At 71.7% G+C, this 55388-nt stretch carries 57 protein-coding genes and 1 rRNA gene (1 of these 58 running past the window's edge); 27 read left to right on the top strand and 31 right to left on the bottom strand.

Annotation, left to right across the window (positions count from 1 at the left end):
• Both E6R62_RS13975 and E6R62_RS13970 read left to right on the top strand, forming a co-directional pair.
• Window positions 1-1056, top strand: partial view of a C40 family peptidase gene (locus E6R62_RS13975; RefSeq protein WP_136213723.1) — the 3' portion only. 54 nt of this gene lie to the left of the window's left edge; only the last 1056 of its 1110 coding nucleotides appear in the window; the start codon falls outside the window, past its left edge; its stop codon occupies window positions 1054-1056.
• Window positions 1057-1344: 288 nt separating this feature from the next.
• The gene (locus E6R62_RS13970; RefSeq protein ID WP_136213722.1) at window positions 1345-2646 is read left to right on the top strand and encodes a PP2C family protein-serine/threonine phosphatase; all 1302 of its coding nucleotides are present in this window, start codon (window positions 1345-1347) and stop codon (window positions 2644-2646) included.
• 117 nt (window positions 2647-2763) lie between these two features.
• On the opposite strand, the gene E6R62_RS13965 is transcribed toward E6R62_RS13970, so the two are convergent.
• The 3 genes from E6R62_RS13965 to E6R62_RS13955 all read right to left on the bottom strand — a co-directional run bounded on the left by E6R62_RS13965 (window position 2764) and on the right by E6R62_RS13955 (window position 4296).
• Window positions 2764-3102 (bottom strand): DUF2516 family protein, encoded by a 339-nt coding sequence (locus E6R62_RS13965; protein WP_136213721.1) that lies wholly within the window; start codon window positions 3100-3102, stop codon window positions 2764-2766.
• Between the two features lie 155 nt (window positions 3103-3257).
• A complete protein-coding gene (locus E6R62_RS13960; protein WP_136213720.1) occupies window positions 3258-3827 on the bottom strand; it encodes a hypothetical protein in 570 nt (189 codons plus the stop codon).
• 76 nt (window positions 3828-3903) lie between these two features.
• Window positions 3904-4296: a helix-turn-helix domain-containing protein gene (locus E6R62_RS13955; protein WP_136213719.1), complete on the bottom strand. Its 393-nt coding sequence runs from the start codon at window positions 4294-4296 to the stop codon at window positions 3904-3906.
• Between the two features lie 99 nt (window positions 4297-4395).
• Between E6R62_RS13955 and E6R62_RS13950 the strand changes: the two genes are divergently transcribed.
• Both E6R62_RS13950 and E6R62_RS13945 read left to right on the top strand, forming a co-directional pair.
• Window positions 4396-4848 carry a helix-turn-helix transcriptional regulator gene (locus E6R62_RS13950; protein ID WP_136213718.1) on the top strand — a complete coding sequence of 151 codons (453 nt, stop codon included), beginning with the start codon at window positions 4396-4398 and terminating at the stop codon, window positions 4846-4848.
• A gap of 10 nt (window positions 4849-4858) precedes the next feature.
• A complete protein-coding gene (locus tag E6R62_RS13945) occupies window positions 4859-5272 on the top strand; it encodes a VOC family protein (protein WP_136213717.1) in 414 nt (137 codons plus the stop codon).
• 67 nt (window positions 5273-5339) lie between these two features.
• Here E6R62_RS13945 and E6R62_RS13940 read toward each other — a convergent pair whose 3' ends face one another.
• The 3 genes from E6R62_RS13940 to E6R62_RS13930 all read right to left on the bottom strand — a co-directional run bounded on the left by E6R62_RS13940 (window position 5340) and on the right by E6R62_RS13930 (window position 8137).
• Window positions 5340-6107, bottom strand: a complete 768-nt coding sequence (locus E6R62_RS13940; RefSeq protein WP_136213716.1) for a putative protein N(5)-glutamine methyltransferase — start codon at window positions 6105-6107, stop codon at window positions 5340-5342.
• A 77-nt stretch (window positions 6108-6184) separates the two neighbouring features.
• A complete protein-coding gene (locus E6R62_RS13935) occupies window positions 6185-7429 on the bottom strand; it encodes a GNAT family N-acetyltransferase (protein WP_136213715.1) in 1245 nt (414 codons plus the stop codon).
• A gap of 126 nt (window positions 7430-7555) precedes the next feature.
• Entirely contained in the window at window positions 7556-8137 is a 582-nt protein-coding gene (locus E6R62_RS13930) for an AmfC protein (RefSeq protein WP_136213714.1), read from the bottom strand.
• Window positions 8138-8269: 132 nt separating this feature from the next.
• Here E6R62_RS13930 and dtd point away from each other — a divergent pair, with 132 nt between their 5' ends.
• On the top strand, window positions 8270-8695 hold the full coding sequence (gene dtd, locus E6R62_RS13925; RefSeq protein WP_136213713.1) for a D-aminoacyl-tRNA deacylase: 426 nt from the start codon (window positions 8270-8272) through the stop codon (window positions 8693-8695).
• Between the two features lie 66 nt (window positions 8696-8761).
• Here the strand turns inward: dtd and E6R62_RS13920 are convergent, their stop codons facing one another.
• The 13 genes from E6R62_RS13920 to E6R62_RS13865 form a co-directional block, all read right to left on the bottom strand.
• On the bottom strand, window positions 8762-9730 hold the full coding sequence (locus E6R62_RS13920) for a folate-binding protein YgfZ (RefSeq protein ID WP_136213712.1): 969 nt from the start codon (window positions 9728-9730) through the stop codon (window positions 8762-8764).
• Window positions 9731-9751: 21 nt separating this feature from the next.
• Complete coding sequence (locus tag E6R62_RS13915; RefSeq protein ID WP_206308722.1) at window positions 9752-10207, bottom strand: Fur family transcriptional regulator; 456 nt, start codon at window positions 10205-10207, stop codon at window positions 9752-9754.
• Between the two features lie 136 nt (window positions 10208-10343).
• Window positions 10344-10916 (bottom strand): FABP family protein, encoded by a 573-nt coding sequence (locus tag E6R62_RS13910; protein ID WP_136213711.1) that lies wholly within the window; start codon window positions 10914-10916, stop codon window positions 10344-10346.
• 270 nt (window positions 10917-11186) lie between these two features.
• Window positions 11187-12038 carry a hypothetical protein gene (locus E6R62_RS13905; protein WP_240801663.1) on the bottom strand — a complete coding sequence of 284 codons (852 nt, stop codon included), beginning with the start codon at window positions 12036-12038 and terminating at the stop codon, window positions 11187-11189.
• Window positions 12035-12865, bottom strand: a complete 831-nt coding sequence (locus E6R62_RS13900; protein WP_136213710.1) for a hypothetical protein — start codon at window positions 12863-12865, stop codon at window positions 12035-12037. Before E6R62_RS13900 ends, E6R62_RS13905 begins: the two co-directional genes overlap by 4 nt.
• A gap of 2 nt (window positions 12866-12867) precedes the next feature.
• On the bottom strand, window positions 12868-13614 hold the full coding sequence (locus E6R62_RS13895) for a hypothetical protein (RefSeq protein ID WP_136213709.1): 747 nt from the start codon (window positions 13612-13614) through the stop codon (window positions 12868-12870).
• 116 nt (window positions 13615-13730) lie between these two features.
• Window positions 13731-14018, bottom strand: coding sequence for a DUF3099 domain-containing protein (locus E6R62_RS13890; protein WP_136213708.1), 288 nt, complete (start codon window positions 14016-14018; stop codon window positions 13731-13733).
• Between the two features lie 138 nt (window positions 14019-14156).
• The gene (locus E6R62_RS13885) at window positions 14157-14447 is read right to left on the bottom strand and encodes a DUF1416 domain-containing protein (protein WP_030030422.1); all 291 of its coding nucleotides are present in this window, start codon (window positions 14445-14447) and stop codon (window positions 14157-14159) included.
• Window positions 14448-14508: 61 nt separating this feature from the next.
• Window positions 14509-15354, bottom strand: coding sequence for a sulfurtransferase (locus E6R62_RS13880; protein ID WP_136213707.1), 846 nt, complete (start codon window positions 15352-15354; stop codon window positions 14509-14511).
• A gap of 193 nt (window positions 15355-15547) precedes the next feature.
• Window positions 15548-15631, bottom strand: coding sequence for a putative leader peptide (locus E6R62_RS42180; RefSeq protein WP_359921537.1), 84 nt, complete (start codon window positions 15629-15631; stop codon window positions 15548-15550).
• A gap of 161 nt (window positions 15632-15792) precedes the next feature.
• Window positions 15793-16509, bottom strand: a complete 717-nt coding sequence (locus tag E6R62_RS13875) for a DUF2993 domain-containing protein (RefSeq protein WP_136213706.1) — start codon at window positions 16507-16509, stop codon at window positions 15793-15795.
• 77 nt (window positions 16510-16586) lie between these two features.
• Entirely contained in the window at window positions 16587-18248 is a 1662-nt protein-coding gene (locus E6R62_RS13870) for a hypothetical protein (RefSeq protein ID WP_240801662.1), read from the bottom strand.
• A gap of 10 nt (window positions 18249-18258) precedes the next feature.
• Window positions 18259-18513, bottom strand: coding sequence for a MoaD/ThiS family protein (locus E6R62_RS13865; protein WP_136213705.1), 255 nt, complete (start codon window positions 18511-18513; stop codon window positions 18259-18261).
• Between the two features lie 379 nt (window positions 18514-18892).
• On the opposite strand from E6R62_RS13865, the gene E6R62_RS13860 reads away from it, so the two are divergent.
• From E6R62_RS13860 to E6R62_RS13840, 5 genes are all read left to right on the top strand, one after another.
• On the top strand, window positions 18893-19672 hold the full coding sequence (locus tag E6R62_RS13860; RefSeq protein WP_136213704.1) for a response regulator transcription factor: 780 nt from the start codon (window positions 18893-18895) through the stop codon (window positions 19670-19672).
• Window positions 19673-19696: 24 nt separating this feature from the next.
• A complete protein-coding gene (locus E6R62_RS13855; protein ID WP_136213703.1) occupies window positions 19697-20719 on the top strand; it encodes a LacI family DNA-binding transcriptional regulator in 1023 nt (340 codons plus the stop codon).
• A 522-nt stretch (window positions 20720-21241) separates the two neighbouring features.
• Window positions 21242-22270 carry a S1C family serine protease gene (locus tag E6R62_RS13850; protein ID WP_136213702.1) on the top strand — a complete coding sequence of 343 codons (1029 nt, stop codon included), beginning with the start codon at window positions 21242-21244 and terminating at the stop codon, window positions 22268-22270.
• Window positions 22271-22333: 63 nt separating this feature from the next.
• Window positions 22334-23089, top strand: a complete 756-nt coding sequence (locus E6R62_RS13845) for a response regulator transcription factor (protein WP_136213701.1) — start codon at window positions 22334-22336, stop codon at window positions 23087-23089.
• Window positions 23086-24564: a cell wall metabolism sensor histidine kinase WalK gene (locus tag E6R62_RS13840; protein ID WP_136213700.1), complete on the top strand. Its 1479-nt coding sequence runs from the start codon at window positions 23086-23088 to the stop codon at window positions 24562-24564. The genes E6R62_RS13845 and E6R62_RS13840 overlap by 4 nt, the downstream gene beginning before the upstream one ends.
• On the opposite strand, the gene E6R62_RS13835 is transcribed toward E6R62_RS13840, so the two are convergent.
• Entirely contained in the window at window positions 24544-25500 is a 957-nt protein-coding gene (locus tag E6R62_RS13835) for a phosphatidylinositol-specific phospholipase C (protein ID WP_240801661.1), read from the bottom strand. The genes E6R62_RS13840 and E6R62_RS13835 overlap by 21 nt on opposite strands.
• A 77-nt stretch (window positions 25501-25577) precedes the next feature.
• The gene (locus tag E6R62_RS13830; RefSeq protein WP_136213699.1) at window positions 25578-26147 is read right to left on the bottom strand and encodes a TetR/AcrR family transcriptional regulator; all 570 of its coding nucleotides are present in this window, start codon (window positions 26145-26147) and stop codon (window positions 25578-25580) included.
• Window positions 26148-26271: 124 nt separating this feature from the next.
• Here E6R62_RS13830 and E6R62_RS13825 point away from each other — a divergent pair, with 124 nt between their 5' ends.
• Window positions 26272-27054: an alpha/beta fold hydrolase gene (locus E6R62_RS13825; RefSeq protein ID WP_136213698.1), complete on the top strand. Its 783-nt coding sequence runs from the start codon at window positions 26272-26274 to the stop codon at window positions 27052-27054.
• Between the two features lie 102 nt (window positions 27055-27156).
• Here E6R62_RS13825 and E6R62_RS13820 read toward each other — a convergent pair whose 3' ends face one another.
• Window positions 27157-28971, bottom strand: a complete 1815-nt coding sequence (locus E6R62_RS13820; RefSeq protein WP_136213697.1) for a bifunctional UDP-sugar hydrolase/5'-nucleotidase — start codon at window positions 28969-28971, stop codon at window positions 27157-27159.
• A 118-nt stretch (window positions 28972-29089) separates the two neighbouring features.
• On the opposite strand from E6R62_RS13820, the gene mshD reads away from it, so the two are divergent.
• The 7 genes from mshD (at window position 29090) to pstB (ending at window position 38679) form a co-directional block, all read left to right on the top strand.
• Window positions 29090-30019, top strand: coding sequence for a mycothiol synthase (gene mshD / locus E6R62_RS13815; protein WP_136213696.1), 930 nt, complete (start codon window positions 29090-29092; stop codon window positions 30017-30019).
• Between the two features lie 353 nt (window positions 30020-30372).
• Window positions 30373-32625, top strand: a complete 2253-nt coding sequence (locus E6R62_RS13810) for an RNA degradosome polyphosphate kinase (RefSeq protein WP_136213695.1) — start codon at window positions 30373-30375, stop codon at window positions 32623-32625.
• A 4-nt stretch (window positions 32626-32629) separates the two neighbouring features.
• Window positions 32630-33559, top strand: a complete 930-nt coding sequence (locus E6R62_RS13805; RefSeq protein WP_168714047.1) for a CHAD domain-containing protein — start codon at window positions 32630-32632, stop codon at window positions 33557-33559.
• Window positions 33560-34370: 811 nt separating this feature from the next.
• A complete protein-coding gene (gene pstS / locus E6R62_RS13800) occupies window positions 34371-35510 on the top strand; it encodes a phosphate ABC transporter substrate-binding protein PstS (RefSeq protein WP_136213693.1) in 1140 nt (379 codons plus the stop codon).
• Window positions 35511-35774: 264 nt separating this feature from the next.
• Complete coding sequence (gene pstC / locus E6R62_RS13795; RefSeq protein WP_136213692.1) at window positions 35775-36764, top strand: phosphate ABC transporter permease subunit PstC; 990 nt, start codon at window positions 35775-35777, stop codon at window positions 36762-36764.
• Window positions 36764-37846, top strand: a complete 1083-nt coding sequence (pstA, locus tag E6R62_RS13790; protein ID WP_136213691.1) for a phosphate ABC transporter permease PstA — start codon at window positions 36764-36766, stop codon at window positions 37844-37846. The genes pstC and pstA overlap by 1 nt, the downstream gene beginning before the upstream one ends.
• A 56-nt stretch (window positions 37847-37902) precedes the next feature.
• A complete protein-coding gene (gene pstB, locus E6R62_RS13785; protein WP_136213690.1) occupies window positions 37903-38679 on the top strand; it encodes a phosphate ABC transporter ATP-binding protein PstB in 777 nt (258 codons plus the stop codon).
• A 165-nt stretch (window positions 38680-38844) separates the two neighbouring features.
• Here the strand turns inward: pstB and E6R62_RS13780 are convergent, their stop codons facing one another.
• Together E6R62_RS13780 and E6R62_RS13775 are read right to left on the bottom strand one after the other, a co-directional pair.
• The gene (locus tag E6R62_RS13780; protein WP_136213689.1) at window positions 38845-39846 is read right to left on the bottom strand and encodes an inorganic phosphate transporter; all 1002 of its coding nucleotides are present in this window, start codon (window positions 39844-39846) and stop codon (window positions 38845-38847) included.
• Window positions 39847-39851: 5 nt separating this feature from the next.
• Window positions 39852-40472, bottom strand: a complete 621-nt coding sequence (locus tag E6R62_RS13775) for a DUF47 domain-containing protein (RefSeq protein WP_136213688.1) — start codon at window positions 40470-40472, stop codon at window positions 39852-39854.
• 206 nt (window positions 40473-40678) lie between these two features.
• Between E6R62_RS13775 and E6R62_RS13770 the strand changes: the two genes are divergently transcribed.
• Entirely contained in the window at window positions 40679-41014 is a 336-nt protein-coding gene (locus E6R62_RS13770; RefSeq protein WP_136213687.1) for a metal-sensitive transcriptional regulator, read from the top strand.
• A 126-nt stretch (window positions 41015-41140) separates the two neighbouring features.
• Here the strand turns inward: E6R62_RS13770 and E6R62_RS39500 are convergent, their stop codons facing one another.
• Window positions 41141-41293 (bottom strand): hypothetical protein, encoded by a 153-nt coding sequence (locus E6R62_RS39500; RefSeq protein ID WP_168714045.1) that lies wholly within the window; start codon window positions 41291-41293, stop codon window positions 41141-41143.
• Between the two features lie 140 nt (window positions 41294-41433).
• Window positions 41434-42267, bottom strand: a complete 834-nt coding sequence (locus E6R62_RS13765; protein WP_136213686.1) for a hypothetical protein — start codon at window positions 42265-42267, stop codon at window positions 41434-41436.
• Window positions 42268-42668: 401 nt separating this feature from the next.
• On the opposite strand from E6R62_RS13765, the gene E6R62_RS13755 reads away from it, so the two are divergent.
• A complete protein-coding gene (locus tag E6R62_RS13755) occupies window positions 42669-42884 on the top strand; it encodes a hypothetical protein (RefSeq protein ID WP_136213684.1) in 216 nt (71 codons plus the stop codon).
• Between the two features lie 306 nt (window positions 42885-43190).
• Here E6R62_RS13755 and E6R62_RS13750 read toward each other — a convergent pair whose 3' ends face one another.
• From E6R62_RS13750 to E6R62_RS13740, 3 genes are all read right to left on the bottom strand, one after another.
• The gene (locus tag E6R62_RS13750) at window positions 43191-43880 is read right to left on the bottom strand and encodes a phosphatase PAP2 family protein (RefSeq protein ID WP_136213683.1); all 690 of its coding nucleotides are present in this window, start codon (window positions 43878-43880) and stop codon (window positions 43191-43193) included.
• Window positions 43881-44077: 197 nt separating this feature from the next.
• Window positions 44078-45088, bottom strand: coding sequence for a bifunctional lytic transglycosylase/C40 family peptidase (locus E6R62_RS13745; protein WP_136213835.1), 1011 nt, complete (start codon window positions 45086-45088; stop codon window positions 44078-44080).
• 329 nt (window positions 45089-45417) lie between these two features.
• A complete protein-coding gene (locus E6R62_RS13740; protein WP_136213682.1) occupies window positions 45418-46203 on the bottom strand; it encodes a thioesterase family protein in 786 nt (261 codons plus the stop codon).
• Window positions 46204-46301: 98 nt separating this feature from the next.
• On the opposite strand from E6R62_RS13740, the gene E6R62_RS13735 reads away from it, so the two are divergent.
• The 7 genes from E6R62_RS13735 to E6R62_RS13705 all read left to right on the top strand — a co-directional run bounded on the left by E6R62_RS13735 (window position 46302) and on the right by E6R62_RS13705 (window position 54559).
• A complete protein-coding gene (locus tag E6R62_RS13735) occupies window positions 46302-47117 on the top strand; it encodes a pentapeptide repeat-containing protein (RefSeq protein ID WP_136213681.1) in 816 nt (271 codons plus the stop codon).
• Between the two features lie 335 nt (window positions 47118-47452).
• Complete coding sequence (locus E6R62_RS13730; RefSeq protein ID WP_136213834.1) at window positions 47453-47761, top strand: hypothetical protein; 309 nt, start codon at window positions 47453-47455, stop codon at window positions 47759-47761.
• Between the two features lie 102 nt (window positions 47762-47863).
• Window positions 47864-48694, top strand: a complete 831-nt coding sequence (locus E6R62_RS13725; protein WP_136213680.1) for a hypothetical protein — start codon at window positions 47864-47866, stop codon at window positions 48692-48694.
• A complete protein-coding gene (locus tag E6R62_RS13720; protein ID WP_136213679.1) occupies window positions 48684-50006 on the top strand; it encodes a hypothetical protein in 1323 nt (440 codons plus the stop codon). Before E6R62_RS13725 ends, E6R62_RS13720 begins: the two co-directional genes overlap by 11 nt.
• Window positions 50003-51565, top strand: coding sequence for an SCO6880 family protein (locus E6R62_RS13715; RefSeq protein WP_136213678.1), 1563 nt, complete (start codon window positions 50003-50005; stop codon window positions 51563-51565). Before E6R62_RS13720 ends, E6R62_RS13715 begins: the two co-directional genes overlap by 4 nt.
• A gap of 19 nt (window positions 51566-51584) precedes the next feature.
• Complete coding sequence (locus tag E6R62_RS13710; RefSeq protein ID WP_136213677.1) at window positions 51585-53000, top strand: ATP-binding protein; 1416 nt, start codon at window positions 51585-51587, stop codon at window positions 52998-53000.
• Between the two features lie 2 nt (window positions 53001-53002).
• A complete protein-coding gene (locus E6R62_RS13705; protein WP_136213676.1) occupies window positions 53003-54559 on the top strand; it encodes a type VI secretion protein in 1557 nt (518 codons plus the stop codon).
• On the opposite strand, the gene E6R62_RS13700 is transcribed toward E6R62_RS13705, so the two are convergent.
• Window positions 54556-55122 carry a GNAT family N-acetyltransferase gene (locus E6R62_RS13700; RefSeq protein ID WP_136213675.1) on the bottom strand — a complete coding sequence of 189 codons (567 nt, stop codon included), beginning with the start codon at window positions 55120-55122 and terminating at the stop codon, window positions 54556-54558. The two genes, E6R62_RS13705 and E6R62_RS13700, sit on opposite strands and share 4 nt — an antisense overlap.
• 141 nt (window positions 55123-55263) lie before the next feature.
• A 5S ribosomal RNA gene (rrf, locus tag E6R62_RS13695) occupies window positions 55264-55380 on the bottom strand.
• Window positions 55381-55388: the final 8 nt, after the last annotated feature.

The following is a 55388-nucleotide window of genomic DNA, read 5'->3' as shown; positions in this document are numbered from 1 at the left end:
TGCGCGATGGCGGTACTGGCGAGCGCCCCGGCCCTCGGCCTCACCGGGACCGCGTACGCGGCGCCGGGCGCGCCCACCTCTCCCGCGGCTCCGGGCGCTCCCACGGCGCCGGAACCCGGGACCAAGTCCCTGGAGCAGGTCCGCAAGGAGATCGACGAGCTGTACCGCCAGGCCGGGACGGCCACGGACGCGTACAACCAGGCGGAGAGCGAGACGAAGGCACAGTCCGAACGGGTCGTGGAGCTCGCCAAGCAGGTCGCGGCCGGCCGGGAGCGGATCACCTCGCTGAAGGAACGCGCGGGCGCCGCCGCCCGCGCCCAGTACCGCTCCAGCGGACTGCCGCCGGGCGCGCGCTTGGCGCTGAGCGGCAGCCCGAGCCAGTACCTGGACGGCGCGGACCGGCTGCGGCAGGGCGAGAAGGCCACCGCGGACCTGCTCGCCGAGCTGAACCGCACCCAAAACGACCTCCAGCGGTACTCGAAGGACGCGAGCGCGCTGTGGCGGCAGCTGGAGGCGAACCGGGTCAAGAAGGAGACCGCCAAGAAGGAGATCGAGGAGAAGATCAAGGCGGCTCAGGAGCTGGAGAGCAAGCTGGAGGCCGAGGAGAAGGCCCGGCTGCTCCAGTTGGAGCAGGACGCGCAGCGCCAGGCGCAGACGGCCTGGCTGTCGTCCGGCGTCTTGAAGGAGATCAACGGCGCGGCCTCGGAGGCGGGGAAGGCGGCGATCCGGTTCGCCACCGCCCAGGTCGGCAAGCCCTACGAGTGGGGGGCCGTGGGCCCGCGGTCGTACGACTGCTCCGGGTTGACCTCACAGGCGTGGCTGGCCGCCGGTCGGGGCATCCCGAGGACCTCGCAGGAACAGCTGCGGTTGCTGCCCAAGGTGGCGATCAAGGACATGCGTCCCGGCGATCTGATCATCTACTTCGACGACGCCAGTCACGTCGCCCTCTACGTCGGCGACGGCGCGATCATCCACGCACCGCGCCCGGGCCGCAACATCACCCTGGCGGGCGCGGGCTCGATGCCGATCAAGGCGGTCGTCCGCCCGGACGCGTGACCGGGCCTGGCGGGCGGCCCGGGCCTGGCGGATCGATGGGCTCGGGGCGGCTGGGGGCGGGCGGGCCGGGCGGATGGGATCGGGGCGGGGCTCCGGGCTCCGGGCTCCGGGCTCCGGGGAAGATCCGAACGGGCGGCGTGCCGTCTCGGTAGGCGGGACGCGAGGCCGCCCGCGCCGTGACGTTGGTCATCCCGGGTCCGGGCTTTCCCCGCGATAACGGCATATGACGCGGGCTCCGTCCCGCGCCGCCGTTCCCCCCGCCCGCAGCGGCCCGCTAGGGTCAGGCGCATGAGCGCACCCTCGGGGGGAGCGAAGGAACCGGAGACGATGCCCGCACCCGTACCGCGGCAGCGGGACACCCTTGTCACACAGGTCGGCCAGGCAGTCCTGCCCGCCGCCCCGGCCCCGACGGCCCCCGCGCCCTCCCTGACCCTCCTGGTCATCGAGGACGACCCCGCCGGCGACCTCACCGTCCCGGAGATACTCCACGCCGACGGCCACCGCATCCGGCTCCGCACCGCCCGCAACCTCACCGAGGCGGCCCGGCTCCTCACCCCCGACGTGCAGTGCGTGCTGCTCGACCTCTCCCTGCCCCACCCCGGCGGCGACAAGGACGACCCGCTCGCCACCCTCCGCGAGGTCCTGCGTCTGGCCCCGCGCCACGCCGTGCTCGTCCTCACCGCCGAGGCCGACGCCGAGCGCGCCGCCGAGGCCGTCCGCGTCGGGGCCCAGGACTTCCTCTTCCGCGACGAGCTCGACGGCCGTCTCCTCAGCCGCGCGATCCGCTACGCCGTGGAGCGAAAGCGGGCCGACGTCGCCCAGTACAAGCTTGCAGAATCGAAACTGCGCGCCCAGGAGAACGCCCGCCTCGAACGCGGGCTGCTGCCCAACCCGCTCCTCGACGGCTCCGACCTCCGCTTCGCCGCCCGCTACCGCCCGGGCCGCAGCCGCGCCCTGCTCGGCGGCGACTTCTACGACACCGTCCGCACCCCCGACGGCACCGTCCACGCCATGATCGGCGACGTCTGCGGCCACGGCCCCGACGAGGCCGCCCTCGGCGTGGAGCTGCGCATCGCCTGGCGCGCGCTCACCCTCGCCGGCCTGTGCGGTGACGACCTGCTGGCCACGCTCCAACAGGTGCTGGAGGTGGAGCGGCCCTGTGACGAGATCTTCGCGACGCTGTGCACGGTGGACATCTCCCCCGACGGCCGCCACGCCGGGCTGTGCCTGGCCGGCCACCCGGCCCCGCTGATCGTCCGGGCGGGTGGCACGGCGCGGCTCCTGCCGTACGAGAGCAGCGGTCCGGCGCTCGGACTGCTGCCGAAGGCCCGCTGGCCCCGCCGGCAGGTCGAGCTGGGTGGCGCGTGGAGCCTGATGCTCTACACCGACGGCCTGATCGAAGGCCGCGTCGGCGAGGGCAGGGAACGGCTCGGCCAGGACGGCATGGTCGAGATGATCAATCGCCACCTCGACGCCGGACTGAGCGGTGAGGCCCTGCTGGAGGCCTCCGTCACCGAGGCCCGCCGGCTCAACGGCGGCGAACTCACCGACGACGTCGCGGTGGTGCTGCTCTCCCGCGCCGAAGGCTGACCCGACGCCGCCCCGGTCCGCCGGTCAGCCGCCGCCCCGGTCAGCCGCCGCCCCGGTCCGCCGCCGCCCCGGTCCGCCGCCGCCCGACCGACGGCCTCGCCCGCAGGCAGCAGCCGGTCACCGTCCGCCGTTGTACGGCCCGTACGGACCGTCACTGCTGCTGCCGCCACTGCGCCGGCCACCGCCCGAGACCTGCTTGAGGGCCGGCCGGACGTCGACCAGGAAGACGATGCTGGCCACCAGGCCGGCGATCTCCAGGAACAGCATCCCCAGGAAGAAGTCCACGAGGACCGTGACACCGAGGATGACCAGCCAGAACGTCTTCGTCTGCTTGTCCGCGGCGCGATAGGCGTCCTCGCGCGCGATCAGCGCGAGCACGAAGGCCACGACGGCGAGCGCCAGCATGGCGAAGCCGAGCAGGGGGAGCACCCCGTTGTCGAAACCGTTCATCAACATCGCCCGACCGCCTCTTCCGCATCCGCCGCTTGATACCGCCGATACCGCCTGCCTCCACGCTACTGGCAGAACCGCCCTCACCAAGGACAACGGACCGGGCACCTTCCGGGTGCCCGGTCCGTCATCACTTCACTCGGCCCCACTCGGCCTCGTGATCAGCTCTCCTCGCCGGGCGTGACGGCGGCCTTCTTGGCCGGGGCCTTGCGGGCGGCCGGCTTCTTCGCGGCGGCCTGCTCCTCGTCCGAGGAGGCCGAGGCGGGCTGCGCCTCGGGCCCGGACTGGGCCGGGACGTCCGGCTCCACGGCGGCGGCGATGTCGACGATCTCATCGGAGACCTCGCCGCGCCAGGCCCGTACGGCCTGCTCACCGTGCTCGGCGACCTTGTCGTAGGTCTCCTTCGCGCGCACGGCGTACTCGGCGGCCACGCCCACCCCGCGCAGGGCCAGATCCTGCGCGGTCTCGCCCAGCTTCTTCGGGTCGATCGCACCGAGGACCTCGGCGACCTTGGCCGTCACGACCTCCTGCGCCTCCCTGGCCTTCTCCTGCACGATCTTCGCGTCGGTGTTCCTGACGGCCTCGATGCGGGCGGGGGCCTCGGCGCGCAGCTGCTCGATCAGCCCGGGCACCTTCCTCGCCTGCTGCACGGCGAGGTCGGCCGTGCCCGCGGCGAAGTAGAGGGGGGTCGGGTCGGTGAGGGTCTTCTTCAGGTCATCGGCGATGGCCATGTGCTGGTCCTCCCGGATCACAGTCGGTTGGTGCGTGGGTCTTCTTCGTGCGTATTCGTGCGTAGGTCTTCGCGCGTCAGTCCGCTTGGGGCTGCTCGTCGTCGGCCCGGACCGGATCGGCCTCCGCGGCATTCTCCTTGCGGAACGACTCGTAGATCTGGAGCAGTACCTGCTTCTGCCGCTCGTTTATCGACGGGTCGGCGAGGATGACGGCCCGCGTCTCCACCTCGTCGCGGTCCCGTTCGTCCAGGATCCCGGCCTGCACGTACAGCGTCTCGGCGGAGATCCGCAGCGCCTTGGCCAGTTGCTGCAGGATGTCCGCGCTCGGCTTGCGCAGCCCGCGCTCGATCTGGCTCAGGTACGGATTCGACACCCCCGCGGCGTCGGCCAGCTGCCGCAGCGAAAGCTGGGCCTGCCGCCGTTGCTCGCGGAGGTACTCGCCGAGATTTCCGACGTTGAGCGATGCCATGCGCCCATGCTGCCGCACCTTGCTAACTTTTGCAAGCAGCCGCTTGCAAAAGCTCCCACGGCCCCGGTTCGACGGATTCCCCGGTGATACCGTCGATTCATGGACCCGCAAGAACTCGCCAACCTCACGCACCTGCGTCGGGCGCGGGACCTGATCGACCGGGAGTACGCCCGCCCGCTCGACGTGCCCACGATGGCGCGCCACGCGCTCATGTCACCGGCACACTTCTCGCGACGGTTCCGGGCCGTATACGGCGAGACCCCCTACAGCTACCTGATGACCCGCCGCATCGAGCGGGCGATGGCCCTGCTCCGCGGCGGCATGAGCGTCACCGACGCGTGCATGACGGTCGGCTGTACCTCGCTCGGCTCGTTCAGCTCGCGGTTCACCGAGATCCTGGGGGAGACCCCCAGCGCCTACCGGGCCCGGGAGCACCACGCGGTGACGGCCATGCCCGCCTGCGTGGCGAAGGTGTACACCCGGCCGACCCGGGAACCGTCGAGGGAACCGTCGAGCAGGATCGAAGAAGCGGGCCCCGCTGCCGCCGCCTAGCGTGGACGGCATGAACATCTCCCTCCAGTACTGCCACATCACCGTCAACGACGTGGACGAGGCGCTCGGCTTCTACCGCGACGCACTCGGCCTCGAAGTCCGCAACGACGTCGCCTCCGGCGACCACCGCTGGGTCACCCTCGGCAGCTCCGCACAGCCGGGCCTCGAAATCGTCATCTCCGACCCGCACGCGGGCCGCTCCCAGGCCGACGGCGACGCGCTCCAGGAGCTGCTGACCAAGGGCGTCCTGCCGATGGTCGTCTTCCGCAGCGACGACCTCGACGCGACGTTCGAGAAGGTACGCGCGTCGGGCGCCGAGGTGCTCCAGGAACCGATCGAACAGCCGTGGGGACCGCGCGACTGCGCGTTCCGCGACCCCTCCGGCAACCTCGTACGCATCAACCAGGCGCCGGCGGGGGCCTAGCCGGGCCCTGTGTCAGGCCGTGCGGGCCGGGCCGCAACGGATGGGCCCGAGCCGGACCGGTGGCAAGTCAGGCCGCCGGGGCGGTGCCGATCACCACGGTGGCGTGGAACTCGTCCGACGTGACGGCGCGCGCCGCGAGGCCGCCCGACGTCAGGGCCGACGCCGTCAGCGGGGCCTGCCGGGCGCTCGTCTCGATCAGCAGTCGGCCGCCCGGGGACAACCACTGGGCGGCCTCCGCCGCGACCCGACGGTGGACGGCCACGCCGTCCGGGCCGCCGTCCAACGTGGCGAGCGGCTCGTGGTCCCGCGCCTCCGCGGGCAGCAAGGCGATCTCCTCCGTCGGGACATAGGGGGCGTTGACCACGAGCACGTCCACCCGCCCCCGCAGCGCAGCGGGCAGCGCCGCGTACAGGTCGCCCTGGTGGACCCGGCCCCCGTACGGCGCCACGTTGCGCCGGGCGTACCCCAGCGCCCGCGCGTCGATGTCCGCCGCGTGCAGCTCGATTCCCGGGACCCGCGAGGCGACCGCCGCCCCGAGCGCGCCCACCCCGCAGCACAGGTCCACGACCACGGCGCCCCGACCGGCCTGCGCCACCGCCTGCCGCGCCAGGAACTCGCTGCGCCGGCGCGGTACGAAGACCCCCTCGCCCACCTCCATGCGCAGTCCGTGGAACCGCGCCCAGCCGACGACCGTTTCCAGCGGTTCGCCGGCCACTCGGCGTGCCCGCAGCTCCGCCAGGTGGTCCTCGTCCCGGGCGGCCTCGGTCAGCAGTTCCGCCTCCTCCTCCGCGAACACGCAGCCGGCCGCGCGCAGGAGTTCCACCAGTGTCGCCACGTATCCCCAGTCCTCGGTTCAGTCGTCGCCGGCGATGCTACGGGCGTCCCGGGCCGGCCGTGCGCGTGCGGGGTCGATCAGAACATGTCCGGGCACCAGGGCCGGCGGGCCGTGCGGAACACCGCGTCCGCCAGCGCCAGCGCGCCCGGCCGCTCCTCCTCGACCAGGCCGAGCGCCGCAAGTCGCACCGCCGACTCGTCGCCGAGGTACAGCGACCCGAGCGTGGCGACGTCCAGCCGCAGGTCGGCCGGCTCCCCCGTACGGGCGCACTCCCCCGTTCCCGCGTCCAGCCGGTAACGCCCCTCGGACAGGCCCGCCGGGTCCGTCACGTCCAGGACGAGGACACCCGGAACGGCGTACGTCCGCGCCCCCAACGCCCGTACGACGTCCAGCACCCGCACCCACAGGAAGTCCGCGGCGGTGACGAGGCGGGCGGCGCGCGGGTCGGGCAGGAGGCGCGGCAGCAGGTCGTCGGGGGCGCGGTAGCCGGTGCGCACCTTCTGGACCCAGTCGACGGAGCACAGGAAGTGCCACAGCACGCGCTCGGCGGCCGGGCTCAGCGCGATCAGGTCCTGTACCCGCAGGGTGTTCTTCGGGGTCTTCGCGTCCGTCCACCGGTCGTCGGCGCGGTACGCGACCAGCCCGGCCGCCTCGCCGTCCGCAGCGCGGTACACCGCGAAGAACTTCTCCCGGTACGGGGCGGACGACATCTCGTCCGCGCCGGTGAGCAGGTCCCACCAACGCGCGTTCCGGTCGACCGCACCGTGCGTCCGCTCGCGCAGCCGCTCGTGCAGCGCGGGCCCCACGCGGCGCACCTCGGCGCCGTCCACGAGGTCGATCCGGCCGCCGTCGGCGGGCACGGACCGGTGCGGGTCGAGTCCGCTGCGCGGTACGTCGATCTCCCACTCACAGGTGCTCGCCGCGGGCCCGAACCCGTAGCGCCCGTAGATGGGGAACTCGGCCGCGATGAGGGTCGCCACGACGTCGCCGCGGTCCCGGGCGGCCGCCAGCTCGGCGGCCATCATCCGCGTCAGCAGGCCCTGGCGGCGGTGCGTCGGCAGCACGGTGACGTTCGTGACCGCGGTGGCGGGCACGGCCGCCCCACCGGGGACCGTCAACCGCTGGGTGAAGGAGCGGAAGGTCGACACGCAGCGGCCGGTGTCGCTATCGAAGCCACCCTGGGTACGGGCGAGGTCGCCGTGCTCGGCGCGCCGGGCGACATCGGCGTCGGTCACCCGGGAAGCCATCAGGAACCCGGTGTGCATGGTCTGCATCCACTCACGGAGTTCGGGCTCGGCTATCGGCCGGATGTCAGCGCTCATAGCCGCTCACGCTAGCCGTGGGCCCGGCCGACGTCGCCCGAATTTCCGGGCGGTCCGCCGCTCGTGCGCGCGGTGAACGCCGCGCCGGCCGCCGGGCGCGGCGCCCCCGCCCCGCCCCGCTCCGCGCTAGGCCAGCAGGTCGTCCACCTGCGCCTCGCCCTCCCGGTAGCGCCGGGTGATCTCCGCGCTGGAGTCGTCCGCCATCCGCTGCAACTGCTGTCTGCGCCGCGAGACCTGCTGCTCGTAGCGGATCAACCGGGCCATCGCCTCGTGCAGTTCGGCGTCCGTACGCGCGCCGAGGTCCGACAGTTCCACGTCCGACAGCATCTCGGCCGCCAGCAGCCGCGACTCCTCGCTCTGCGGGGTGCCGAGCGTGACGTGCCGGGCGGAGGCGCTGCGGCTGGACGGGGCGTCCGCGAGGATCTCCGAGAGCCGGTCCACCACCGGCGTCTCGGGATCCGTACGCCGGGCCAGTTCGGCTCGCAGGATGTCGATGCGGCCGTGCAGCAGTCTGCGCACGTAGCTCAGGTCCGCCTCGTCGCGCTGCGCGTCGCGGCGCAGGGCGCGCAGTTCCGGCAGCCCGAGCGCGGTGGCCGGGATGGTCGGTCCCGGGTCGCCGCCGCCCCGCTGGGCGGGCGGCCGGCCCGCCGACGACGTGGATGACGCGGGTGGCGCGGGTACAGGTACGGAGGTACCAGAGGTGTTCATGCGTTCGTGTCCGTCCCCTCGACCGGTGCTGGGGGCACCGCCTCCCTGCATCGTGCCACTGACCGCGGTGCCGACGCAGTCCCACGCCACCCGATCGGCCCCGGACGGGTGCACGCCTGGTACACAGGTGGTATGCGAGCAGTGGTGCAGAGGGTGGACGGCGCGAGCGTCGTGGTGGCCGGCGAGACCGTCGGGGAGATCGTCGGCGAGGGGCTGTGCGTCCTGGTGGGGGTGACCCACGACGACACGCCGGAGAAGGCGGCGCTGCTGGCCCGCAAGCTGTGGTCGGTGCGCATCCTGGAGGCCGAGAAGTCCTGCAGCGACGTGAACGCGCCGCTGCTGGTGATCTCCCAGTTCACGCTCTACGGGGACGCCCGCAAGGGCCGGCGCCCCACCTGGAACGCGGCCGCGCCCGGCCCGGTGGCCGAGCCGCTGGTCGACGAGGTGGTGGCGCAGTTGCGCGCGCTGGGCGCGACGGTGGAGACGGGCCGGTTCGGGGCGGACATGCGCGTCTCGCTCACGAACCACGGCCCGTTCACCATCGTCATCGACATCTGACGCGTCCACACCCGACGCGTCGATGCCCGAGGCGTCGGATGGCCGGACCCGCCATGTCCGACGTCCCTACGGGGCGACGACGACCTCCTGCGCGGCGGCCGTAGTACCGACCAGCAGCGGGGCGTCCACCGGGACGTTCCGCTTGACCAGGGCCAGCGCGATCGGCCCCAGCTCGTGGTGGCGGACGGCGGTGGTCACGAAGCCGAGCTGGCGGCCCTCCTCCCCGTCCGCGGCGAGCCGTACCGGCGTACCGTGCGCCGGGAGCAGCACCTCGGAGCCGTCCAGGTGCAGGAACACGAGGCGACGCGGCGGCTTGCCGAGGTTGTGGACACGGGCCACCGTCTCCTGGCCCCGGTAGCAGCCCTTCTGGAGGTGCACGGCGGTGCCGATCCAACCCAGCTCGTGCGGGATGGTCCGGTGGTCCGTCTCCTGGCCGAGCCGCGGCCGGTGGGCCTCCACACGGAGCGCCTCGTACGCGAGCAGCCCGGCGGCCGGCGCGTGCGCGGCGGCGAAGGCCTCCAGTTCGCCCCGGGGCAGGAACACGTCACGGCCGTGCGGGGTCTCGCGTACGGCGAGCTCCTTGGGGACCTCGGCGATGGAGCCCGCCGGCAGGTACACGACCGCGAAGTCGTCCGTCCGGTCGGCGACCTCGACGCGGTAGAAGAACTTCATCGACTCCAGATAGGCGATCAGCGCCTCCTGGGTGCCGGGCTCCACGTGCGCCCACACCGTCTCGCCGTCGTCCACGAGGTAGAGCGCGTGCTCGATGTGCCCGTTGGCGGAGAGGATCAGCGCCTCGGTGGCCTGCCCCGGCGGCAGGTCGGTGACGTGCTGCGTGAGCAGCAGGTGCAGCCAGCTCAGCCGGTCCGACCCGGTGACGGTGACGACCCCCCGGTGGGAGAGGTCCACGAAGCCGCGGCCGTCCGCGAGGGCGCGCTGTTCGCCGTACAGCTCTCCGTAGTGGGCGGCGACGCCCTCGTCGCGGCCTTCGGCCGGTACGGCGCCGGGGAGATGGAGCAAGGGGCTGCTGGTCATGGCTCCAAGCGTACGGCCCCGTCAGACGGAGCCGGAGCGCTTCTCGGCGGCGCAGTCGGCGCACAGTCCGAAGATCGCGAAGTGCTTCATGTCGGTCTCGAAACCGAAGGTGGTGCGGAGCTTCGCGGTGAACTCGGCGGCGACGTCCACATCCGCCTCGATCACCTTGGTGCAGTCCCGGCAGACCAGGTGGATGTGGTGGTGGCGGTCCGCCAGGTGGTAGGTCGGGGCGCCGTGCCCGAGGTGCGCGTGGGAGACCAGACCCAGCTCTTCGAGCAGCTCCAGCGTGCGGTAGACGGTGGAGATGTTGACCCCGCAGGCGGTCTTGCGCACCTGGGCGAGGATCTCGTCCGGGCTGGCGTGCTCCAGGGCGTCGACCGCCTCCAGCACGAGCTGGCGCTGCGGTGTCAGCCGGTAACCGCGCCGGCGCAGGTCGGTCTTCCAGTCGGTGCCTTCGGTGCTCTCGGTGCTCACCACCCGGCCAGTGTAAGCGCGCGAAGGGGACCTGCGGTCGGCCCGCGGTCCCCTTCGTGCACGCGATGTCGCCCCGGCTCGGCGCCGGCTCGGTTCCGATCAGGCCCGGATCAGATCCGGCTCCCGCTCCGGCTCCGGCTCAGCGGAAGAACGCGATGCCGTCGTCCGGCATGTCCGGGAGGTTGCGCGCCATCTCGGCGACCTCCTCGGGCGTGACGACCTTCTTGAGCTGGGCCGACATGTACGGACGCAGCTCGACCTCCGGGGTCGCCTTCTCGCCGACCCACATCAGGTCGCTCTTGACGTACCCGTAGAGCCGCTTGCCGCCGCTGTACGGGCCGGAGGCGGCGGTGCGGGCGACGGCGTCCGTGACCAGGTCGATCTGGGGCTTCTGGTCGGCGAGCTCGCCGTACCAGACCTCGACGACGCCCTGGTCGCGGACCATGACGATCTCCACCTTGCGGTCACCGTCGATGCGCCAGTAGCCGCTCTCGGTCTCCAGCGGCCGCACCTTGTTGCCCTCGGCGTCGAGCACCCAGGTACGCGAGCGGTACTCCAGGAAGTCCCGGCCGTCGTGGCCGAAGACGACTTCCTGGCCGAAGTTGCACTTCTCCTCACCGGGGAAGTCGAAGACGCCCGCGCCCTCCCAGGTGCCGAGGAGGAAGGCGAGGGGGACGAGGCCCGGGTTCAGGTCGGACGGGATCTGGATCATGGGTGGCTGCTCAGACGATCTGTGTGAGGGGTTCCGGGGGCCGGGGCGGGCGGTGGCCGATCAGCGAGGGATCAGCGCTGGCCCTGGTACAGCTTCTTCACGGCGAGGCCGGTGAAGGCGAGCACGCCGACGCAGACCAGGATCAGCAGGGAGGTGAAGACTGCCTCAAGCACAGGGTGCTCCTCGGAGTTTTGTGGGCGGTACGGGGCCGGTCCCCAAGCCTACTGGCCCGGGGACCGGCGCACTGTGTGAGGTAGGCCGTACCCGCCCTCAGCCGAGCAGCCGGCTCTGCAGGACCACCGTCTGGTGGAAGGGGACCATGGCCGCGCCGCCCTTTCGGGACTGGATGATCACGGCTTGTACGTCGCCCGCTTGGAGGCACCCGAACCGGGTCTGCTCCTCCCCGAAGGGCTTGGGCTCCTCGTACACCTCGAAGTCGCTGCCGTTGCTGGCCGTATTGGTGTTGCCTTCGCCGCCGAGCTTGTCCCACTGCGCGTCCAGCGCGAGCGTCGCGGCGCCGGACAGCCGGACGTCCGGCCGGCAGCCCTGGAAGGCGTCCGTGAAGCTCGACGAGTGGAAGCGCAGCAGGTAGATACGGGTCCGGGTGCCGTCGGGCGTGATCCAGGCCCGACCGGCGATCCTACGGAGCCCGTCCCAGTCGAGGGACTCCTTCAGCTTCGTCCGGTCCTCGGCCCGGTACTCCTCCAAGAACGCGTCGGACGACACGATCCCGTCCTTGTCCGCCTTGAACCCGGCGTCGGACCGGGCGCCCGTGGGCGGCGTCAGCAGCAGGGTGCCCAGGTCCGCGTAGTGAACGGCGCCCTCGTTGTCCGCGCCCCCGGGGAGGGGAGCGCCCGCCGGCAGTGCGGGCAGGGCCTGCGCCGGGTACGCCCAGCGGCCGTCGGACCGCGTCGACAGCCCCGGGAGGTCGGTCCGCTGTTGGCGCACGATCCCGTAGGCGGTGCCCGCTCCGGCGACCGCGAAGACGAGTACGGCGGCGGTCCAGCGCAGCCCGGCGAACAACTTGCGACGGTCCTTCGGCGCCGCGTCACCACGTGCCGGCTCCTGGGGCCCCTCCGGTTCGTCCGGTGACATGACCCCGGTGGTCGTCTGCTCGGTCACGCGGACTCCCCGGGGGCCTTGAGACGGATCAGTTGCTTCTCGAACAGGTCGACAGCCTTGTTCACATTGATCGCGGAGCCGTACGTCCGGAAATTCACCAAGACGTCCCCTTCGGCCGCCACGCATTCCAGCGAGTCGAGCTTGCCCTTGTGCGTACTCGCGTCCGACCGGCCGTCGACGACGTCCGACAGGGCGCACTCGGCCTGGGGGAAGCCGTCCACAGCGGGGGCCCGCCGGGTGCCTCCGGCCTTCTCCAATACGTCGAACACCTTCTTGTTCACCTCCGCGAGGGAGGAGACGGCTTGGGGGTCGGCCTGCATCAGCTCGATCTCACTCACCGCCCCGCTCCGCCAGGCGCTGTAGCTGCGCCCGGCCACGCCCTTGAGCTTGAGACCGGCCAGCGCCTTGTCGCGTCCGGCTCGCGCCTCTTCGGAGAGGCCGGAGCGGGAGCTCTTGAACGTCTGGAGGGCGCTTTCGCCCGATACGTAGAAGTCGTTGCCCTCACCGTCCGTGTCGGGCCCGGGCTGGCCGCCCGGGTCCAGCGGCAGCAGCTTGGCTGCCAGCGCGTTGACCGGAACCGTGGGGACGGGCTTCGGCTCGCTCGCGGAATGCGCTCCGGCCGGATGCCAGTACCGCGTCGGGGAGCTGCGGTCGGCCGTGTCGAGCAGGGCCGACGCGGCGAAGCCGGCACCCGCGAGGACGGCCAGTCCCAGGGCGGCGGAGATCAAGGTTGTCCTCTTGCGCCGCGTACGCGGCCGCGCGGCAGGGGAAGACGGTTCCTCGTGCGGCTCGGCCGCGGTCACGACCTCGTCCGTGTGCTCGCTCACGCTCACAGGCGCTCCAACTGCTTCTTGGCCAGATCGTCGATCTCGCCCTCGGAGAGGTCGCCGCGCTCGTTCACGATCCCGACGTCCATGACGATGTCACCGCGGCGGACCAGCACCCGGCCCGTGCGGATGGGAAGGTAGCCGGGTTTCTGCTTCGTCTTGCCCAGCCAGGCGCGGCCGAAGTCGGTGGGGACTCCCGCCAGGGCGTAACCGTCGTTGCCCGCGAAATCGTCCTGCCGCATGTACGTCGACTGGCCTTTCCTCCAACCGTCCGCCCCGTCACGGTCACGGAACTGCAGGAGCCGCACGTCGACGTAGGTGTCCTCGCCTTCCTTCCAGCTCGCGGTGGCGATCCGGCGCACTTTGTCGTCGACCAGCGAGGTGAAGCCCCGCTCGGGGCTCTCGTAGTAGTGCGCCGCGAACTCGTCCGGCGACTCGTACCCCGACTCCGCGTCCTTCGCCCCGGCCGGGGCGTCCAGGAGCTTCTTCGCCAGATCCTCGTCCGCCTTGTCCCACCGGTTGGCGTTGATCGTCCGGTCGGTGGTCGCGTCGTTCGCGGCGAGCGGGGCCGGGGTCGCCAGGTCCTGCCGGGCCAGCGGCGGGAGCGGGGTGGGCGGGCGTCCGTACTGGACGGCGTAGCCGGTCACCGTGCCGGTCACGACGCCGAGCACGAGGGCACCCGCGACGAGCGGCGCGACGCGCCGCCCTCCCCGTCTCCGGGGCGCGGGCGGGGTCTGTTCTTCTTCCAAGGGTGGTCCCCCCACAGGACTGTGGCGGCGGTCCGTGTACCGACGCACAGAGGGGAGACAGCCTGCGGCGCGGCCCGGTTGTATGCGCCCTTATTACATTTTGATACCGGGAGGTTCTACTCTTCCCGCCGGTCCTCGCGGCGGTCCTGGGGGCGTCGTTTCCCGTCCAGTTCGTCCCACCACTCATCGGACTTGGGATCGCCCGAGGGGTCGTCCCACCACCGGTCCTCCGGGCCCCGCCGGTTCGCGGTCATCGCGGCGATCGGCGGGATGACCATGGCGACGACGCACAGCGCGACGGCGGCCTCCACCGACCACAGGCGCACGACCGCCCAGGCGGAGACGAAGAGGAACAGGCATCCGCCCATCATCAGGAAATAGACCCGGCGCCGCTTGGCGTACATACCCCCAGGGTAGGGCTGAGCCGGGGCGGCGGCGAAGGGTCGCACCGACCCCGGACGGCGCGAAGGGCCGCACCCCGTTCCAGTGGCGTCCAACCCCCTGGGGTGCGGCCCTCCGGCCGGTCATACGTGGAGCGGCGGTCAGACCGCGATCGCCACGTCCGTCACTCCGCCGGCCTCGGCGACGACGACGGCACGGTCCGCCTGGGCACCCGGGACGAGCGCCCGCAGCGTCCAGGAGCCGGTGGCGGCGTAGAAGCGGAACTGGCCGGTGGCCGAGGTCGGGACCTCGGCGGTGAACTCGCCGGTCGAGTCCAGCAGGCGCACGTAACCGCTGACGGGCTCGCCGTCCTTGGTCACCTGGCCCTGGATGGCGGTCTCACCGGGCTTGAGCGTGGCGAGGTCGGGCCCGCCGATCTGTGCTCCACACATGTTTTCTCTGTCCTGTCCTAGAGAGAGCTGGTACCGCGTACGGGGCGACGCGCGCCGCTGGTTACTTGTTCGGGCCGAGCTCGATCGGCACGCCGACCAGCGAGCCGTACTCGGTCCACGAGCCGTCGTAGTTCTTGACGTTCTCCTGGCCCAGGAGCTCGTGCAGCACGAACCAGGTCAGCGCGGAACGCTCACCGATGCGGCAGTAGGCGATGGTGTCCTTGGCCAGGTCGACCTGCTCGGCCTCGTAGAGGGCGGTCAGCTCTTCGTCGGACTTGAAGGTGCCGTCGTCGTTGGCGTTCTTCGACCACGGGATGTTGCGGGCGCTCGGCACGTGGCCGGGGCGCTGCGACTGCTCCTGCGGGAGGTGCGCCGGGGCGAGCAGCTTGCCGGAGAACTCGTCGGGCGAGCGGACGTCGACCAGGTTCTTGTTGCCGATCGCGGCCACGACGTCGTCGCGGAAGGCGCGGATGGAGGCGTCCTGGGGCTTGGCCTTGTACTGGGTGGCCGGGCGGTTCGGGACGTCCTTGCCGTCGACCAGGTCGCGGGAGTCGAGCTCCCACTTCTTGCGGCCTCCGTCGAGGAGGCGGACGTCCTGGTGGCCGTAGAGCTTGAAGTACCAGTAGGCGTAGGACGCGAACCAGTTGTTGTTGCCGCCGTAGAGGACGACCGTGTCGTCGTTGGAGATGCCCTTGGCGGAGAGCAGCTTCTCGAAGCCCTCCTGGTCCACGAAGTCACGGCGGACCGGGTCCTGGAGGTCGCTCTTCCAGTCGATCCGGACGGCGTTGGTGATGTGGTTCTTGTCGTAGGCGGACGTGTCCTCGTCCACCTCGACGATGACGACGTCGGCGTCGTTCAGGTGGGCCTCGACCCAGTCGGCGTCAACGAGGACGTCGCTGCGGCTCATGGTGTTCTCCTCCGGGGCAGTGTGCGGCGGGACGGTGCTGGTGCTGCTGCGGGGTGGTGCTGGTGCGCGGCGCTGCGGACTACGGCCGGCGAAGTCCTGCGCGGGAAGGCGTCAGGGGGCGGCGGGGCAGGTCGCGGAGGCGGTCACGCGGGAAAGGCCGTCGACGGCCGGTGGAGCGGAAGGGCTCACACCGCTAGATGGAGCGACAGAGCATGGCGGCGACGCGACACAGGTCTACTGCCCGCCGCTTCGTGAGGTCCGCCTGCTGATGCTTCATAGGTAGGGATCGTAGGGACGAATCGGCCGCCCTGTCACCGGTGTGTCATATGTCGAGACAGGATCGTCCGAATGGCGGGACGAGAAGAGCCCCGGGGGCCGTCTCACGGCCTCCGGGGCTCTTCTTGGCGGTCCGTCCTCCTACGAGTCGGACCGGTTGTCTCACGATCCGGCCAGTACCACGTCCGTACCCGTCAGGGAGAGGTGTACGCCCTGCTCGTCCGAGGTCAACGTGGAGAGCTGGAGCCCGGCCGGCAGGCCGCCGTCGACGGAGCGGTCGAAGTCCGTCTGCTTGCGGACGAGCCGCTCGATGCCGGGGATCCCCTCCCCCGGCACCTCGTCGGCGTGCACCCGGACGATCTTCCCCTTGCCCCCGGACGGGGCGTCCGCGAGGCTGACCGTCGACACGACGCTGCGCGTCAGGGTCTTGCCGAGGATCTCCACCCGGGCGGTGACCTTCACCTTGCCCGGCGTGCCGCCGTAGGCGACGGTGACGCCGGTCTGCGAGGCCTCCGTGAGGTCCGCGTACGAGACGAACGCGGTGCCCTCGGCGCGCCGGGCCGTGCCGCCGCTGTAGTCCCCGTTCAGCTTGACCCCGTGGAAGGCCGCTTCGAGTCGGGTCAGGCGGGTCTTGCGGCCGTCGGCGGTCGCCTCGACCCCCTTGAGCGTCACGTCGACCTGGTCGAGGTCGTGGCTGAGCGCCTGGGTCAGGAAGGGGAACCCGTGGATGTCCACCTCGGCGCTGCCGGCCAGGCCCTGACGGGCCTGTATGCGCTCGGCGAGCCGGTTCTCGGCATAGCCGACCGCCCACCGGTCGGCGCCCACGAACAGCCCGCCCAGGATCACCGCGATGATGACGACGACGCGTAGAAAACGCACGTTCCCCTCCCCCTACTGATCGGTACGTGCGCTCTAGTTGACCATGTCCCGACATGTGACCGCCGTCAGCACGGCGGTCAGCCGACCACCCGGCCCATGAGGTAGACCGCCGGGGCGGCCGCCGCGAGCGGCAGCGCCACGCCGGCCGTCATGTGGACGAACTTCGACGGGTAGTCGTACGCGGCCACTCGCAGCCCCACCAGCGCGCACACACCGGCGGCCAGACCGACCAGTGCCCCACCTGCCCCGAGACCGTTCAGCGAACCGACCGCGACGCCCGCGCCGGCCGCGGCGGCCAGTGAGACGGCGACGGAGGCCGGGGTCGGGAGCGGCAGCGCGCGGGCGAAGACGGCCACCGCCACCGCTGTCGCGCCGACGCTGACGGCGGGCGAGCCCGCGGCCAGGAACCCGGCGCAGACGATGGCGAGGGCGGCGGACGCCACCGAGGCCATCAGGCCGTACATCCGCTCGTCCGGATCGGCGTGGCTGCGCAGCTGGAGGACCAGCGTGAGCAGCACCCAGGCGCCGAGGGTGCCGATGATCGCCCCGGGGCCGTACGCCTCGTCCACCGCGAGCACCGCGGCGTCGGCGACGACGGCTCCGGCGAAGGCGAGGGCGATGCCCTGACGGGCGGGCCACATGCCGTTGAGGCGGAACCAACCGGCGGCGGTGAGCCCCTGGAGGGCGATCAGCGGCACGAGCAGCGCGAGATCGCCGACCGCGGCGGCTCCGGCCAGCAGCAGCCCGAGGGCGGCGGTCAGCAGGGCCGACTGCGGGCCGGGGTCGATGATCGGCGACCGGCCCTCGGCGCGGGCTTGGGCGGGGTCGACGGCACGCAGGGTGTTGCCCGCCAGGGTGGGCGGCGAGTACTCGGGCTCCTCATCGGGCGCGGGCCGTCCCTGCGGGGTGGCGGGCGACCGCGGGGCGGCGTGCGCACCGGCCGGCGGGGCCATCGCGTCGGTGATCGGCGGCAGATAGGCGGTGGCGGGGTCCCCGTCCCGGATCGGGGCCGGGTACGCGGTCGCCGCGGCGGCGTCGTCCCGGACCGGTGGCAGGTAGGCCGTGGCCGCGGCGTCGTCCCGGACCGGCGGCAGGTACGCGGTCGCGGCGGCGTCCCCGTGCCGGGGGGCGGCCGTCTGCGGCGGGAGGTAGGCGGTGGTCTCGGCCCAGTTCCCGGCGGGGGCGGAGGCCGCGGAACCGGGGGCCGGAGCCTCGGGGGCGGAGGCCTCCTCGCGGAACCAGTCCTGGGGGACGACGTCCTCCCGGACCGGCGGCAGGTACGCCGTCTGCGCGGCCCAGTCCTGCGCGGGTGCCTGGGCCTGGGCCGGGGCCTCCTCGCGGAACCACTCCTCGGGCGCCATCGGCTGCCGGTGGTGCTGCGGCTGCGGCTCGTGCGGCTGCTGGTGTTGGTGCTGCTGGTGTTGGTGCTGCTGGTGTTGGTGCTGCGGCTCCTGCTGAGGCGGGGCCTGCTCCCGGTACGGCGGCAGGTACGCGGTCTGCGCGGCCCACTCCTGCGCCGGCGGCCCGGCCGGGGCCTCGTCGCGGAACCACCCCTCGGGCGCCACCGGCTGCTGCGCCTGCCCGGGCACCCCGCCCAGCGGCGGGGCGGGCGGCTGCGGAACCTGCTGCACCGGCACCGGCTGGTAGCCGGTCTCCCAGGTGTCGGACTGCCAGGTCTGGGTCCCGTACGGGTCCTGCGGGCCGCCCTGCGGCTGCTGTTGTTCGTCGGAGTTGCTCATCGGCTCCCGCTCACCCGCCCGCGAACGGCGGGAGCACCTCGACGGTGCCCCCTTCCGTCAGCAGGACGGCATCGTGCGGGCGCTTGCCCACAGGCTCGTCGTTCACGAGGAAGGAGCAGCGCAGCAGGACCCGGGTCAGTTCACCCGGGTGGCGTTCCCGTACGGCGGCGAGCGCCTCGGCGAGCGTGCGCGCCGAGTACGGCTCCTCCGCCGTCTCGGCGGCGGCCTTGGCCGCCGCCCAGTAGCGGATGGTTCCGGTTGCCACTGCTGCTCCCATCGTCGGCTCTCTACCGTCGGCCTCCATGATGACGCCTCCCACCGGATGCCCGGCGTGGCGGGAACCACAGAAGCGGGATCGAATGAGACCTCGGCCACGAAAGGGGCCGTGGGCTATCCTGACGGTGCAGAGGATCCGGGCAACGTAGCCCCCGGGTCCTTTTGTGCTTTCAGCACGTTGAACGGACCGAGAACAGGTGCCGTCCGGGCCTCAGGGCGCGGGGACCGGGCAGGCACCACACGAAGTCGTACGAAGCAGTGCCGCGAAAGTCCTCGACGGGACCGAGGAGGAACCGAGTGATGGACCAGCGAACCGTGCACGCGCACAGGGGCGTGCACGACCACCCGACCCGGGCAGGTGGTCGGGCATGAGCTCGCTCCTGCTCCTCACCAACGCCCTGCAGCCGTCCACCGAGGTGCTACCGGCCCTCGGGCTGCTGCTGCACAACGTCCGGGTGGCCCCCGCGGAGGGCCCGGCCCTCGTGGACACGCCGGGCGCCGACGTGATCCTCATCGACGGCCGTCGCGACCTGCCGCAGGTGCGGTCGCTGTGCCAGCTGCTGCGCTCCACCGGGCCCGGCTGTCCGCTGATCCTCGTGGTCACCGAAGGCGGCCTGGCGGCCGTCACCGCCGACTGGGGCATCGACGACGTCCTCCTCGACACCGCCGGACCGGCCGAGGTCGAGGCGCGGCTGCGGCTGGCCACCGGCCGGCAGCAGCTCGGCTCGGACGACTCCCCGATGGAGATCCGCAACGGCGACCTGTCGGTCGACGAGGCGACGTACTCCGCGAAGCTCAAGGGCCGGGTCCTCGACCTCACCTTCAAGGAGTTCGAACTGCTGAAGTACCTCGCCCAGCACCCGGGCCGGGTCTTCACGCGCGCCCAGCTCCTCCAGGAGGTCTGGGGGTACGACTACTTCGGCGGCACCCGGACGGTGGACGTCCACGTACGGCGGCTGCGCGCCAAGCTGGGCCCCGAACACGAGTCGCTGATCGGTACGGTCCGCAACGTCGGCTACCGCTTCGTCACGCCGGAGAAGGTGGAACGGGCGGCCGCGGAAGCGGCGGCCCAGGCCGCCGCGGCCCTCCCCCGTATGGAGGAAGCTCCGGTAACCGTCCAGTCGGCAGGACGCCCTGCCCAGAGGTAGGTCACCCCGCGTAGACTGCCGCGCGTGGCCAAGGTGACGCGGGATGACGTGGCGCGACTTGCGGGTACCTCTACCGCCGTCGTGAGCTACGTCATCAATAACGGACCCCGGCCGGTTGCCCCGGCCACGCGCGAGCGTGTACTCGCCGCTATCAAGGACCTGGGCTACCGGCCCGACCGGGTGGCCCAGGCCATGGCCTCGCGGCGCACCGACCTCATAGGCATGATCGTGCCGGACGCCCGGCAGCCGTTTTTCGCGGAGATGGCGCACGCGGTCGAACAGGCCGCCGCCGAGCGCGGGAAGATGGTGCTGGTCGGCAACTCCGACTACCGCGACGAGCGCGAGGTCCACTACCTGCGGGCCTTCCTCGGCATGCGGGTGTCGGGCCTCATCCTGGTCAGCCAGGGCATGAGCGAGCGCGCGGCATCGGAGATCGAGGCGTGGGACGCCCGGATCGTGCTGCTGCACGAGCGGCCCGAGGCGATCGACGACGTCGCGGTCATCACGGACGACATCGGCGGCGCGCAGCTCGCGACGCGGCACCTCTTGGAGCACGGCCACCCGTACGTCGCCTGCATCGGCGGCGTCGAGAACACCCCGTCGGTCGGCGACCCGGTCGCGGACCACGTCGAGGGCTGGCGGCGGGCGATGCTGGAGGCCGGGCGGTCGGTCGAGGGCCGACTGTTCGAGGCCCCGTACAACCGCTACGACGCGTACAAGGTCGCCCTGGAGGTCCTGTCGGGCCCCGACCGGCCACCTGCGATCTTCTGCGCGACGGACGACCAGGCGATCGGTGTGCTGCGGGCGGCGCGGGAGCTGCGGATCGACGTGCCGGGGGAGCTGGCGGTGGCCGGCTTCGACGACGTCAAGGAAGCGGCCCTGACGGACCCGCCGCTGACGACGATCGCCTCGGACCGCCCGGCGATGGCCCGCGCGGCGGTGGACCTCGTGCTGGACGACGCCCTCCGGGTGGCGGGGTCGCGCCGGGAGCGGCTGAAGCAGTTCCCGTCGGCACTGGTGATCCGCCGCTCCTGCGGCTGCCGCTGATCCCTCCTTCACGCGCCCCTCGCGCGCTTCGGCGCGGGGGCGCCTCGCCGGCTTCGGGCCGCTGCGCCGGACTCCGTCCGTCGTCCCTTGGGGCGGCGCCCCCGCTGGCGTCTGCCGACCGCGGACCGTGAGGGCGGCCCTGCGGGGCTCTCCCCTACCCACCCTTCCACCGTTCCCCAAGGCTCCGCCCCGGACCCCACCGGGGCCGGGAGCCACCTCCAGCGCCGCCGCCTCTGAGGCGCGGGAGCCCGGGGCCGGCCCCGGAAGCGGCGCCGCACCCGGCCCGGCCCCGGGCTCCCCGGGACGCGACAGATACAACCCTGCCCGCAAGCGGTCGAGGCGCGGGGCCGGGGCGCGGGGCCGGCCCCCGGAGGGCGGACCCCGCCAGGGGCCCGGCCCCGCCGAGGACCGGTGGCCGGCAGGCATGCTTCCGGCGGTCCTTATATCGGGCATACGCGGTTCTGTCGGGCTTCTCAGCCGGGACTCAGAGTGCTCTCATGAACCGCGGACATAGTCCGGTTCATGACCGACAGCTTCCGCCGCGAAGGCGAGTACCCCCAGGAGTACCCCCCGCCCCCCGCGTACCCCCCGGCGGCCCCGGCACCGGCCCCGCAGCGGGCCCGGCGGCCCGTCGCGCTCATCGCCGCCGTCGCCCTCGCCGCCGCCCTCATCGGCGGCGGGACCGCAGCCGCCGTCGAGGAACTGCTCGGCGCGCACGGCGCCGGCGCCACCGGCGTCTTCGGCACCAACGTCTCGCAGTCCAGCACCGGCACGGTCGCCGGCGTCGCCGAACAGGTCAGCCCCTCCGTCGTCCGGATCGACACCAGCACCGGCTCCGGTCAGGGCACCGGCTCCGGCGTCATCCTCAGCGCCGACGGCGAGATCGTCACCAACAACCACGTCGTCAGCGGTGCCACCCGGATCCAGGTGACGACGAGCGACGGCAAGAAGTACGCCGCCAAGGTTCTCGGTACCGACCCCGCCAAGGACCTGGCCCTCATCAAGCTCCAAGGCGCCTCCGGCCTCAAGGCGGCCAAGCTCGGCAACTCCGACAACCTCCGCGTCGGTGACCAGGTCGTCGCCATCGGCTCCCCCGACCGCCTCACCGGCACCGTCACCAGCGGCATCGTCTCGGCGCTGAACCGGGACGTGAGCGTCCCCAAGTCGGAGGAGCAGCAGACCCCGCAGCGCCGTCAGGGCGGCGGCGGTTGGCCCTTCTCCTACGACGGCCGGCAGTTCAACGGCGACACCGGCAAGAACACCACCTCGTACAAGGCCATCCAGACCGACGCCTCCCTCAACCCGGGCAACTCCGGCGGGGCCCTCGTCAACATGAACGGCGAGATCGTCGGTATGCCCTCCGCGATCTACTCCCCCTCCACCGACAGCTCCAGTGCCGGCAGCGTCGGCCTCGGCTTCGCCATCCCGGTGAACACGATCAAGGGGGAGCTGCCCTCGCTCCGCCACGGCGGAACCGGAACCGGTACCGGTACCGACAACGGAGCCGGCGACGACGGCGGCAGCGATGACGGCGGCCTGAACTCCTTCTGACGCCCTAGCCTGGGGAAGCCGCCACAGCACCACCGACCACACCACCACCCTGGGGGACCGACCATGGCCGCAACGACTGCCGGGAACGCCGAAGGCGACCCCCAGCGCGTCCTCGTCGTCGACGACGAGCCGGCCGTCCGCGAGGCCCTGCGCCGTAGCCTCGCCTTCGAGGGGTACGCGGCGCAGACCGCCGTCGACGGGCTCGACGCCCTCGACAAGGCAGCCTCGTACGCGCCCGACCTGATCGTCCTGGACATCCAGATGCCCCGGATGGACGGTCTCACCGCGGCCCGCCGGCTGCGCGCCTCCGGCAGCACCACCCCGATCCTGATGCTGACCGCCCGCGACACCGTCGGCGACCGCGTGACCGGCCTCGACGCGGGCGCCGACGACTACCTCGTCAAACCCTTCGAGCTCGACGAGCTCTTCGCCCGGGTCCGGGCCCTGCTGCGCCGCAGCGCCTACGCCGCCCCCGCCACCGTCCCCGGCGGCGCCCGGCCCGAGCAGACCCTGACCTTCGCCGACCTGCGCATGGACCTCACCACCCGCGAGGTCACCCGGGGCGGCCGGTCCGTGGAGCTGACCCGTACCGAGTTCACGCTGCTGGAGATGTTCCTCGCCCACCCCCGTCAGGTCCTGACCCGTGAGCAGATCCTGAAGACCGTCTGGGGCTTCGACTTCGAGCCCAGCTCCAACTCCCTCGACGTGTACGTCATGTACCTGCGCCGCAAGACCGAGGCGGGCGGCGAACCGCGCCTGGTGCACACCGTGCGCGGCGTGGGGTACGTGCTCCGCGCGGGTGAAAGCGGACCCGAATGAGCCCGGTCGCCCGGTTCCGCGGCCTGCCGCTGCGCTCCCGGCTGGCCCTGCTGGTGACCGTGGCGGTGGCGGTCGCCGTGGCGGCGGTCGCCGTCGTCAGCTGGTTCATGGTCCGCACGCAACTGGGCGATCAGCTCGACAGCTCCCTGCGTTCCACCAACGCCAGCGCGCAGGCCAACCAGACGCTGTCCGAGGTCGGCTGCCGCGAGAAGGTGCCCGGCGCCATCGTCAACAACCTGAGCGCGCAGGTGCAGATCGTCCTGCCCTCGGGCGGTCGGTGCTGGGTGGACGGCAAGAACACCCTCCCGGTGACGGGGTACGACCTCCAGGTCGCCCAGGGCCGGCGCGGGGCCGTGCTGTACGACGGCCGCACCACCGAGGGCACCCCGGTCCGCGTCTACACCCAGCCGGTGAACGTCAGCGGGCCCGTGGGCGGCACCGTGGCCATCTCGGTCGCCAAACCGCTCGCCGACATCGACAAGCCGCTGTCCACGCTGGCCTGGGTGCTGCTGTTCGTCTCGGGCGTCGGCGTCGTCGGCGCCGGCGTGGCCGGGCTCTGGGTGGCCCGGACGGGCCTGCGGCCCGTGGACGAACTGACGGGCGCGGTCGAGCACATCGCGCGCACCGAGGATCTGACCGTACGGATTCCCGACGACGGCGACGACGAGATCGCCCGCCTGTCCCGGTCGTTCAACTCGATGACGGCGGCCCTCGCCTCCTCCCGCGACCGGCAGGCCCAGTTGATCGCGGACGCCGGGCACGAGCTGCGCACCCCGCTGACCTCGCTGCGCACCAACATCGAACTGCTCGCGCGCAGCGAGGACACCGGTCGGGCCATCCCGCCGCAGGACCGCAAGGAGTTGCTGGACTCGGTCAAGGCGCAGATGACGGAGCTGGCCGCGCTGATCGGCGACCTCCAGGAGCTGTCCCGGCCGGACGCCGCCGCGCACGTACGGCTGGAGGTGGTGGCCCTGCACGAGATCGCCGAGACGGCGCTGTCGCGGGCCCGCCTGCGCGGTCGCGAGCTGACCTTCGACTCGGACCTGCGGCCCTGGTACGTGCGGGGCGAGGCGGCCGCGCTGGAGCGGGCGGTGGTGAACCTGCTCGACAACGCGGTGAAGTTCAATCCGCCGGGCGGCGCGGTGGAGGTGGCGTTGCGGGCCGGCGAACTGACTGTCCGGGACCACGGCCCCGGGGTCCCGGCCGACGACCTCCCGTACGTCTTCGAGCGGTTCTGGCGCTCCCCGTCGGCCCGCGCCCTGCCCGGCAGCGGGCTGGGCCTGTCGATCGTGGCCCGTACGGCGCAGCGCGCGGGTGGGAGCGCCGAGCTGCGGACGCCGGCGGACGGCGGACCGGGGACGGAGGCGGTGCTGCGCATCCCGGGCGCTCCGACCCCGCCGCCGGCGCCGCCGAGCCCGGCGCCGCCGACCGCTGCGACGGCGCCGGGGGACGGGTCAGTTGTGCCGGATCAGTGAGTCGACCAGGCCGGACCGGGTGTTCGGGAAGTCCATGGGGACGATCCCAAGCCCCGTGCGCCCGGTCAGCTCGCCCCCGTCGACGAACGCGTGGACCTGCGGGTTGAGCCGGTCGGAGTTCCACCTCGGCGGCATGTACGCGGCGGTGCTGGTGTAGTTCACGAAGAGCTTGCCCGGCTGTCGGACGGCCCGACGGAACTGGTCCTCGATCTTGCCCCGCTTGGCGAACGGCTCCGCGTTGTAGTCGTCCTGGATGTCGAAGACGTTGCCGTCGCCGTACCGCAGGCCGGGCAGGCCTCCGTTGTCGGCGAGCAGGACGACCTTGCCGCGGGCCTGGCCGAGGGTGGGCAGGGTGTCGGAGATCCGGAAGAGCGGACGCCAGCCGCGGTTGTCGAGGTAGTCGTCGAAGACGGCCCGGAAGGTCGCGTCGCTCTCTCCCGAGTACTCCTGCTTGACCCTCATCAGGACCGTCTCGGAGGGGTGCGCGGCGAGGAAGTTCCAGCAGGCGACGAGGACGTCTCCGAACATCAGGTCCTGGAAGAAGGCCGCGTGGTGGATGGCGAAGGAGCCGCCCGTGACGCGGCAACGGACGTCGAGGAAGCGGATCCCGGAGTCCAGCTGCTGGGCTATCGAGGCGTTCTGGCAGGCGACGTAGAGCCCGCCCTTGGTGGCGCCCGAGTCGTGGGTGCCGGGGATCGTCATCCGCTGGAGGGCGGTGGAATCGCCGAGCCCCGCCATCCAGTCCTGAGTGCCCAGGGTGCGGGCGGAGGCCGTCCCCGCGCCGGCGCCGAGGGCCAGGGCGGCGCCCGCCGCCAGCGCCCCGCCGAGGAACCGCCGCCGGTCGAGGCGCGTCGCCGCCGGCGCGCCCCCGCCCGGGCGGGCGTCCGCCCCCGTCCACGCGTCCGTGTCCCCGCCCACGCCCGTCTCCACGCCCATGTCCGCCCCTTCGCCGACTCGGTTGGTCGCCCGGATTATGGCGTGGCGGAGCGGCGTTTACTACCCGTCGGTAGCGCTCACCTTTCGAGCAACTCGGCCATCGTGCGCAGGCCTTGGGCGAGTTCCCGACCGTCGGGCGCCTGCTCCGGGTCGGTCAGCGCCTGCACCATCACCCCGGACAGCAGCGCGAGGTGCACCGAGCCGAGGGACCGTACGTCCTCCTCGGCGACCGCGTCCTCGGGTACGCCTCGCAGCCCGGCGGCGACCATGCGGCGCGAGCGGCGCTGACCCTCGGCGAGGGTGGCGAGCAGCTCGGGCGAGGACTGGGCGTGGACGAAGGCCTCGATGGAGGCGATCCAAAGCCAGCGCATGTCGCGGAAGTCCCGGATCTTGCGGTCCCACATGTCGGCGTACCGCTCCGCGTGCGTCTCCCCCTGCCCGGCGAGCCGGCCGGCCTCCGCGGACCACTCGTCCATCGCCGCGAAGAGCGCCTGGTTGAGCAGGGCCTCGCGCGAGCCGAAGTGGTAGCCGATCGCGGCCATGCTCACCCGGGACGTCGAGGCGATGTCGCGCACGGTGGTCCGCAGGTACCCCTTCTCCTCCAGGCAGCGGCGGGCTCCGGCCAGCAGGTCCTCGCGATTTCCCATGCCCGGATGGTAGCCGCGCCCCCGTTTTTGGGCGTCTGCCCAAGACGTATGTATTGCGCGCTTGCCCAAATACTGGCAGGGTCGTGCGCGTCACCTTCACCGCACACACGGGGAGAAACGGACCATGCGCCATACGCTGACCATCGACGGCCGCACCTTGTCCTACCGGGACTTCGGCGGTCCCGGCCGCCCGCTCCTCGCCCTCCACGGAGGGATGTCCGAGGGCATCGCCTTCACCGGCCTCGCCGACGCCCTCGGCGAGCGGTGGCGGGTCGTCGCCCCCGACCAGCGCGGCCACGGCGACTCCGACCGGGCCCCCGACTACAGCCGGGCAGGTTACGTCGCCGACGCCGTCGCCCTGCTGGACCACCTCGGCCTCCGCGCGCCGGTGGCCGTCCTCGGCTACTCCCTCGGCGGCCTCAACGCCTGTCACCTGGCCGCCGCCCACCCCGGCCGGGTCGCCGCGCTCGTCAACATCGATGCCGCTGTGGAGATCCAGCCGACCGGCGGCGACTGGATGGGCTTCCTGCACGCCATGCGCTACACCGCCCCCACCCGGGAGGAGCTCCTCGAAGCGGCCGGGCCGGTCGGCAGCCGGTTCGTCGAGCCCGCGCTGCGGCCCCTGCCCGACGGCAGCGGCTGGCGGCTCCCCTTCCACCCGCAGGACATGCTCGACTCCGTCGAGTCCTGCCGCGGCGACCACTGGGACGCCTGGCTGGGCAGCGACTGCCCCGCCCTCCTCGTCCACGGCACCCACAGCCGGTCGCTCCCGCGGGCGCAGGCCGACGCGATGGTCACCCGGCGCCCGGGGACCTCGTACGCGCCCCTGGACGGCGACCACTTCGTGCCCTTCACCGACCCGCGGGGCGTCCACGAGGCCGTCGGGAAGTTCCTGGCCGCCCTGTGACGGCCTGACGACGGCTGCCCGACGACGACCGGCCGAAAACGGCGGAGGGGCGGTGGGCCGTCCGGCCCACCGCCCCTCCGGGCTACCCGCCCGGCTTCTCGCCTACTTGATGACCGTGATCCGGTCAGCGGCCGGCGGGGCGATCGGGGCCGCCGCCGAGGACTTGTTCAGGTACGCGTTGAAGCAGTCCAGGTCGGACGCGCCGACCAGCTTGTTCTTGTGCTCCTTGAGGACGGTGAAGCCGTCGCCGCCGCCCGCGAGGAACTCGTTCATCGCGACCCGGTAGGTCTTGGCGGGGTCGATCGCCGCGCCGTTCAGCCTCACCGAGTCCACGACGACGCGGTCCGCGCCGGTCTTGGTCGCGTCCAGGGTGTAGGTGAAGCCCTTGGAGACCTGGAGGATCTTCGGGCTCGGGCCGTTGACCGGCCCGGAGACCTGCTGCTGGAGCGCCGTGATCAACTGGGCTCCGGTCAGGTCGACCACGTTCATCATGTTGGTGAACGGCTGGACCGTGTACGACTCCCCGTACGTCACCACGCCGTCGCCCTCGCTGCCGGCGGCCTTGTAGGCCAGGTCCGCGCGGATACCGCCCGGGTTCATGAGCGCGAGCTGGGCACCGCCCTTGTCGGCCGGCGCGAGCGCCTCCAACTGCGCGTCGGCGATCAGGTCACCGAGCGGCTTCTCCGGCGCGTCCGAGCCCCGGCCCGGCACGTCCGCCGAGATGTAACCCTCGGGGCGGTTCGCGACCGGTGCCGCCAGCGCGTTCCAGCGCTGGATCAACTCGGTCATGTCCCCGGCCTTCGGCAGGTCACGGCTGACGACCTTCTGGACCGGCTTGGGCGACGTGACCGGCGTACGGACGATGTCCTTGGTCTGCCGGTCGTAGGTGAGGGTGGTGTCGGTGAACAGCCGGCCGTAGGAGGCCGCCGAGGTCACCGTGCGCGGGTTGCCCGCCGGGTCGGGGATGTTGCAGGAGTAGGCCTGGTGCGTGTGACCCGTCACCAGTGCGTCGACCTTCGGGTCGACGTTCTTCGCGATGTCGACGATGGCGCCCGAGATGCCGGCGCCCGCACCGGGCGCGTCGCAGTCGTAGTTGTACGCGCCGCTCGCGGGCAGGCCGCCCTCGTGGATCAGCGCGACGATCGACTTCACGCCCTGCTTGTCCAGCTCGGCGGCGTACTTGTTGATCGTCTCGACCTCGTCACCGAACTTGAGGCCCTTGACCCCCTCGGCGGTCACGACGTCCGGGGTGCCCTCCAGGGTCACACCGATGAAGCCGATCTTCACGTCCCCCTTCTTCCAGATGAAGGTGGGCGACATCATGGGACGCTTGGTCTTCTCGTCCGTCACATTGGCCGCGAGGTACCGGAACTCCGCTCCACCGAAGGTCTTGCCGTACTCGAAACAGCCCTCGACGGGGTGACAACCGCCGTACGCCATCCGGCGAAGCTCCGCCTTGCCCTCGTCGAACTCGTGGTTGCCGACGCTGGTGACGTCCAGCTTCAGCTTGTTCAGCGCCTCGATGGTCGGCTCGTCGTGGAAGAGGCCCGACAGCATCGGGCTCGCGCCGATCATGTCACCGGCGGCGGCGGTGACGGAGTACTCGTGGCCCTTGCGGGCGTCGCGCAGAGCGGTCGCCATGTACTCGACGCCACCTGCGGGTATGGCCTTGGTCGTGCCGTCGGCCTGGCGTTCGCTCACGGTGCCGGACGAGCCCTGCGGAGGCTCCAGCGTGCCGTGGAAGTCGTTGAACGACAGCATCTGCACGTCGACGGTACGGCTCTTGGCCGCACCGCCACCACTGGCGGCACCGGCCGGCAGAGCGGCGGCGACCATCGCGCCGGCCCCGGCCGTGAGGGCGAGGGCGGAGAAGGTCAACCGGCGGGCACGGCGGTGCCGTTGTGGCGTCGCTGACATTTAGTCCCCTTTGTGGACAGCGATACAACTTGGGAGGTCCGCCGAAGCCTAAGGTCAACGCGCGTAGCGTGTCAGGCCCTAATCGGTTACGGGCAGGTTGCGGTCGTACCGTGGAGTCATGACTGACGCAGCAGCGGCCCTTGAGCCGGGACGGCAGATCGACATCCTCGACGAACTGACGGAGGAACAGGCCGACGCGGTACTGGCCCTGATCGCGGACGCGGCGCGGAGCGACGGCACCACCGCCGTGTCCGAACAGGGCCGGCTCCAACTCCGCGGCGGTCGCCGCGAGGGCATCCGGCACTTCCTCCTCACCGACAGGGGCCACCTCGCCGGATACGGGCAACTGGAGGACACCGACCCGGTGGAGGCCCCCGCCGCCGAACTCGTGGTGGACCCCTCACTGCGCGGCCGCGGCCACGGCAGGGCCCTCGGCTCCGCCCTGCTCGCCGCCTCCGGCAAGCGCATCAGGGTGTGGGCCCACGGCGGCAAGTCCGCCGCCCGCCACCTCGCGCAGGTACTCGGCCTGACCCTCTTCCGCGAACTACGCCAGCTGCGCCGCCCCCTCGGCCCCGACGCGCCGCCGCTGCCCGAGGTGGTCCTGCCGCCCGACGTCACCGTCCGCACCTTCGTCCCCGGCGCCGACGACGCGGCCTGGCTCGCGGCCAACGCGGCCGCATTCGCCCACCACCCCGAACAAGGCGCCCTGACCCAGCGGGACCTCGACGACCGGATGTCGCAGCCCTGGTTCGACCCCAAGGGCTTCTTCCTCGCCGAACGCGACGGGGAACTGATCGGCTTCCACTGGACGAAGGTCCACGCCGACGAGCGGCTCGGCGAGGTCTACGTCGTCGGCGTCCGCCCCGGCGCCCAGGGCGGCGGCCTCGGCAAGGCACTCACCGCGATCGGCCTGCGCCACCTCGCCGAGGCCGGTCTGCCCACCGCGATGCTGTACGTCGACGCCGACAACCCGGCGGCCCTCGCCGTCTACGAGGGTCTCGGCTTCACCACCCACGAGGTGGACCTCATGTACCGCACGGAGAGCTGAGCCGCGCCGGCGCACGCGGTACGGGCCCCGCCGAGGGCCGTACCGCCCGCGGCGCCCCGTACCGCCGCCGACCCGTACCGCCACGGAGGGCCGTACCGCGCCGGCGCGCGTACGACGGGCCCCGCGCGCGCCCGGGGCCCGTGGCGGCGCGCGGGCGGACGCCGCAGGACGCGTACCCGCCCCCGCGCGCCGCCGACGACGTACTCGTGCGCCAGGCGGACCCGGGAAGCCATGCGCCATTCACCGCGCATTAAGCAGCGCTTGCCAGGCTCCCGACCATGCACCCCCGACTCCGACTGACGGCCGACCCGTCCGACGCGCCTGTCCTTCCGCTCGCGCGGAAGAATGGAGTCATGAGCCACCAGCCCAGCGCAGGCCCCGCCGAGGTCCCCGCCCAGCAGCCGTCTCACACGTCCCCCGCGGCGAAAGCGCGCATCGGCTCCATAGCCGCGCACCGCCCCCACGTCGATCTCGCGCCCGACCTCGCGCCCGACCTCGACTCCGATCCGGACGCCTACGACGGCAAGGACGGCGACGAGCTGCCCGCCGGGCGGTTCCTCGACCGGGAACGCAGCTGGCTCGCCTTCAACGAGCGGGTCCTGGAGCTCGCCGAGGACCCGGCCACCCCGCTGCTGGAACGTGCGAACTTCCTCGCGATCTTCGCGAGCAACCTGGACGAGTTCTTCATGGTCCGCGTCGCGGGCCTCAAGCGCCGCATCGCGACCGGCGTCGCCACCCGATCGGCCTCCGGCCTCCAGCCCCGCGAGGTGCTGGACCTCATCTGGACCCGTTCCCGCGAGCTCATGGCCCGGCACGCCGCCTGCTACCAGCAGGACATCGCCCCCCAGCTCGCGGAGGAGGGCATACACCTCATCCGCTGGCCCGACCTCACCGAGAAGGAGCAGGCCCGCCTCTTCACCCTGTTCCGCAACCAGATCTTCCCGGTGCTCACCCCACTGGCCGTGGACCCCGCGCACCCCTTCCCGTACATCTCCGGCCTCTCCCTGAACCTGGCCGTCGTCGTACGCAACCCCGTCAGCGGCCACCGCCACTTCGCGCGCGTCAAGGTGCCGCCGCTGCTCTCGCGCTTCCTGGAGGCCTCGCCGCAGCGCTACGTCCCGCTGGAGGACGTCATCGCCGCGCACCTGGAGGAGCTCTTCCCCGGCATGGAGGTGCTCGCGCACCACATGTTCCGCGTCACCCGCAACGAGGACCTCGAAGTCGAGGAGGACGACGCCGAGAACCTCCTCCAGGCCCTGGAGAAGGAACTCATGCGGCGCCGCTTCGGCCCGCCCGTGCGCCTGGAGGTCGAGGAGTCGATCGACCCCGGCGTACTGGACCTCCTCGTGCAGGAGCTCAACGTCAGCGCCGCCGAGGTGTACCCGCTGCCCGGCCCCCTGGACCTGACCGCCCTCTTCGGGATCTCCTCACTGGACCGACCCGAGCTCAAGTACCCGAAGTTCATCGCGGGCACCCACCGCGACCTGGCCGAGGTGGAGTCCGCGTCCGCGCCCGACATCTTCGCGGCGCTGCGCGAGCGGGACGTCCTGCTGCACCACCCGTACGACTCCTTCTCCACCTCCGTCCAGGCCTTCCTGGAACAGGCCGCCGCCGACCCGGACGTCCTCGCGATCAAGCAGACGCTGTACCGGACCTCCGGCGACTCCCCCATCGTCGACGCCCTCATCGACGCCGCCGAATCCGGCAAGCAGGTCCTCGTCCTGGTCGAGATCAAGGCCCGCTTCGACGAACAGGCCAACATCAAATGGGCGCGCAAGCTGGAGGAGTCCGGCTGCCACGTCGTCTACGGCCTCGTGGGCCTGAAGACCCACTGCAAGCTGTCGCTCGTCGTCCGCCAGGAAGGCGACCAACTGCGCCGGTACTCGCACGTCGGCACCGGCAACTACCACCCCAAGACCGCCCGGCTCTACGAGGACCTCGGCCTGCTCACCGCCGACCCGCAGGTCGGCGCGGACCTCTCCGACCTCTTCAACCGGCTGTCCGGTTACTCGCGGCGCGAGACCTACCGCCGGCTGCTCACGGCCCCGAAGTCGCTGCGCGACGGGCTCATCGCCCGCATCGACAAGGAGGCCGACCACCACCGGGCCGGCCGGCCCGCGTACGTCCGGCTCAAGATGAACTCCATCGTCGACGAGGCCCTCATCGACGCCCTCTACCGGGCCGCCCAGGCAGGCGTGCCCGTGGACATCTGGGTCCGCGGCATCTGCGCCGTACGACCCGGCGTCCCCGGGCTGTCGGAGAACATCCGGGTCCGTTCGATACTCGGCCGCTTCCTCGAACACTCCCGGGTCTTCGCCTTCGGCAACGGCGGCGAACCCGAGGTGTGGATCGGCAGCGCCGACATGATGCACCGCAACCTCGACCGCCGCATCGAGGCACTGGTCAGGGTCGCCGACCCGGCCCACCGCGCGGCACTGGACCGGCTGCTGGAAACCGGGATGTCCGACGACACCGCCTCCTGGCACCTGGGGCCGGACGGCGAATGGACCCGGCACAGCACGGACTCCGAAGGCCAGCCGCTGCGGCACGTACAGGAGACGCTCATAGACGCCCGGAGGCGCCGGCGTGGCTCAGCCAAACCATGACCTTATGACGGGGACCGCAGCGGCAGGCGACGTGCTCGGCACGTACCTGCGCTCCCAGGCCACCGCCTTCCTGCGCGCGCTGCGCCTGCACGAGGAGAGCGCGGTGGGCGGCGCCGGTCCGGCCGAGGAGGGCGATGCGACGCGCGGCCTGCGGGGGGCCGCGCGCCGCATCGCCTCCTCCCTGACCACCTTCCGCGGCGTGGCCGAGTCCTCCTGGGCGGACGGGCTGCGCGGCGAGCTGGTCTGGTTGTCCTCGACCCTGGCCGACGAGCACGCGTACGCCGCCCGGCTGTCACGCCTGATGGAGGCCCTGCACCGGCTCTCGGGCGCCTCGGACGTCCCCGCGCCGCGGGGCGGCGCGCAGTCCCTGACGGTCGGCTCGGCGCGGGCGGGCGCGCTGCTGGAACGCCGGCTGACCCTGGCCCGGACACGGGCCCACTCGGCCACCCTGTCCGCGCTGGGCTCCTCCCGCTTCCACGCGCTCGCCGACGCGGTGGCGGTCCTCGCCTCGGAGGTACCGCTGGACCCGGTCGCGGCGCGGGGGCGGGTCGAGGACGTGCTCGTCCCGCTGGCGGAGGTGGCGCGCACCCGCGTGGACTCGGCGGTGGAGGCGCTGCCGCCGCGGCACTCCCCTTACGCCGCCCAGGACGACGGAGCGTGGCACGAGGTGCGGAGGCTGCTACGGGTGCACCGGTACGCGCGGGAGGCGCTGGGCGGGGAAGTGGCCCGCCTGGCGGCGGCCGGCGAAGCCCTGGACCGACACCGCGACGCCTCCGAAGCCGCGGCCGCCACCGCGACGGCGGCCCGCACCCCGCGCATCGCCCCGACGACGGCCTACGCCCTGGGCGTACTCCACGCGGACCAACGCCACGCGGTCGAGGCGGCCCGCCACGCGTTCGCCTCCCTGACCCCCCTCCACCCCCTGCCGTCCTGACCTCTGGCGCCGGGGCGCCGCCCCCGTTCAACGCGCCCCTCACACGGCCCGTCGCCAGGCGCCCCGCCGGCTTCGGGCCGCTGCGCCGGACTCCGTCCGTCGGGCGCCGGGGCGGGGTCGGCGCGCCTGCCGTGTGCCGACCCCGGCCGATGACCCACCGGGGCGCCCCACCGGCGTCTCCGGCGGGGCGGGGTCCGTGCGCCTGCCGCCTGCCGATGGGGCGCGGGGAACGCCGTACCGGCTCCGGGCCGCCGCACCCGGACTCCGTCCGTCGGACGCCGGGCGGGGCCCGCGCCCGAGCCGTCCCGGCCGGGGCGGCCCCGCGGGGCTGGCCCCTACCCGCCCTTCCACCGTTCCCCGGTGCTCCGCCCCGGACCCCAACGGGGCCATTCCCGCTCCGCACCCCGGCGGCCCGGCGCGCCGACCCACCCAGCCACGCCGACCCGGCGGCGCGCCGGCGTTCGAGGCGCCCGTACCCCCACCCGGGCCACCGGCGGTTTCCGGCCACCATCACCCCCACCCCGACGGCCCGGACAAAGTCACGACGACATAACGTGCGGGTAACGTCCCGTTACGTCCGGCCACAAACGCGCCACCCGCACCGGTCCGTCCGCCATGGTTCACCCCCCGTTAACCAACCCCCGTCGACCGCTTCACCTGTTCTGCCTAATTTCAGTACCGCAAGGTGCGAGCGGATGCCCCCGGCCCGATCCCGAGCCGGCCCCGGCCCGCACCGACCCACCCGTAGTCCTCTTCGCACGCCGCCCCGACACAGAAAGCGGCCGGCGGCTTCTGGAAGGAACACCCGAAAGTGAAGCTTCAGCGCAAGAGCATGCTTCGTGCCTCCGCCCTCGGGGCACTCGTCGTGTCCGGCGCCCTGGTCCTCACGGCGTGCGGCTCGGACGACAACACCAAGGCCGACTCCTCGGCGAGCGGCAAGGCCTCCGCGCCCACCGCCGGCGACATCAAGTGCGACGACGCCAAGGGCAAGCTGCTCGCCTCCGGCTCCTCCGCGCAGAAGAACGCGGTGGACCTGTGGGTCAAGGCCTACATGTCCGCCTGCTCCGGCGTCGAGGTCAACTACAAGTCGTCCTCCTCCGGTGAGGGCATCGTCGCCTTCAACCAGGGCACCGTCGGCTTCGCCGGCTCGGACTCCGCGCTGAAGCCCGAGCAGGTCGAGGACTCGAAGAAGGTCTGCACCGGCGGCCAGGGCATCAACCTCCCGATGGTCGGCGGCCCCATCGCCATCGGCTTCAACGTCGCCGGCGTGGACAAGCTGAATCTCGACGCCCCGACCCTCGCCTCGATCTTCAACGACAAGATCAAGAAGTGGGACGACGAGGCGATCAAGAAGCTGAACCCGGGCGTCACGCTTCCCTCCACCGCCATCCAGGCCTTCCACCGCTCCGAGGACTCCGGCACCACCGAGAACCTCGGCAAGTACCTCAAGGCCACCGCCCCCGACGCGTGGACCTACGACGCCGCGAAGAAGTGGCCGGCCCCCGGTGGCCAGGCCGCGTCCGGCTCCGCGGGTGTCGCCTCCCAGGTCAAGGCCGTCGACGGCGCGATCGGCTACTTCGAGCTCTCCTACGCCGCCTCGCAGAACATCAAGACCGTCGACATCAACACCGGCGCCTCCGCCCCGGTGAAGGCGTCCGCCGACACCGCGTCCAAGGCCATCGCCGCCGCCAAGATCGCCGGGACCGGCTCCGACCTGGCGCTTAAGCTCGACTACACGACCAAGGCCGACGGCGCCTACCCGATCGTCCTGGTCACGTACGAGGTCGTCTGCGACAAGGGCAACAAGGCGGAGACGCTGCCCACCGTGAAGTCCTTCCTGAACTACACCGCCTCGGACGCCGGCCAGAAGGTCCTGTCCGAGAACGGCTACGCGCCGATCCCGGCCGAGATCAACACCAAGGTCCGCGAAGTCGTCAAGTCGCTGTCGTAGTCGCCGACGCGCGACCCGCTCGGCCGGCCCGCCCCGCGCGGTCGCCGAGCGCCCGGGTCGCCGTAGGCGCGATCAGCGCGCACGTGATCTCCGAACACCTGAGCCGCTGAACACGTGAGCCCCGGGGTGCGGTGTCCGGTCCCCGTCCGGACCGGACACCCCCCCGAGGCCCCTCCCCTCCCTGGAGGGGACCCCGGACGAGGTCCGGGGAAAATCCGGTGCACCGCCGCCAGGGGGCCCGCCCCCGTCCAGACCGGAAAGACCATGGCTTCCACCACACCCACCCCGCTCGACACGGCTCCGCCGGTCTCCACGAGCGCAGGATCGACCGGCCGCGCCGGTGACAAGATCTTCGCCGGGCTCTCCAAGGGTTCCGGCATCCTGCTCCTGGTGATCATGGCGTCGATCGCCGTCTTCCTCACCTACCGCGCCTCGATCGCACTGTCGAAGAACGAGGGCAACTTCCTCACCACCTTCGACTGGAACGCGTCGGCCAACCCGCCCGTATTCGGCATAGCCGTCCTGCTCTTCGGCACCGTCGTCAGCTCGATCATCGCGATGGCCATCGCGGTTCCGATCGCCGTCGGCATCGCCCTGTTCATCTCGCACTACGCGCCGCGCAAGCTGGCCGCGCCCCTCGCCTACGTGGTCGACCTGCTGGCCGCCGTGCCGTCAATCATCTACGGCATCTGGGGCGCCCTCTTCCTCGTCCCGTACCTCGGCGGCCTCAACCTGTGGCTCGACGAGTACCTGGGCTGGACCTACGTCTTCGAAAAGACCCAGGTCGGCGTCGCCCGCTCGCTCTTCACCGTCGGCATCCTGCTCGCGATCATGATCCTGCCGATCGTGACCAGCGTCAGCCGCGAGGTCTTCCTCCAGGTCCCGCGCATGAACGAGGAGGCCGCCCTGGCCCTCGGCGCGACCCGCTGGGAGGTCATCCGCATGTCGGTGCTGCCCTTCGGACGCTCCGGGGTCATCTCCGCCTCGATGCTCGGCCTCGGCCGCGCGCTCGGCGAGACCATGGCCGTGGCCACCGTCCTCTCCCCGAGCTTCCTGATCTCCGGCCACATCCTGAACCCGGGCGGCGGGACCTTCGCGCAGAACATCGCCGCGAAGTTCGACGAGGCCAACGAGTTCGGCCGGGACGCCCTGATCGCCTCCGGTCTGGTCCTCTTCCTCCTCACCCTGCTGGTCAACGGTGGAGCACGCATGATCATCGCCCGCCGCAAGGAGTACTCGGGGGCGAACGCCTGATGAGCCACACGATCCAGGACCAACGGCCCGCCCGGGCCCCCAAGTCCGCCGCCCCCACCCGACTGACCCGCGGCGGCCTGCCCCGCTGGGCCCCGGCCGGCATCGGCGCCCTCTCGGTCGCCCTCGGCTGCGCGATCGGCACCGCGTTCGGCCTCCAGAGCAAGATCCAGTGGGGGCTGCTCGCCGCCCTGCTCTTCGTCGTCGTCACCTACCTCGCCAGCTCGGTCGTCGAGAACCGCCGCCAGGCCAAGGACCGGGTCGCGACCTCCGTCGTCTGGGTCTGCTTCCTCCTCGCGGTCATCCCGCTGCTCTCGCTGATCTGGACCACCGTCAGCCGCGGCATGAACGCACTCGACGGCGACTTCCTCAGCCACTCGATGAACGGCATCACCAGCTTCGAGAAGGGCGGCGGCGTCTACCACGCGCTGCTCGGCACCATCGAGCAGGTGGCCCTGGCCACCGCGATCGCCGCGCCCGTCGGCCTGCTGACCGCCGTCTACCTGGTCGAGTACGGCCGGGGCTCGCTCGCCAAGGCCGTGACCTTCTTCGTCGACGTCATGACCGGCATCCCCTCCATCGTCGCGGGCCTGTTCATCCTCACGACCTGGAACCTGATGCTCGGCTTCGGCCCCTCCGGCTTCGCCGGTTCGATGGCCCTGTCGATCCTGATGATGCCCGTCGTGGTCCGCTCCACCGAGGAGATGCTCAAGCTCGTCCCGAACGAGCTGCGCGAGGCCGCCCTCGCCCTCGGCGTACCGAAGTGGCGCATGATCCTCAAGGTCGTGCTCCCCACCGCCATCGGCGGCATCGCCACCGGCGTGACGCTCGCCGTCGCCCGCATCGCCGGCGAGACCGCGCCGATCATGCTGCTGGTCTTCGGTACCCAGCTGATCAACGGCAATCCCTTCGAAGGTGCCCAGTCCTCGCTCCCCCTGTACATCTGGGAGCAGTACAAGGTCGGCAGTGAAGCCTCCTACGACCGGGCGTGGGCCGCGGCCCTCGTCCTGATCGCCTTCGTCATGATCTTGAACCTGGTGGCTCGCGGCATCGCGCGCTGGAAAGCCCCGAAGACCGGCCGCTAGGTATCGACTATGCGGCTCCGCCGCGTGTGACCGCATGAAAGAGAAGTGACCCCCTCATGGCCAAGCGAATCGACGTCAGCGGCCTCTCCGCCTTCTACGGCAACCACAAGGCCATCGACGACATCTCGATGACCGTGGAGCCGCGCTCCGTGACCGCCTTCATCGGCCCGTCCGGCTGCGGCAAGTCCACCTTCCTGCGCACCCTCAACCGCATGCACGAGGTCACCCCCGGCGGCCGCGTCGAGGGCAAGGTCCTGCTGGACGACGAGAACCTGTACGGCCCCGGCGTCGACCCGGTCGCGGTCCGCCGCACCGTCGGCATGGTGTTCCAGCGCCCGAACCCCTTCCCCACCATGTCGATCTTCGACAACGTGGCTGCGGGCCTGCGCCTGAACGGCAGCTACAAGAAGTCCGAGCTGTCGGGCATCGTGGAGCGGTCCCTCCAGGGCGCCAACCTCTGGAACGAGGTCAAGGACCGCCTGAACAAGCCCGGCTCCGGCCTCTCCGGCGGCCAGCAGCAGCGCCTGTGCATCGCCCGCGCCATCGCGGTCGAGCCCCAGGTCCTGCTGATGGACGAGCCGTGCTCCGCGCTCGACCCGATCTCCACCCTCGCCATCGAGGACCTGATCGGCGAGCTCAAGGAGCGCTTCACGATCGTCATCGTGACGCACAACATGCAGCAGGCGGCCCGCGTCTCCGACCGCACCGCCTTCTTCAACCTCGCCGCGGTCGGCCAGCCCGGCAAGCTCGTCGAGATCGACGACACGGACCGGATCTTCTCCAACCCGTCCGTCCAGGCCACCGAGGACTACATCTCGGGCCGCTTCGGCTAAACCCCGACCCCCGCGGATGTACTGGCGTCCTGCGGTGCTGCATGGCGGTGCCACCGCAAGGCGAAGGGCCGGCTCCCCCTGGGTGGGGGGAGCCGGCCCGCTTTCGTACCGTCTTGCTGCCGTAGCTCGCACGGTCGTTTCGTACGACCGCCTACGGACCCGGCGTCAGCCGACGAAGGCCAGGTCCACGATCCAGAAGCACAGCGCGGCGACCATGGCCGCCGCCGGCATGGTGATGAACCAGCCGAGGATGATGTTCTTGGCGACGCCCCAGCGGACCGCGTTGACCCGCTTGGTCGCGCCCACACCCATGATCGCCGAGGTGATCACGTGCGTGGTGGAGATGGGCGCCTGGTACAGGTACGAGGCCGTGTACATGATCGACGCGCCCGTGGTCTCGGCGGCGAAGCCCTGCGGCGGGTCCAACTCGATGATCTTGCGGCCGAGCGTACGCATGATGCGCCAGCCGCCCGCGTACGTACCGAGCGACAGCATCACGGCGCACGCGAACTTGACCCACACCGGGATCGGGGCGCCGGCCGACTGCACATCGGCGATGACCAGCGCCATGACCACGATGCCCATGGTCTTCTGCGCGTCCTGGAGACCGTGCCCGAGGGCCATGGCGGCGGCCGAGACGGTCTGCGCGATCCGGAAACCGCGCTTGGCCTTGTGCGGGTTGGAGCGGCGGAACATCCACATGATCGCGACCATCACCAGGTAACCCACGATGAGGCCGACCACCGGTGACAGGAACATCGGGATGACGACCTTGTCCAGCACCCCGCTCCAGATGACGCCGATCCCGCCCGCCAGCGCCGCCCCGACCATCCCGCCGAAGAGGGCGTGGGAGGAGGACGACGGCAGACCGAAGTACCAGGTGACCAGGTTCCAGATGATCGCCCCGACCAGCGCGGAGAACAGGATCCACATGCCCCGGTTGCCCTGCGGCGTCTCGATGAGCCCCTTGCTCACCGTCTTGGCAACGCCGCTGCCCAGGAAGGCACCGGCCAGGTTCATCACGGCGGCCATCGCGAGAGCGGCACGCGGAGTCAGCGCCCGCGTCGAGACCGAGGTCGCGATCGCGTTCGCCGAGTCGTGGAAGCCGTTGGTGTACGTGAAGCCGAGCGCGACACCGATGGTCACGATCAGCGCGAAGGTGTCCACGAGGTTCAGGACTCCTTGACCGCGATGGTCTCCACCGTGTTCGCGACGTGCTCGAACGCGTCGGCGGCCTCTTCCAGCACGTCGACGATCTGCTTGAGCTTCAGCACCTCGATGGCGTCGTACTTGCCGTTGAAGAGCTGGGCGAGCAGCTTGCGGTGGATCTGGTCGGCCTGGTTCTCGAGGCGGTTGACCTCGATCCAGTACTCGGTCAGGTTGGTCATGGTCCGCAGGTGCGGCATGGCCTCGGCGGTCAGCTCGGCCGCCCGCGCCAGCACCTCGATCTGCTGCTCGACGCCCTTGGGCAGCTCCTCCACGTTGTAGAGGACGACCAGGTCGACCGCCTCTTCCATGAAGTCCATGATGTCGTCGAGGCAGGACGCCAGACTGTAGATGTCCTCGCGGTCGAACGGCGTGATGAAGGAGGAGTTCAGCTGGTGGAAGATCGCGTGGGTGGCGTCGTCCCCCGCGTGCTCCGCAGCCCGCATCCGCTCCGCGATCTCGGCCCGGGCGGCGGTGTCCGCTCCGAGCAGTTCCATCAGGAGTTTCGAGCCCGTGACGATGTTGTCCGCGGATGCGGCGAACATGTCGTAGAAGCTCGTCTCCCTGGGGGTCAGACGAAATCGCACGTGGGGTCCTCGGGGTGCATTGGATTCGGTCAGGCTGATGCTAGGCGCATCCCCCGGTCACGGCTAACCGGCGGTTCCCCAGTGTCCTCCATCAGGCACAGTGGGGAGCACGGACCCCCGCCTGCTCGGGCGCGGCCCAGTACCCTATACCCATGAGGGGTATACATCCCAGGTATACATCCCTCGTCCGGACCACGGGAGGACGCATGACGACCATCGAGGCGGAAGGGCCCGGAGTCGGCGGGACCGCCGCGGCGCCCGTCCACGGCTACCACCACCAGAAGGACGAGCACCTCAAGCGGCTGCGCCGGATCGAGGGCCAGATCCGCGGTCTCCAGCGCCTGGTCGACGAGGACGTCTACTGCATCGACATACTCACCCAGGTCTCGGCGAGCACGAAGGCGCTCCAGTCCTTCGCGCTCCAACTGCTGGAGGAGCACCTGCGGCACTGCGTCGCGGACGCCGCCGTCAAGGGCGGGACCGAGATCGACGCCAAGGTCGAGGAAGCGACGAAGGCGATCGCCCGACTGCTCCGTACCTGATCACCCACGGGCACCCCACGGACGAGCACCCACCCGGGACACCACCCGGGACGCCCGGCCGAGACACCCAGCCACGTGCCCGGCGGCCGACCGCCGCCGCGGCCGTCCCACGACCACTGCCGTGACTCAGGGCGCGATGCCCATCAGCACTTCGTCGATGCGGTCCTGGCTCAGCCGGTCCTCGGCCGCCGCCGAGGCCGCGATGATCAGTTCACCGCACAACTCGATCTCGGCGAGCGCGACGTGGTCCTGCACCGTCGAACCGCACACGGGAGTCACGCGTGTCACCTCTCTCTGCCGGTCTCTTGCCGCCCGGCTTCCAGCGTAGGGAGCACCCCTCGCGGTGCGCATGACACGGATGGACCATTTCCGGATACCGGCCCATGGCCCGATCGCGGGGCCCCCGCGGCGAAGCCCGACTATTCGACGATCTTCCCGGCGTAAATGTCCCCGCTTGGTGGCAATGTGACGGTCACCGGAGTCCCGAAGCCGTACAGCAGCGTGGTCGACGACACATCGATCACGCCATTGTTGACGTAGCTGAAGCGGTGCCGGACCTTGCGCAGCCGCCCCTCCATGTCCAGGTACGCGTCGAAGGGGACCGTGTCCTTGCTGAACCCTTTCGCCGCCGCCTCCAGCGCTCCCCTGACCCCCGGCGAGGCACTGCGCGCCGCCCGCCCGATGTCGGTGGTGCCCTGGTAGTGCCGCACCTTGGTACCCGCCAGGTCGGTCTCGCCGACGTACGTGACCTGCTGCGCGCCCCGCAGCAGCTCGGCGGCGGCCACCGGGTCGGTGGCGCCGCCCGTGACCAGGTTCCCGTCCGCCAGGGTCGTCGTGTCCACACGGACCCACTTGTCGGCGGGGACGCCCGCCCCGCGGTTCTTCATGTAGAGCGCGCCGGGGACGAGGAGCTCGGTGATGGGTCTGTGCTCCGCCTTGCCGGTCACATCGGCCGGGAGCATCACCAGGAGCTGGCCCATCCGGCTCTTGAAGTCGACCCCGCCCTCGCCGCGGATGGTGACCCGGGTTCCGCCGGTGGCCATCTCCATCGCCGTACGGGTCTGCGCGCTGCCCGCGCCGGCGAGCGCGTCGGCGGCGCCGCGGACCACCGCGGCCGGGTCCTGCGGGGGCCGGTCGTCGCCGCTCGCCGGACCGGCGCAGCCGCTCGTCAGGGCCACGGTCACCGCGACGCCGACGGCAAGCACCGCCCCACCCGCACGCCCTCGTCGCCGCCTGTGCTGGTGCACCACCATCGCCTGCCAACCCCCAACGCGTGCCCGCTGTTTGCCCGAGGCCCCACCCGTTCCGTTTAACGAGGTCGGGGGTTTCCCGTCACGGGCGGCGGCGGTTCCGGGGCGGGGCCGCTCCGGGTACCGTGGTGGCGTGGATACGCACACCGAAGCGAGCGTGCTTCCTCCGCTTACCGCTGTGCCGCTGCCCCGGGACCCGGGTGAGCCCGCACACAGCACGCGCACCGCCGAACGCGGGGCGTTCTGCCTGGCCGTCTGCAGCTGCGGCTGGACCGGTCCGGCCCGCCGCTCCAGAGACCTGGCCCGCAGGGACGCCACTCGGCACTCGGCGGGGTAGCCGGTCGCGTCGCCCGTTCGGACGGCCCCGGCTGGCCGGTCCGACCGCCACCGGGTGGCCTTGACTCATGCCACGACCTCGACGGGGACCCCGATTCGCGGCGCTCGTCTGGGCCGTGTCGCTCGTCGCCCTCACCCCGGCCGCGGCCTGGGCCCGCCCGGTGGGCTCCGCCGACGGCCCGGCCGACGTGGCCTTGGCCATCGGCCTCACGACGGCCGCGGCGGTGGCGACGGGCCTCTGGCTCCGCTCCCGCTACCGCCGCGACGACCCGAACGACGACTGATCCCACCCCAACCCACACGACCAACGCCGGCCCGGCGGCCTTCGAGCACAGAGCCGGGGGCGGAGCCAGTCCAGCCCCGCCGGCGCTTGAGGCCCCGGGCGCGGGGCAAAGCATGGCCCGCCGGACCAACCCCGCTCTGCCGGATCAACCCGCCCGGCCGTTCCAGCCCCACCGGCGTTTGAGGCGCGGGGCGCGGGGCGGAGCCCCGAAAAGCCCGGCGCAGCCGGGCCCACCCCGCACAACGCCCCCGACCCACGACGACCGCACCACCGCCCCCCGCACCCCCGAGAACCGCCCGGCCAGGGCCTACGCCGCGAGGTCCTTCTCCCCGGCCCCCGCCTCAACCCCGGCCCCCAACACCGGCCGCGCCACCACGGCCCCCCGCCCCCGCCCCCGCAACACCCGCACCACCGGCCCCAACACCGCCATCGCCAGCGGCGCCGGCACCAACACCACCGCTGTACCCAGCGCCAGCCCGCCCACCACGTCCGTCGGGTAGTGCACGCCCATGTACACCCGGCACAGCCCTTCCAGCAGTGCCAGCCCGACCCCGACCAGCCCGAGCCGCCGGTTCGCGATGAAGATCCCCACACCCAGCGCCATCGCCAGCGTCGCGTGATCGCTGACGAACGAGAACGCCGACCCGTCGAACCCGTGCCCCGACCGGCCGCCCACCACTTCCAGCCCCTCGTGCTGGAGGTACGGCCGCGGTCGCCCCACCAACCCCCGCAGCGGCACGTTCACCAGGAGGGCGATCCCGGCCGCCAGCGGCGCCCACACCAGCGCGGCGAACGACTCGGCCGCGCTCGCCTCCTCCTGCCGCCGCACCCCGCGCCAGCACCACAGCACGAGCAGGACCAGCGCCAGCGGAACCCCGTAGTCGCCGATGACGCTGACCGCGCGGTCGATCCAGTCCGGCGCTCGCCGGGCCAGGCCGTTGATCTCGTACAGCAGGCTTACATCCACATTCGGCCCACCGGTCGTGAGTCCAGCCATGGTGATGCGGTCCCTTGCCCTTGCCTAGGTCCGTGCGGACGCACCCGGCGCACGCTCCGTCAACCCCCGCCGATCAGCTCCTGTGCCCATGGAACGCCCGTCGTGGCACGTACGTTCCACTCTCCACGGGATGATCACTCCAACGTTATCCAAGAGTGACTGATCGTCGCAGCTCAGGGCCCATGCTTAACGCTCCGTCACGAGGCTTGCGCCGTGGCCGCCGTACGCTCCGGAAGCGCCTCCGCGCCGTCCTTCGTGACCCTGGTCGCACCGAAGTAGTCGGGCGTGTCGATCTTGTCGAAACGAATCACCGCACCCGTGTAGGGAGCGTTGATCATGTAGCCGCCGCCCACGTAGATGCCGACGTGCCGGATGTCCCGAGAATTCGTCAGATCGTCGGAGAAGAAGACCAGATCACCGGGGAGCAGTTCCTCTCGCGAGGGATGCGGCCCGGCGTTGTACTGGTCGTTCGCGACGCGCGGCAGCTCGACACCCACCGACTCGTACGCCGCCTTGGTCAACCCCGAGCAGTCGAACCGGCCGTCCTGGTCGGGCGTTCCGTTGCCACCCCACAGGTACGGGGTCCCCAACTGCTTCTGCGCGAAGTACAGCGCCCCGGCGGCCTGTTGCGAGGGCGAGACCCGACCGAGGGGCCGCTCGAAGCTCTTCGCCAGGGTGGTAATCGTCTTTACGTACCCCTGCGTTTCCTTGTACGGCGGCACCCCGCCGTACTTGATGACCGCGTACGAGCCCGCGTTGTACGCCGCCAGCATGTTCCCGGTCGCGTCGCCGCCCACCCCCGCCACGTCCTTGGCGAGCTCGCAGTCGTACGAAGCCGCCGACGGGATCGCATCATTGGGGTCCCAGATGTCGCGGTCACCGTCACCGTCGCCGTCCACCCCGTGCCCGGCCCAGGTCCCCGGGATGAACTGCGCGATCCCCCGCGCGTCCGCCGGACTGACGGCGTTGGGGTTCCAGCCGCTCTCCGAGTACAACTGGGCGGCCAACAGGGCCGGGCTGATCGCGGGACACAAGGTGCCCCATTTCTGCACCAGCGACTGGTACTTCGCCGGTACGGCGCCCTTCGCGAGCCCCAACGCCCTGCCGCCCGCACCCGCGCCCACCAGGCCCGCCGCCGCGGAGTACGTCCCCACGACGAGCAGCACGAGGAAGCTCAGGGCCACTCCGATTCCGATCCCGCCTGCCATCCAGAATCTGCGCACCCGTCAACCCTCCCCCACCCAGCCTCATTCCGACGGGTCATTCCCGTCTCCCGCGCCGACAACCCGACTAACCCACCCGGAAGCCGGAACAGGCGACACCCCCGTGCCGGTGCGGACCGTCCCCGACGACGGAGAACACCACCCTCCAGTCTCCGGGGTCGTCGGGAGACGGAAAAGCCGTACGCTTCCTCTCGGCCAAGCGCCCGGCGAAATCGTCCGAAACCCGGCGCACGGCCTCCCGCGCCCGGAACGGGGCACGGCATCCCGCACCCCCACCGAGCGCCCAACGTGCGCCCACGCCTACCCGGACACCCCTACCTCGGCGCGACGAACAGGCTCTGCGCGCCCCGCCCGATGGGCCCCTTCTCGTCGTGCAGTCGTGCGTCGGCGAGGCCGATCCCGGCCGCGTCCACGCTCGTACGGGCCTCCACACACGTCCACTCGCCCACCGGGTGGCGGTGCAAGTGGACGGTGAGGTCGCCGTTGACGAACACGTACCGGCCGAAGTCCAGCACCGCGCTGATGCCGTTGCCCGAGTCCGCGGCGATCAGCACCCGGTCCAGCGGGCGGGTGTCCTCGCCGACGATCAGCGGCACCCTCATGCGCATCCAGCAGGTGCCCGGGCCCGGCTCGGCGAACGCCCCGGCCGCGAACCGGGTCTCCATGGCCGTGTGATAGCCGGTCTCCCACGGCAGCTCGAAGGGCGTCTGCGCCACCTCGCCCGGCGCGGGCAGCTCCGGCCCCGGCGCCACCGCCGGCACCGTTTCCGGCTCGACCCGGATGCGCAGCGCCCGCGCGAGCATCACGGGCGCGGCCCCCGCCGGGGCGAGAGCGGCCTCCACGACCTCGGTACCGCGGCCCGCGCGCAGCACACTGGTGGTGATCTCCAGCTCGCCGATCGGCACCGGCCGCAGGATCTCGTACGTGATGCGCGCGATCCGCATGTCCGCGCGTGCGCCGGCCCGCTCCTCGACGGCCCGCCCGAGCAGCGCGGCCGGCGGACCCGCGTGCTGGGAGTGCTCGTCCCACGGCCCGCGCGTGTGGTCGGTGGCCCGGAAACGCCCCGTGTCGATCCGCTCGAAGAACCCGTCAGCACCCATGCCCGGCACGCTACCCAGTGGTAACCCCGGGCACCACCCCTTCCCCGCACGAGCGTGGGCCAGCGCCGCCGGCGTCCGCGACAAGCGACAATGGACGGGTGTCGACCAACCCCGCCCCCGCTCTGCACGCCGACTGCGCCAACTGCTTCGCGCTGTGCTGCGTAGCCCTCCCCTTCGCCAAGTCCGCCGACTTCGCCGTCGACAAGGCCGCCGGGACCCCCTGCGCGAACCTCAAGCGGGACTTCCGCTGCGGCATCCACACCGGCTTGCGCGACAAGGGCTTCCAGGGGTGCACGGTCTTCGACTGCTTCGGCGCGGGCCAGCAGGTCTCCCAGGTCACCTTCGGCGGCCGGGACTGGCGCACCCACCCCGGGACCGCGCGGCAGATGTTCGAGGTCTTCCCGGTGATGCGGCAACTGCACGAGCTGCTCCACTACCTCACCGAGGCCCTCGCCCGCCCGGCGGCGGCCCCGATCCACGAGGACCTGCGCGCGGCGCTCGCCACGACCACCGAGGCGACCCGGGCGGACGCCGACACCCTGGCCCCCTTCGACGTCGGCTCCCTGCGCCAGGAGATCAACACCCTCCTCCTCAAGACGAGCGAACTGGTCCGCGCGACGGCCCCCGGCCGCAAGAGGAAGAACCACCGCGGCGCCGACCTGATGGGCGCCCGCCTCGCCGGCGCCGACCTACGCGGAGCCAACCTGCGCGGCGCCTACCTGATCGCCGCCGACCTCTCCGGCGCCGACCTCCGCACGGCCGACCTGATCGGCGCGGACTTCCGCGACGCCGACCTCCGCGGCGCCGACCTGCGCGATGCCCTCTTCCTCACCCAGCCCCAGCTCAACGCCGCCCACGGCTCCCCCGCCACCCGCATCCCCGCTTCCCTGACCCGCCCCTCCCACTGGGCCTGAGTCGACCGGGTCCGAGTCGACCCCTCCCCCTCCGCGCCGCCACTCGGTCCCCACCCCACTGCGCCGAACGGCCGCCGCTCGATCGGCCCGCCGCACGGCGGAACGGCAATCATTGCCCGGCGTCACCCACCGTGATACACAGAGTGACCATACGTTCTTCCGTATACACACCGCCTCCGCCCAGGTCAGGGCGACGAGGCGGGGTCGGGCCGGGAGATCGGGTAAAGAGAGCCGTCAAGTCGACGACGAGGGCGGTTTCATCAGGGAAGATAGTGCGTAACCCCTGCCGTCGGGCAGGGACTACCGGAACTACCCATACTGGGGCGGTGAGTTACATGATCCTGGCAGCCGAAAAGGGCGACATCACCACCATCATCGGCGGAATCGCCCCGAACTGGGGGCCGTTCGGCAGTCTCGGCAACGAAGCGAAGGTCATGGTCGAGGTGGTCATGGCCGTCGCGATCCTCCTCTGCCTCGGCATCGCCATCTGGGGCGCCGCCAAACAGCGCATCGGCGCGACCGCCCTGCGCGACACGTTCAGCGCGGAACAGGGCAAGGGCCTGATCGTGGCCGGACTGACGGGCGTCTTCATCATCGGTTCCCTGGGCACCCTCTTCACGATCGTCTACGGAATGGCCGTCTAACCATGCCGCCCGCCGGCCGTCGTACCTGATGGCGAATCAACACACCGCGGCCACCCGGCCACGAGCGCTACCGTCGTACGACGCGGAGGGGGCGGACACGCAATGAGCAACGACGACCAGTACGGTGGCGGCGGCTACGGCGAGGTCGGCGGCACGGGCCAGACCCGCACCCGCCTCCCCGACACCCCCACCGACCCCTACGGCACCCCCCGCCGCGCCCCCCGCGCCTCCCGCGGCCTCATCACGGTGGTCGGCGTCGTGGTCCTCCTCATCGCCGCCATCGCGTTCGCGAACCAGTCGGGGGACCCCACGACACCCCCCTCCTCCGACAAAGCCCCGGCCACCACCCCCACCGCCCCCACGGGCACCCACCCGGTGACCACCACCCCGGGCACCCTCCCCAAGGGCTTCGCCCACGACGAACAGGGCGCCCAGTCCGCCGCCGCCAACTACGCGGTGGCCCTCGGCTCCGACGGGATGCTCAAGCGGGAGCTGCGCCACACGATCATGGACGCGCTCTACACCCCCGCGGCGGCGGCCGCCCGCAAGGGCACACAGGACTCCGCCTACTCCCCGGCCTTCCTCGCGAGCCTCGGCCTCGACGCCGACGGCAACCCCCCACAGGGCAGCACCTTCGTCACCCGCGCCGTCCCGATCGGGACCCGCGTCGAGAACTACAGCCCTACCAACGCCAAGGTAGCCGTCTGGTACACGGGCTTGCTCGGCATGTCGGGACCCAAGTCGACCGACCCCGTACGCACCACCTGGAAGACCTGGACGTTCGAGCTGTCCTGGGCCGGCGAGGACTGGAAGGTCACCGCCGACACCCAGCAGGACGGCCCCGCCCCCGTGCCCGGCGACGTCCCCGCCTCCACGTCCGACGACATCAGCAAGGCCGTCAAGGAGTTCGGAGGGTTCACCTATGCCCGGTAGCCGCCGTAGCCGACCCTTCCGCATGGCCGGAACACTGGCCGCCGTACAGACCACGCTGGTCCTGCTGACCGCCCGGGCCTACGCCGCACCCACCCCGACGCCCACCCCCACGCCCAGCGCGTCGGCCCCCCAAAGCGGCAAGTGCGAAGGGGTCATCGGCCCGCTCAAGGAATCCTGTGAGCGCAGCGTCGGCGGCAGCCCCAGCGGCAGCCCCAACACCGGCCTGACCACCAACACCCCCGACGCCATCAACCCCCTCGCCTCCCTCGCCAAGGGCTGCGCCGACGCCGCCGCCTGGATCATCGGCAAGCTCGGCGAAGCCATCAAGGGCACGGCCACCGTCGACTTCACCAACCCCGCCTTCCTCCAGCAGTACGCGGTCGTCTTCGCGGCCAGCACCATCCTCACCCTCGTCCTGTGGCTCCTCGCCGTCGCCAAGCGCGCCATCCGCGGCGTCCCCCTCACCACCGCCATGTCCGAGGCCATCGGCTTCCTCTGGCTCACCGTCCTCGCCTCCGCCTTCACCCCCCTCATCCTCTACACCGTCGTCTCCGCCACCGACGCGGTCACCCAAGTCATCGCCACCGCCACCGGCAGCCAGGGCGACGTCTTCTTCGGCTCCTTCGCCGAAGCCCTCAAGAAGGGCGACAACATCGGCGGCGGCCCCATCATGCTGATCGTCGTCGCCCTCGTCACCGTCCTCGCCGCCGGCGTCCTGTGGCTGGAGCTCGTCATCCGCGCCGCACTCCTCTACGTCGGCGCCCTCCTCGGCACCGTCGTCTACGCCGGCCTCGTCGACCGCAACATGTGGGGCCACGTACGCCGTTGGGCCGGCATCATGATCGCCGTCATCCTCGTGAAGCCGGTCATCGTCATCGTCCTCGGCCTCGCCGGCGCCCTCGCCGGCGACAAGGGTCCCGACGCCTTCTCCGCCGTCGTCTCCGGCCTCGCGATCATCCTCCTGGCGATCTTCGCCTCCGCCATGATCTACCGCTTCGTCCCCGGCTTCGGTGACGAGATCGCCTCCGCCCGCTCCAACCGCAGCAAGGCCACCGACGGCGCCCAGGCGGCCGCCGTCATCAGTTCCCCGGCCTCCCTCGTCTCCCAGGGCATCAAGACACACAGCAGCCGCGGCGCCCACCGCACTGGCGGCGGCGAAGGCGGCGGCGCCCCCCGCCCCGCCAACCCCATCTCCGGAGGCGTGGCCGCCCACAGCAGCCGCCCCACCTCCGGCGGCGGAACCGTCCCCTCCGCCGCACCCGCGCCCCGCACTGGATCGAGTACGAGGAACACAGGAGGTGACGGGCGGTGACGACCCAGTCCCACCAGCTCCACCCGGTCGCGCCCCGCCGCACGTATCTCATCGGCCGGGCCCGGCCGAACGCGATCGTCGGCAAGAACCGCGAAACCGGCGAGATCGCCCTGATCATCGTCGGCGCGTTCTTCGGCATGATGAGCGGACTGCTCGTCCCCGACCTCGCCCTGCGCATCGTGAGCCTCGCCGGCTTCCCCCTGCTCGCGCTCGCCGCCGTGTACGTCCCCTACAAGGGCCGCACCTTCTACAAGTGGTTCGAGATCAACCGCAGCTACAAACGCACCCTGCGCCGCGGCGCCGCCTACCGCTCCGGCGCCATGGAGGCAGGCGTCCGCGCCGCCGACGGCCGCGAAGTCGAAGTCGGGCCGCCCCCCGGCATCGGCCGTATCAACTGGCTCGCCGCCCCGTTCGGCCCCGACGAGATCGCCGTCCTCCTGCACGCCGACCGCCGCACCGTCACCGCCGCCATCGAGATCGAAGGACCCGGCGTAGGACTGCGCGACAGCGAGGACCAAGAAGCCCTCGTCGACCGCTTCGGCACCCTCCTCAAGCACGTCGCCAACGGCGACGGCTTCGTCACCCGCCTCCAGATGCTCGCCCGCACCCTCCCCGCCGACCCCGACGCCCACGCCAAGGACGTCGCCCAGCGCGGAGACACGAAGGCCCCCGTCTGGCTGCGCGACTCCTACGACCAGCTCCAGTCGATGGTCTCCACCTCCTCCGAGCAACACCGCGCCTACCTCGTCGCCTGCATGCACTACACGCGCGAACTCGCCGCCGAGGCCCACACCATCGCCCGCGCCTCCACCCCCCACAAGGGACGCAAACTCGACCGCGACGCCGGCCTCGCCATCGTCATGGCCCGCGAACTCACCGACATCTGCGCCCGCCTCGCCGAAGCCGACATCCGCGTCCGCCAGCCCCTCGGCCAGGGCCGCCTCTCCTCCCTCGTGCACTCCATGTACGACCCGGACCACCCCATCGACCACATCCAGGCCATGACCAAGCGCAACGCCTGGCCCGCCGAACTCGACGCCGTCGAACCCACCTACCTCCAGGCCAAGACCCGCGAGTCCTCCACCCGCGCCCCCTGGTGCCACGCCACCGCCTGGGTGAAGGAATGGCCCATGACCCCGGTCGGCGTCAACTTCCTCGCCCCCCTCCTCGTCCACACCCCCGACGTCATCCGGACCGTCGCCGTCACCATGGACCTGGAGCCCACCGAAGTGGCCATCGAGCGCATGCTCACGGAGAAGACCAACGACGAGGCCGACGCCAGCCGCGCCGCCAAGATGAACCGCACCGTCGACCCCCGCGACATCGCCGCCCACGGCCGGCTCGACCAGAGGGGTGAAGATCTGGCCAGCGGTGCGGCGGGAGTCAACCTCGTCGGGTACATCACGGTGTCCTCGCGATCACCCGAGGCCCTCGCCCGCGACAAGCGCACCATCCGCGCCTCGGCCGGAAAGTCCTACCTGAAGCTCGAATGGTGCGACCGCGAGCACCACCGCGCCTTCGTCAACACCCTGCCGTTCGCCACCGGCATCCGACGCTAGCCGGAAGGAAGTGCCGCCCATGCGAGATCCCATGTCCGCTCTGACGGACGCCTTCACCAGCTTCCTCTTCGGCAAGGTCGAGACCACCCGCCTGCCCGTCCGCACCTCCACCGGCCAGGCGCAGGCCGTCTACCTGCCCACCGCCGCCCCCGGACTCGGCGACTCCGGCGTCATCATCGGCCGCGAGGTCTACAGCGGCAAGGGCTACATCTACGACCCCTTCCAGCTCTACGGGCAACAGCTCCCCGCCCCACACTGGCTGGTCCTCGGCGAATCCGGCAACGGCAAGTCGGCCCTGGAGAAGACCTACGTCCTACGCCAGCTCCGCTTCCGCGACCGCCAGGTCGTCGTCCTCGACGCCCAGGGCGAAGACGGCGTCGGCGAGTGGAACCTCATCGCCCAACAGCTGGGGATAACCCCCATCCGCCTGGATCCCATCGCCGCCAACGACGACGGAATCCGCCTGAACCCCCTCGACCCGGCGATCACCACCACCGGGCAGCTCGCGCTGCTCCGCACCATCATCGAAGTCGCCATGGGACACGGCCTGGACGAACGCTCCGGCTTCGCCCTCAAGGTCGCGCACGCCTACGTCGTCGCAACGGCCCGCGACCGCCAACCCGTCCTCACCGACATCGTGGAACAGCTGCGCCACCCCAAACCCGAGTCCGCCGAGGCGATGAACGTCGACATAGACGATGTCCGGGCCTGGGGCCTCGACGTCGCCCTCGTCCTCGACCGCCTCGTCGACGGCGACCTGCGCGGCATGTTCGACGGCCCCACCACCGTCGGCATCGACCTCGACGCCCCGCTCATCGTCTTCGACCTGTCCCACATCGACCGCAACTCCATCGCGATGCCGATCCTCATGGCGATCGTCGGCGTCTGGCTGGAACACACCTGGATCCGCCCCGACCGAAAGAAGCGCATCTTCCTCGTCGAAGAGGCCTGGCACATCATCAACAGCCCCTTTGTCGCACAACTGTTCCAGCGTCTCTTGAAGTTCGGCCGTCGCCTCGGCCTGTCCTTCGTCGCCGTCGTCCACCACCTCTCGGACGTCGTCGACGGAGCGGCCGCCCGAGAAGCCGCGGCCATCTTGAAGATGGCCTCCACCCGCACCATCTACGCCCAGAAGGCCGACGAGGCACGCGCCACCGGCCGCGTCCTCGGCCTGCCCCGCTGGGCCGTGGAAATCATCCCGACCCTCACCCCGGGCATCGCCGTCTGGGACGTCAACGGCAACGTACAGGTCGTCAAACACCTGATCACCGAAGCCGAACGCCCCCTCGTCTACACCGACCGCGCCATGACGGAATCCTCCGCACCACAACTGCCCGACGACCTCCTGGCCGCCGAACTCGAAGCGGAACAGCGCGCCCTGCGCATGGAACGCCACCGCAACGGCGGCCCCGGCTCGGCGACCACGGTGGCGTAGCCATGCCCGACCCCCGACGTACGGACCCACCCGCGCGCACCGGCGGCATCCCGGACGGAGTCCTGGTCGGCCTCCTGGCCTTCCTCCTCGGCCTCGCCGTCCTGATCTGGTCGGCCACCGGCCTGGCAGCCCTCTTCGCGAAGGGCGCCTGGCCGGCCACGGTCACTTTCACCCGTACCCCGGGGGCCGTCCGCGCCCTGATAACGGAACCCCACGACATCGCCGCGGCCTGGCCCGACACCGACCCCTCGGCCCTGTCCGGTTGGGGCCTCTTCTGGGGCCTCTTCATCAGCCAGCTGTTGATCCTCGTGGTCGTCACCGTCTTCACCATGGGCGTCGTGACGCGCACCAAAGCCCGACGCCGGCTTCCCCCGTCCCCGGCGTTCGAGCCCCTTCCGGCACACCCGGCCCACCCATCCCCGCCGGCCCACCCGTCCCCGCCGGCGTTCGGGGCATGGGAGGCCGGTGACATCACCCCCGACAAAAGCGCCGCACCGGCCCCCGCCCCGACGCCCACACCCACCCCGACCGACGAGGCCTACCGCTACGGCTTCGGCTACGCCCCGACCCCCACGACCACGACGGCCCCCACAGCAGTCCCCCTCCCCCTCGCCACCCCGGCCCCCCGCATCTCCTACGCCCCGCCCTCAACCCGCCACCACGCGGCAGCGACCTTCCTCGCCGCCGCGGAAGGCGCGGCCCTCGTCGTCACCTCCTCCGCCACCCTCTGGTCCACGACCAAGGACGCCCGCGCCAAACTCGGCCCGGTCCTCCTCTACGACCCCTCCCACCTGTGCGACACCCCGGCCCGTATGCACTGGAACCCCACCGAGGGTTGCGCGGACCGCGGCACCGCCGCCGCCCGAGCGGTCGCCTTGCTGGCCCCCGTACGCCCCCAGGCCCGCATGGACGCCGCCGTCGCCGACACCGCCGAGACCCTCCTCCGCAGCTGGCTCCACGCCGCCGCCCTCGACGACCGCCCCTTCAAGCAGCTCCACCGCTGGGCCCAAGGCACCGACGCCCAAGACCCGGTCCGCATCCTGCGCACGCATCCCCAGGCCGCCGCGGGCTCCGCCGGCGAACTCGAAAGCGCCCTGACCGCCCACCCCCAACGACGTGAGCAGGCCCAGCACCTGACGGCGCGGGCCCTGTCCTGCCTCACCTCGATCCACATCCGCGAGGCGTGCAATCCCAATCGAACGGATTCGCTGACCTTGGCATCGTTCGTCACCGAGGGGGGAACCCTCTACGTGGTGGGCGAACCCCTGGAAGACCCCCGTACCCACCCGGGTGCGATGCCCCTGCTGACCGCACTCGTCGCAAGCGTGGTCGAGCACGGCCGTCGCATGGCCGCCAGGTCATCCCGCGGTCGGCTCGACCCACCACTCACACTCGTCCTGGAAGACATCGCCGCGGTCGCCCCCGTCCCGCAGCTCCCCGAACTCCTCCAGGACGAGACGCTCCCCATCCTCGCCCTGTGCCGGAGCCGCGAGCAGGCCCGGGCGCGCTGGCCGCAGGCCGCCGAGTTCACCCCCGCCGGACCCCTGCAGCGCGACTAACCCCGCCCGGGCCTCGGAAAGACGTACTCGCGCTCCTTCGCGCCGCCGGCGTCCCCCGGCATCGGCACGGTCACGCCGCTCTCCCGGAAGCCGAACCGCCGGTAGAACGCCTCGGCCCGGGCGTTCTCCTCGTGCACGAAGAGACGTACGCGCTCCAGCTCGGGCCCCTCCAGCGACCAGGCCCACTCAAGCGCGGCCTCGAACAGCGCCTCGGTCAGTCCGGTCCCCCGCTGCTCCGCACGGACGAACACACCCACCAGGTGCCCCTGCTCCTGCTCGACCATCTCTCCGAAGTAGTCCGGCACGCCGGCCCCTTCGACGAGCAGCGTCACCGAACCGTCCCACTGCCCCTCAGCCGCTTCGGCGATGAACTGCCGAGCTCCCCGCCCCTCGGCAGCCCGCTCGGTACGGCCCTGCCAGAACTGGTCCGGCTGGGCCTCCGCCTGCTCCTCCGTCTCCAGGAAAGCGACGGCCGCAGCCGGGTCCCGAAGCGCGGTGAGCCGCAGCTCCTTCGCCTTCTCCCACTCGTCGCGCCGAACCGGTCGTATTACATGTCGCGTCATAAGAGCGCATCCAACCACTCACGCTCCCTCGGCGCACGACATATTCCAGCGGGCGGAGGGCGGAGGAAAAGGGTCCGGAACGCGGAAAAGCCCCGCACCGAACCCGGTAAGGGGCTGGTGCGGGGCTTTCCCACAATGATTGTTCGGCGGCGTCCTACTCTCCCACAGGGTCCCCCCTGCAGTACCATCGGCGCTGAAAGGCTTAGCTTCCGGGTTCGGAATGTAACCGGGCGTTTCCCTAACGCTATGACCACCGAAACACTATG

Source organism: Streptomyces sp. A1136 (genome assembly GCF_004795055.1).
Taxonomy (GTDB): domain Bacteria; phylum Actinomycetota; class Actinomycetes; order Streptomycetales; family Streptomycetaceae; genus Streptomyces.
The sequence above is the reverse complement of the archived record's forward strand: the minus strand, read 5'-3'. Positions and strand labels throughout refer to the sequence as shown.

Coding starts and splice junctions, on each gene's coding strand:
- E6R62_RS13850 (WP_136213702.1), top strand. CDS start 21,242: ATGACCGACAGCTTCCGCCGCGAAGGCGAGTACCCCCAGGAGTACCCC.
- E6R62_RS13960 (WP_136213720.1), bottom strand. CDS start 3,827: ATGGCCATCGCCGATGACCTGAAGAAGACCCTCACCGACCCGACCCCC.
- E6R62_RS13810 (WP_136213695.1), top strand. CDS start 30,373: ATGAGCCACCAGCCCAGCGCAGGCCCCGCCGAGGTCCCCGCCCAGCAG.
- E6R62_RS13890 (WP_136213708.1), bottom strand. CDS start 14,018: ATGTACGCCAAGCGGCGCCGGGTCTATTTCCTGATGATGGGCGGATGC.
- pstB (WP_136213690.1), top strand. CDS start 37,903: ATGGCCAAGCGAATCGACGTCAGCGGCCTCTCCGCCTTCTACGGCAAC.
- E6R62_RS13740 (WP_136213682.1), bottom strand. CDS start 46,203: ATGGGTGCTGACGGGTTCTTCGAGCGGATCGACACGGGGCGTTTCCGG.
- E6R62_RS13710 (WP_136213677.1), top strand. CDS start 51,585: ATGCGAGATCCCATGTCCGCTCTGACGGACGCCTTCACCAGCTTCCTC.
- E6R62_RS13830 (WP_136213699.1), bottom strand. CDS start 26,147: ATGGGAAATCGCGAGGACCTGCTGGCCGGAGCCCGCCGCTGCCTGGAG.
- E6R62_RS13745 (WP_136213835.1), bottom strand. CDS start 45,088: ATGGCAGGCGGGATCGGAATCGGAGTGGCCCTGAGCTTCCTCGTGCTG.
- E6R62_RS13880 (WP_136213707.1), bottom strand. CDS start 15,354: ATGAGCCGCAGCGACGTCCTCGTTGACGCCGACTGGGTCGAGGCCCAC.
- E6R62_RS13970 (WP_136213722.1), top strand. CDS start 1,345: ATGAGCGCACCCTCGGGGGGAGCGAAGGAACCGGAGACGATGCCCGCA.
- E6R62_RS13955 (WP_136213719.1), bottom strand. CDS start 4,296: ATGGCATCGCTCAACGTCGGAAATCTCGGCGAGTACCTCCGCGAGCAA.
- E6R62_RS13720 (WP_136213679.1), top strand. CDS start 48,684: ATGCCCGGTAGCCGCCGTAGCCGACCCTTCCGCATGGCCGGAACACTG.
- E6R62_RS13805 (WP_168714047.1), top strand. CDS start 32,630: ATGACGGGGACCGCAGCGGCAGGCGACGTGCTCGGCACGTACCTGCGC.
- E6R62_RS13845 (WP_136213701.1), top strand. CDS start 22,334: ATGGCCGCAACGACTGCCGGGAACGCCGAAGGCGACCCCCAGCGCGTC.
- pstC (WP_136213692.1), top strand. CDS start 35,775: ATGGCTTCCACCACACCCACCCCGCTCGACACGGCTCCGCCGGTCTCC.
- E6R62_RS13945 (WP_136213717.1), top strand. CDS start 4,859: ATGAACATCTCCCTCCAGTACTGCCACATCACCGTCAACGACGTGGAC.
- E6R62_RS13820 (WP_136213697.1), bottom strand. CDS start 28,971: ATGTCAGCGACGCCACAACGGCACCGCCGTGCCCGCCGGTTGACCTTC.
- E6R62_RS13725 (WP_136213680.1), top strand. CDS start 47,864: ATGAGCAACGACGACCAGTACGGTGGCGGCGGCTACGGCGAGGTCGGC.
- E6R62_RS13750 (WP_136213683.1), bottom strand. CDS start 43,880: ATGGCTGGACTCACGACCGGTGGGCCGAATGTGGATGTAAGCCTGCTG.
- E6R62_RS13965 (WP_136213721.1), bottom strand. CDS start 3,102: ATGTTGATGAACGGTTTCGACAACGGGGTGCTCCCCCTGCTCGGCTTC.
- E6R62_RS13835 (WP_240801661.1), bottom strand. CDS start 25,500: ATGGGCGTGGAGACGGGCGTGGGCGGGGACACGGACGCGTGGACGGGG.
- E6R62_RS13860 (WP_136213704.1), top strand. CDS start 18,893: ATGAGCTCGCTCCTGCTCCTCACCAACGCCCTGCAGCCGTCCACCGAG.
- E6R62_RS13825 (WP_136213698.1), top strand. CDS start 26,272: ATGCGCCATACGCTGACCATCGACGGCCGCACCTTGTCCTACCGGGAC.
- E6R62_RS13930 (WP_136213714.1), bottom strand. CDS start 8,137: ATGAACACCTCTGGTACCTCCGTACCTGTACCCGCGCCACCCGCGTCA.
- mshD (WP_136213696.1), top strand. CDS start 29,090: ATGACTGACGCAGCAGCGGCCCTTGAGCCGGGACGGCAGATCGACATC.
- E6R62_RS13755 (WP_136213684.1), top strand. CDS start 42,669: ATGCCACGACCTCGACGGGGACCCCGATTCGCGGCGCTCGTCTGGGCC.
- E6R62_RS13840 (WP_136213700.1), top strand. CDS start 23,086: ATGAGCCCGGTCGCCCGGTTCCGCGGCCTGCCGCTGCGCTCCCGGCTG.
- pstA (WP_136213691.1), top strand. CDS start 36,764: ATGAGCCACACGATCCAGGACCAACGGCCCGCCCGGGCCCCCAAGTCC.
- E6R62_RS42180 (WP_359921537.1), bottom strand. CDS start 15,631: ATGAAGCATCAGCAGGCGGACCTCACGAAGCGGCGGGCAGTAGACCTG.
- dtd (WP_136213713.1), top strand. CDS start 8,270: ATGCGAGCAGTGGTGCAGAGGGTGGACGGCGCGAGCGTCGTGGTGGCC.
- E6R62_RS13730 (WP_136213834.1), top strand. CDS start 47,453: ATGATCCTGGCAGCCGAAAAGGGCGACATCACCACCATCATCGGCGGA.
- E6R62_RS13920 (WP_136213712.1), bottom strand. CDS start 9,730: ATGACCAGCAGCCCCTTGCTCCATCTCCCCGGCGCCGTACCGGCCGAA.
- E6R62_RS13910 (WP_136213711.1), bottom strand. CDS start 10,916: ATGATCCAGATCCCGTCCGACCTGAACCCGGGCCTCGTCCCCCTCGCC.
- E6R62_RS13705 (WP_136213676.1), top strand. CDS start 53,003: ATGCCCGACCCCCGACGTACGGACCCACCCGCGCGCACCGGCGGCATC.
- E6R62_RS13870 (WP_240801662.1), bottom strand. CDS start 18,248: ATGAGCAACTCCGACGAACAACAGCAGCCGCAGGGCGGCCCGCAGGAC.
- E6R62_RS13700 (WP_136213675.1), bottom strand. CDS start 55,122: ATGACGCGACATGTAATACGACCGGTTCGGCGCGACGAGTGGGAGAAG.
- E6R62_RS13765 (WP_136213686.1), bottom strand. CDS start 42,267: ATGGTGGTGCACCAGCACAGGCGGCGACGAGGGCGTGCGGGTGGGGCG.
- E6R62_RS13770 (WP_136213687.1), top strand. CDS start 40,679: ATGACGACCATCGAGGCGGAAGGGCCCGGAGTCGGCGGGACCGCCGCG.
- E6R62_RS13950 (WP_136213718.1), top strand. CDS start 4,396: ATGGACCCGCAAGAACTCGCCAACCTCACGCACCTGCGTCGGGCGCGG.
- E6R62_RS13935 (WP_136213715.1), bottom strand. CDS start 7,429: ATGAGCGCTGACATCCGGCCGATAGCCGAGCCCGAACTCCGTGAGTGG.
- E6R62_RS13885 (WP_030030422.1), bottom strand. CDS start 14,447: ATGTGTGGAGCACAGATCGGCGGGCCCGACCTCGCCACGCTCAAGCCC.